General features: G+C 69.8%; 57 protein-coding genes and 1 pseudogene (2 of these 58 running past the window's edge). 20 read left to right on the plus strand and 38 right to left on the minus strand.

The genetic code is table 11. The features are described 5' to 3' along the window. Positions 1–721, minus strand: the 5' portion of a protein-coding gene (locus Cco03nite_RS02125) for a universal stress protein (protein WP_203688191.1). Its footprint begins 170 nt before the window's first position; 721 of the gene's 891 nt are visible here — the first part of the coding sequence; its start codon is at positions 719–721; the stop codon falls past the left edge of the window. A 201-nt stretch (positions 722–922) separates the two neighbouring features. Continuing rightward, positions 923–1,387, minus strand: coding sequence for a hypothetical protein (locus Cco03nite_RS02130; RefSeq protein WP_203688192.1), 465 nt, complete (start codon positions 1,385–1,387; stop codon positions 923–925). Between the two features lie 321 nt (positions 1,388–1,708). Here Cco03nite_RS02130 and Cco03nite_RS02135 point away from each other — a divergent pair, with 321 nt between their 5' ends. Both Cco03nite_RS02135 and Cco03nite_RS02140 read left to right on the plus strand, forming a co-directional pair. Next, on the plus strand, positions 1,709–3,079 hold the full coding sequence (locus Cco03nite_RS02135) for an FAD-binding oxidoreductase (RefSeq protein ID WP_203688193.1): 1,371 nt from the start codon (positions 1,709–1,711) through the stop codon (positions 3,077–3,079). 96 nt (positions 3,080–3,175) lie between these two features. Continuing rightward, the gene (locus Cco03nite_RS02140) at positions 3,176–5,425 is read left to right on the plus strand and encodes a tetratricopeptide repeat protein (protein WP_203688194.1); all 2,250 of its coding nucleotides are present in this window, start codon (positions 3,176–3,178) and stop codon (positions 5,423–5,425) included. Positions 5,426–5,452: 27 nt separating this feature from the next. Here the strand turns inward: Cco03nite_RS02140 and Cco03nite_RS02145 are convergent, their stop codons facing one another. Continuing rightward, a complete protein-coding gene (locus Cco03nite_RS02145) occupies positions 5,453–6,040 on the minus strand; it encodes a hypothetical protein (protein ID WP_203688195.1) in 588 nt (195 codons plus the stop codon). A gap of 354 nt (positions 6,041–6,394) precedes the next feature. Between Cco03nite_RS02145 and Cco03nite_RS02150 the strand changes: the two genes are divergently transcribed. Continuing rightward, positions 6,395–6,799 (plus strand): SHOCT domain-containing protein, encoded by a 405-nt coding sequence (locus Cco03nite_RS02150; RefSeq protein ID WP_239167043.1) that lies wholly within the window; start codon positions 6,395–6,397, stop codon positions 6,797–6,799. Between the two features lie 69 nt (positions 6,800–6,868). Then, positions 6,869–7,450, plus strand: coding sequence for a DinB family protein (locus tag Cco03nite_RS02155; RefSeq protein ID WP_203688196.1), 582 nt, complete (start codon positions 6,869–6,871; stop codon positions 7,448–7,450). 64 nt (positions 7,451–7,514) lie between these two features. Here the strand turns inward: Cco03nite_RS02155 and Cco03nite_RS02160 are convergent, their stop codons facing one another. The 3 genes from Cco03nite_RS02160 to Cco03nite_RS02170 all read right to left on the minus strand — a co-directional run bounded on the left by Cco03nite_RS02160 (position 7,515) and on the right by Cco03nite_RS02170 (position 11,959). Beyond that, positions 7,515–8,159, minus strand: coding sequence for a DUF305 domain-containing protein (locus Cco03nite_RS02160; RefSeq protein WP_203688197.1), 645 nt, complete (start codon positions 8,157–8,159; stop codon positions 7,515–7,517). A gap of 174 nt (positions 8,160–8,333) precedes the next feature. Further along, positions 8,334–11,321 (minus strand): S8 family serine peptidase, encoded by a 2,988-nt coding sequence (locus Cco03nite_RS02165; protein WP_239167044.1) that lies wholly within the window; start codon positions 11,319–11,321, stop codon positions 8,334–8,336. Between the two features lie 212 nt (positions 11,322–11,533). Beyond that, entirely contained in the window at positions 11,534–11,959 is a 426-nt protein-coding gene (locus Cco03nite_RS02170; RefSeq protein ID WP_203688198.1) for a hypothetical protein, read from the minus strand. Between the two features lie 207 nt (positions 11,960–12,166). Between Cco03nite_RS02170 and Cco03nite_RS02175 the strand changes: the two genes are divergently transcribed. The 4 genes from Cco03nite_RS02175 (at position 12,167) to Cco03nite_RS02190 (ending at position 15,050) form a co-directional block, all read left to right on the plus strand. After that, positions 12,167–12,742, plus strand: coding sequence for a hypothetical protein (locus Cco03nite_RS02175; protein ID WP_203688199.1), 576 nt, complete (start codon positions 12,167–12,169; stop codon positions 12,740–12,742). Positions 12,743–12,893: 151 nt separating this feature from the next. Continuing rightward, complete coding sequence (locus tag Cco03nite_RS02180) at positions 12,894–13,955, plus strand: hypothetical protein (RefSeq protein WP_203688200.1); 1,062 nt, start codon at positions 12,894–12,896, stop codon at positions 13,953–13,955. Continuing rightward, positions 13,942–14,580, plus strand: a complete 639-nt coding sequence (locus tag Cco03nite_RS02185) for a Fic family protein (protein WP_203688201.1) — start codon at positions 13,942–13,944, stop codon at positions 14,578–14,580. Before Cco03nite_RS02180 ends, Cco03nite_RS02185 begins: the two co-directional genes overlap by 14 nt. A gap of 77 nt (positions 14,581–14,657) precedes the next feature. Further along, the gene (locus tag Cco03nite_RS02190; RefSeq protein ID WP_203688202.1) at positions 14,658–15,050 is read left to right on the plus strand and encodes a VOC family protein; all 393 of its coding nucleotides are present in this window, start codon (positions 14,658–14,660) and stop codon (positions 15,048–15,050) included. A 51-nt stretch (positions 15,051–15,101) separates the two neighbouring features. Here Cco03nite_RS02190 and Cco03nite_RS02195 read toward each other — a convergent pair whose 3' ends face one another. After that, positions 15,102–17,876, minus strand: a complete 2,775-nt coding sequence (locus Cco03nite_RS02195; protein ID WP_203688203.1) for a S8 family serine peptidase — start codon at positions 17,874–17,876, stop codon at positions 15,102–15,104. Positions 17,877–18,072: 196 nt separating this feature from the next. Between Cco03nite_RS02195 and Cco03nite_RS02200 the strand changes: the two genes are divergently transcribed. Both Cco03nite_RS02200 and Cco03nite_RS02205 read left to right on the plus strand, forming a co-directional pair. Continuing rightward, positions 18,073–18,906 carry a class I SAM-dependent methyltransferase gene (locus Cco03nite_RS02200; protein WP_203688204.1) on the plus strand — a complete coding sequence of 278 codons (834 nt, stop codon included), beginning with the start codon at positions 18,073–18,075 and terminating at the stop codon, positions 18,904–18,906. 39 nt (positions 18,907–18,945) lie between these two features. Further along, entirely contained in the window at positions 18,946–19,518 is a 573-nt protein-coding gene (locus Cco03nite_RS02205) for a hypothetical protein (RefSeq protein WP_203688205.1), read from the plus strand. Positions 19,519–19,632: 114 nt separating this feature from the next. Here Cco03nite_RS02205 and Cco03nite_RS02210 read toward each other — a convergent pair whose 3' ends face one another. The 4 genes from Cco03nite_RS02210 to Cco03nite_RS02225 form a co-directional block, all read right to left on the minus strand. After that, positions 19,633–20,862 (minus strand): serine hydrolase domain-containing protein, encoded by a 1,230-nt coding sequence (locus Cco03nite_RS02210; RefSeq protein ID WP_203688206.1) that lies wholly within the window; start codon positions 20,860–20,862, stop codon positions 19,633–19,635. A 154-nt stretch (positions 20,863–21,016) separates the two neighbouring features. Then, positions 21,017–21,421, minus strand: coding sequence for a hypothetical protein (locus Cco03nite_RS02215; RefSeq protein ID WP_203688207.1), 405 nt, complete (start codon positions 21,419–21,421; stop codon positions 21,017–21,019). Positions 21,422–22,144: 723 nt separating this feature from the next. Beyond that, a complete protein-coding gene (locus Cco03nite_RS02220) occupies positions 22,145–22,705 on the minus strand; it encodes a hypothetical protein (protein WP_203688208.1) in 561 nt (186 codons plus the stop codon). Then, on the minus strand, positions 22,668–23,648 hold the full coding sequence (locus Cco03nite_RS02225; protein ID WP_203688209.1) for a hypothetical protein: 981 nt from the start codon (positions 23,646–23,648) through the stop codon (positions 22,668–22,670). Before Cco03nite_RS02225 ends, Cco03nite_RS02220 begins: the two co-directional genes overlap by 38 nt. Positions 23,649–24,214: 566 nt before the next feature. On the opposite strand from Cco03nite_RS02225, the gene Cco03nite_RS02230 reads away from it, so the two are divergent. After that, complete coding sequence (locus Cco03nite_RS02230) at positions 24,215–25,333, plus strand: DEAD/DEAH box helicase (protein ID WP_239167045.1); 1,119 nt, start codon at positions 24,215–24,217, stop codon at positions 25,331–25,333. 73 nt (positions 25,334–25,406) lie between these two features. Here Cco03nite_RS02230 and Cco03nite_RS02235 read toward each other — a convergent pair whose 3' ends face one another. From Cco03nite_RS02235 to Cco03nite_RS02245, 3 genes are all read right to left on the minus strand, one after another. Next, on the minus strand, positions 25,407–27,731 hold the full coding sequence (locus Cco03nite_RS02235; protein ID WP_203688210.1) for a GmrSD restriction endonuclease domain-containing protein: 2,325 nt from the start codon (positions 27,729–27,731) through the stop codon (positions 25,407–25,409). Positions 27,732–28,039: 308 nt separating this feature from the next. Next, positions 28,040–30,352 carry an ATP-binding protein gene (locus tag Cco03nite_RS02240; protein WP_203688211.1) on the minus strand — a complete coding sequence of 771 codons (2,313 nt, stop codon included), beginning with the start codon at positions 30,350–30,352 and terminating at the stop codon, positions 28,040–28,042. Positions 30,353–30,743: 391 nt separating this feature from the next. After that, entirely contained in the window at positions 30,744–31,496 is a 753-nt protein-coding gene (locus Cco03nite_RS02245; protein WP_203688212.1) for an SDR family NAD(P)-dependent oxidoreductase, read from the minus strand. 794 nt (positions 31,497–32,290) lie between these two features. Between Cco03nite_RS02245 and Cco03nite_RS42150 the strand changes: the two genes are divergently transcribed. Further along, positions 32,291–33,628: a ricin-type beta-trefoil lectin domain protein gene (locus Cco03nite_RS42150; protein ID WP_239167046.1), complete on the plus strand. Its 1,338-nt coding sequence runs from the start codon at positions 32,291–32,293 to the stop codon at positions 33,626–33,628. 224 nt (positions 33,629–33,852) lie between these two features. Then, positions 33,853–34,012, plus strand: a pseudogene (locus Cco03nite_RS02255) (helix-turn-helix transcriptional regulator); the annotation flags it as partial. A 273-nt stretch (positions 34,013–34,285) separates the two neighbouring features. Here Cco03nite_RS02255 and Cco03nite_RS02260 read toward each other — a convergent pair. The 10 genes from Cco03nite_RS02260 to Cco03nite_RS02305 all read right to left on the minus strand — a co-directional run bounded on the left by Cco03nite_RS02260 (position 34,286) and on the right by Cco03nite_RS02305 (position 40,009). Further along, a complete protein-coding gene (locus Cco03nite_RS02260; RefSeq protein ID WP_203688213.1) occupies positions 34,286–34,672 on the minus strand; it encodes a hypothetical protein in 387 nt (128 codons plus the stop codon). Beyond that, entirely contained in the window at positions 34,669–35,181 is a 513-nt protein-coding gene (locus Cco03nite_RS02265) for a DUF2716 domain-containing protein (protein ID WP_239167056.1), read from the minus strand. Before Cco03nite_RS02265 ends, Cco03nite_RS02260 begins: the two co-directional genes overlap by 4 nt. A 784-nt stretch (positions 35,182–35,965) precedes the next feature. Continuing rightward, a complete protein-coding gene (locus tag Cco03nite_RS02270; protein ID WP_203688215.1) occupies positions 35,966–36,301 on the minus strand; it encodes a YnfA family protein in 336 nt (111 codons plus the stop codon). A gap of 19 nt (positions 36,302–36,320) precedes the next feature. Next, complete coding sequence (locus Cco03nite_RS02275) at positions 36,321–36,587, minus strand: hypothetical protein (RefSeq protein WP_203688216.1); 267 nt, start codon at positions 36,585–36,587, stop codon at positions 36,321–36,323. Beyond that, positions 36,584–37,018, minus strand: coding sequence for a MerR family transcriptional regulator (locus Cco03nite_RS02280; protein ID WP_203688217.1), 435 nt, complete (start codon positions 37,016–37,018; stop codon positions 36,584–36,586). Before Cco03nite_RS02280 ends, Cco03nite_RS02275 begins: the two co-directional genes overlap by 4 nt. Then, positions 37,015–37,368 carry a hypothetical protein gene (locus tag Cco03nite_RS02285; protein WP_203688218.1) on the minus strand — a complete coding sequence of 118 codons (354 nt, stop codon included), beginning with the start codon at positions 37,366–37,368 and terminating at the stop codon, positions 37,015–37,017. Before Cco03nite_RS02285 ends, Cco03nite_RS02280 begins: the two co-directional genes overlap by 4 nt. Positions 37,369–37,497: 129 nt before the next feature. After that, entirely contained in the window at positions 37,498–38,100 is a 603-nt protein-coding gene (locus tag Cco03nite_RS02290) for a hypothetical protein (RefSeq protein ID WP_203688219.1), read from the minus strand. Then, a complete protein-coding gene (locus Cco03nite_RS02295; RefSeq protein WP_239167048.1) occupies positions 38,097–39,248 on the minus strand; it encodes a M28 family metallopeptidase in 1,152 nt (383 codons plus the stop codon). Before Cco03nite_RS02295 ends, Cco03nite_RS02290 begins: the two co-directional genes overlap by 4 nt. Before the next feature lie 77 nt (positions 39,249–39,325). Continuing rightward, a complete protein-coding gene (locus Cco03nite_RS02300; protein ID WP_203688220.1) occupies positions 39,326–39,556 on the minus strand; it encodes a hypothetical protein in 231 nt (76 codons plus the stop codon). A 141-nt stretch (positions 39,557–39,697) separates the two neighbouring features. Continuing rightward, positions 39,698–40,009, minus strand: coding sequence for an ArsR/SmtB family transcription factor (locus tag Cco03nite_RS02305; RefSeq protein WP_239167049.1), 312 nt, complete (start codon positions 40,007–40,009; stop codon positions 39,698–39,700). A 47-nt stretch (positions 40,010–40,056) separates the two neighbouring features. On the opposite strand from Cco03nite_RS02305, the gene Cco03nite_RS02310 reads away from it, so the two are divergent. The 5 genes from Cco03nite_RS02310 to Cco03nite_RS02330 all read left to right on the plus strand — a co-directional run bounded on the left by Cco03nite_RS02310 (position 40,057) and on the right by Cco03nite_RS02330 (position 42,772). Next, complete coding sequence (locus Cco03nite_RS02310) at positions 40,057–41,127, plus strand: flavin-containing monooxygenase (protein ID WP_203688222.1); 1,071 nt, start codon at positions 40,057–40,059, stop codon at positions 41,125–41,127. Beyond that, the gene (locus Cco03nite_RS02315) at positions 41,124–41,387 is read left to right on the plus strand and encodes a hypothetical protein (protein ID WP_203688223.1); all 264 of its coding nucleotides are present in this window, start codon (positions 41,124–41,126) and stop codon (positions 41,385–41,387) included. The genes Cco03nite_RS02310 and Cco03nite_RS02315 overlap by 4 nt, the downstream gene beginning before the upstream one ends. A 20-nt stretch (positions 41,388–41,407) precedes the next feature. Then, on the plus strand, positions 41,408–41,686 hold the full coding sequence (locus Cco03nite_RS02320) for a hypothetical protein (RefSeq protein WP_203688224.1): 279 nt from the start codon (positions 41,408–41,410) through the stop codon (positions 41,684–41,686). A gap of 64 nt (positions 41,687–41,750) precedes the next feature. Then, positions 41,751–42,095, plus strand: a complete 345-nt coding sequence (locus Cco03nite_RS02325) for a PadR family transcriptional regulator (protein ID WP_203688225.1) — start codon at positions 41,751–41,753, stop codon at positions 42,093–42,095. Continuing rightward, positions 42,077–42,772, plus strand: a complete 696-nt coding sequence (locus Cco03nite_RS02330) for a permease prefix domain 1-containing protein (protein WP_203688226.1) — start codon at positions 42,077–42,079, stop codon at positions 42,770–42,772. Before Cco03nite_RS02325 ends, Cco03nite_RS02330 begins: the two co-directional genes overlap by 19 nt. Here the strand turns inward: Cco03nite_RS02330 and Cco03nite_RS02335 are convergent. The 8 genes from Cco03nite_RS02335 to Cco03nite_RS02370 all read right to left on the minus strand — a co-directional run bounded on the left by Cco03nite_RS02335 (position 42,720) and on the right by Cco03nite_RS02370 (position 49,801). Further along, the gene (locus Cco03nite_RS02335; protein WP_203688227.1) at positions 42,720–43,271 is read right to left on the minus strand and encodes a hypothetical protein; all 552 of its coding nucleotides are present in this window, start codon (positions 43,269–43,271) and stop codon (positions 42,720–42,722) included. The genes Cco03nite_RS02330 and Cco03nite_RS02335 overlap by 53 nt on opposite strands. Positions 43,272–43,449: 178 nt before the next feature. Beyond that, positions 43,450–44,709: an MFS transporter gene (locus tag Cco03nite_RS02340; protein ID WP_203688228.1), complete on the minus strand. Its 1,260-nt coding sequence runs from the start codon at positions 44,707–44,709 to the stop codon at positions 43,450–43,452. A gap of 147 nt (positions 44,710–44,856) precedes the next feature. Further along, positions 44,857–45,174, minus strand: a complete 318-nt coding sequence (locus tag Cco03nite_RS02345; RefSeq protein WP_203688284.1) for an ArsR/SmtB family transcription factor — start codon at positions 45,172–45,174, stop codon at positions 44,857–44,859. 152 nt (positions 45,175–45,326) lie between these two features. Further along, a complete protein-coding gene (locus Cco03nite_RS02350) occupies positions 45,327–46,085 on the minus strand; it encodes a winged helix-turn-helix transcriptional regulator (protein WP_203688229.1) in 759 nt (252 codons plus the stop codon). After that, a complete protein-coding gene (gene pstB / locus Cco03nite_RS02355) occupies positions 46,085–46,963 on the minus strand; it encodes a phosphate ABC transporter ATP-binding protein PstB (protein ID WP_275411996.1) in 879 nt (292 codons plus the stop codon). The genes Cco03nite_RS02350 and pstB overlap by 1 nt, the downstream gene beginning before the upstream one ends. A gap of 5 nt (positions 46,964–46,968) precedes the next feature. After that, entirely contained in the window at positions 46,969–47,883 is a 915-nt protein-coding gene (gene pstA / locus Cco03nite_RS02360) for a phosphate ABC transporter permease PstA (RefSeq protein ID WP_203688230.1), read from the minus strand. Then, entirely contained in the window at positions 47,880–48,830 is a 951-nt protein-coding gene (gene pstC, locus Cco03nite_RS02365) for a phosphate ABC transporter permease subunit PstC (protein ID WP_203688231.1), read from the minus strand. Before pstC ends, pstA begins: the two co-directional genes overlap by 4 nt. A 5-nt stretch (positions 48,831–48,835) precedes the next feature. Next, the gene (locus Cco03nite_RS02370) at positions 48,836–49,801 is read right to left on the minus strand and encodes a PstS family phosphate ABC transporter substrate-binding protein (RefSeq protein WP_275411997.1); all 966 of its coding nucleotides are present in this window, start codon (positions 49,799–49,801) and stop codon (positions 48,836–48,838) included. Positions 49,802–50,140: 339 nt separating this feature from the next. Here Cco03nite_RS02370 and Cco03nite_RS02375 point away from each other — a divergent pair, with 339 nt between their 5' ends. Continuing rightward, the gene (locus Cco03nite_RS02375; RefSeq protein ID WP_203688233.1) at positions 50,141–51,427 is read left to right on the plus strand and encodes a PhoX family protein; all 1,287 of its coding nucleotides are present in this window, start codon (positions 50,141–50,143) and stop codon (positions 51,425–51,427) included. A 56-nt stretch (positions 51,428–51,483) separates the two neighbouring features. On the opposite strand, the gene Cco03nite_RS02380 is transcribed toward Cco03nite_RS02375, so the two are convergent. The 6 genes from Cco03nite_RS02380 to Cco03nite_RS02405 all read right to left on the minus strand — a co-directional run bounded on the left by Cco03nite_RS02380 (position 51,484) and on the right by Cco03nite_RS02405 (position 54,849). Next, positions 51,484–52,164, minus strand: coding sequence for an arsenate reductase/protein-tyrosine-phosphatase family protein (locus tag Cco03nite_RS02380; RefSeq protein WP_203688234.1), 681 nt, complete (start codon positions 52,162–52,164; stop codon positions 51,484–51,486). Positions 52,165–52,287: 123 nt separating this feature from the next. Then, the gene (locus Cco03nite_RS02385) at positions 52,288–52,704 is read right to left on the minus strand and encodes an arsenate reductase ArsC (RefSeq protein ID WP_203688235.1); all 417 of its coding nucleotides are present in this window, start codon (positions 52,702–52,704) and stop codon (positions 52,288–52,290) included. Beyond that, positions 52,701–53,339 (minus strand): arsenate reductase ArsC, encoded by a 639-nt coding sequence (locus Cco03nite_RS02390; RefSeq protein WP_239167050.1) that lies wholly within the window; start codon positions 53,337–53,339, stop codon positions 52,701–52,703. Before Cco03nite_RS02390 ends, Cco03nite_RS02385 begins: the two co-directional genes overlap by 4 nt. Then, positions 53,336–54,088, minus strand: a complete 753-nt coding sequence (locus Cco03nite_RS02395; protein WP_203688236.1) for an aquaporin — start codon at positions 54,086–54,088, stop codon at positions 53,336–53,338. The genes Cco03nite_RS02390 and Cco03nite_RS02395 overlap by 4 nt, the downstream gene beginning before the upstream one ends. Then, positions 54,088–54,405 (minus strand): ArsR/SmtB family transcription factor, encoded by a 318-nt coding sequence (locus Cco03nite_RS02400; protein ID WP_203688237.1) that lies wholly within the window; start codon positions 54,403–54,405, stop codon positions 54,088–54,090. Before Cco03nite_RS02400 ends, Cco03nite_RS02395 begins: the two co-directional genes overlap by 1 nt. A gap of 90 nt (positions 54,406–54,495) precedes the next feature. After that, the gene (locus Cco03nite_RS02405; RefSeq protein WP_203688238.1) at positions 54,496–54,849 is read right to left on the minus strand and encodes an ArsR/SmtB family transcription factor; all 354 of its coding nucleotides are present in this window, start codon (positions 54,847–54,849) and stop codon (positions 54,496–54,498) included. 90 nt (positions 54,850–54,939) lie between these two features. On the opposite strand from Cco03nite_RS02405, the gene Cco03nite_RS02410 reads away from it, so the two are divergent. Next, positions 54,940–55,084, plus strand: the 5' end (the start) of a protein-coding gene (locus Cco03nite_RS02410; protein ID WP_203688239.1) for an ArsR/SmtB family transcription factor. 203 nt of this gene lie beyond the right edge of the window; only the first 145 of its 348 coding nucleotides appear in the window; its start codon is at positions 54,940–54,942; its stop codon lies beyond the right edge, outside the window.

Raw genomic sequence — 55,084 nt, forward strand, 5'->3', positions numbered from 1 at the left:
CGCCCCGGACCAGCAGATGCTGCACGGCCACCTGCGGGAAGCGCTCGCGGTAGCCGGCGACCGCCTCGGGCAGCACCCGGTCCAGTTCCTCACCGAGCCCGTCCACGTCGTGCACCCGGGCCACGAACCCGGCGTGCGGCGCCGGGGTGGCGTACAGCCACGCGTGCACCGCCACCAGCGTCGTGCCGCGGTTGGCGGCCTCCTCGAACGCGAACCCGACCGCCTCGACGGACAGCTCCGAACCGTCCACACCGACCACGACCGGGCCGCCCGCGCGCGGCTCGTCCCGCACCACCAGCACCGGGCACAGCGCCCGGGCCGTGACCTGCACGGTGACCGAGCCGATCAGCAGCTCGGCGAAGCCGCCCAGGCCGCGGTTGCCGAGCACCAGCAGCACGGCCCCGCGGGACTCGTGCACCAGCACCGGCGTCGGCGCGCCGTCGACGACCACACCCGTGACCGGCACTTCGGGGGCGATCCGGCCCGCCTCGGCGACGGCGTCGGCGACGTAGCGCTCCGCCTGGTGGCGCAGACCCCCGTCGGCGGGTCCGCCGGGCGCCGGGCCGACGGGCACGTGCATGAGCGGCCAGATGAACGCGTGCACGACCCGCAGCGCCCGCCCCCGGCCAGCCGCCTCCCGGGCCGCCGCACGTACCGCGGCCAGCCCCTCGGCGGAGCCGTCCACGCCCACCACGACAGGGGCACCGGCGTTGATCGTCATGGCATGTTCCTTCGCTCGTCGTCGGCGGCGCGGCGCGATACCAGCCGAACCGGCAGCCGCCGTCCTCGTGCCCCGACGACGCTACGGACGCGCAGTGCGCAGGCAGTGGCGAACGAGTGCGTGCGCGGCGTCACCCGCGCACGCCGAAGGGCCGGCCCCCGTGGAGCCGGCCCTTCGGCGCACCTGGTCACCGGTGCCGCGTCAGTAGTAGATGCAGCCGCTGCCGTTCATCATCGGCCAGCACAGGTAGGTGCGGGTCTGCGTGCCGTACCCGCCGTCGACCTTGACGTTCGGGTCGATGTTGTTGCGCCAGTAGTTCTGCGCGAACTTCAGCGCCGCCTGGGTCTTGCCCCCGAAGTCGTTGTCGTCGTCGAGCCACTCGTACCCCTCCCAGCCGCCGAAGTTGAAGTTCAGCGCGCGCTGCAGCTCGCCGACCCCGGCGTTGTGCGAGCCGCGCAGCAGCCAGCAGTTGAAGTTGCTCGACCGGTACGCGGGAATCGACGCCGAGTACGTGCCGCTGCCGCCGTAGTCGCGGATCAGCGTGCCCCGGCCGTCGCACTGGGGGTTGGCCGCGTGCGCGGCCGACGGCCCGACCAGCTGCACCACGGCCGCAGCGAGGACGATGACGACAGCCGCGAGGCCGCGCCGGGTTCCGGACTTGAACATCGTCTTGCTCCTCACCCGATTCCTCGGAAGATGGAATCGCCTGCCCACAGCCTCACCGGCGCGGGCACGGGCGGCGGCGGCCGCCGACCGACTCCAGACGGCCCCGGCCGTGCACCTGATCGCGCGCCCGCGCGGGAACCGAACACCGGACTGGACCGGACACGGGCGCGGCTCGACCGCGCGGCCGGGGGCGTCGAGCCCGTGAACCGGCGCCCGTCGCCGGATAGGATCGGAGATCGAAGGTCATGGTCCCCGGCGGCGAGGCGCGCCCGCGACGGCCGTGGCCGCCAGGAGGTGCCCCATGCGCAGACCGGCCTCGGCATGACCGGTTCCGTCGACTTGACGCCCCTGGTGGACGCGCTGCCCGCCGGCTGCGTCATCGCCGACCCGGACCGCATGGACGCCTACCGGTGGGACCGCGCCAACGATCCTCACGCCGGTGTGCCGCTCGCGGTCGTCCGGGCCACCTGCACCGCCGATGTGCAGGCCGTGATGCGGTTCGCCACCGCACACCGCGTCGCCGTGGTGGCCCGCGGGGCCGGGTCCGGCCTGTCCGGCGGCGCGTCGGCCGTGGCCGGGTGCCTGGTCGTCTCGACCGAACGCATGCGCGAGATCACGGTGGATCCGTCGTCGCGTACCGCGGTCGTCGAGCCGGGCCTGTTCAACGCCGAGGTCAAGGCGGCGGCCGCCGAGCACGGCCTGTGGTATCCGCCCGACCCGTCGTCGTACGAGTTCTGCTCGATCGGCGGCAACGTCGCCACCAACGCCGGCGGCCTGTGCTGCGTGAAGTACGGCGTCACCGGCGACTACGTGCTCGGGCTGACCGTCGTGCTCGCCGACGGCACCGCGGTCGAGCTGGGCGGCCCCCGGATCAAGGACGTCGCCGGGCTGTCGCTGACCAAGCTGTTCGTCGGCAGCGAGGGCACGCTGGGCGTCATCACCCGGATCGTGCTGCGGCTGCTGCCGGCCCAGCGGCCGCGGGCCACCCTGGTCGCGACGTTCGCGTCACTCGACGACGCCACCGGCGCCGTCCTGGCGGTCACCCGCGGGCTGCGCCCGTCGATGCTGGAGTTCATGGACCGCACGTCGATCAACGCCGTCGAGGACCTGACCAGGATGGGCCTGGACCGCAGCGCCGAGGCCATGCTCGTCATCCAGTCCGACGAGCCCGGGACGCACGCGGCGGAGGAGATCGCGCGCATCGGCGAGCTCTGCCGCACCGGGCACGCCGTCGAGGTGTTCACCACCGACGACCCGGACACGGGTGAGGCGTTCACCGTGGCGCGGCGCATGGCGATCCCGGCGATGGAGAAGAAGGGTGCGCTGCTGCTGGAGGACGTCGGCGTGCCGGTGCCCGAACTCGGCACGCTGGTACGCGGCATCGAGGAGATCTCCCGGGCCCGCGACGTGCGAATCGCCGTCATCGCCCACGCCGGGGACGGCAACACGCACCCGCTGATCGCCTTCGACCCGATGGACGCCGACCAGTCGGCGCGCGCCCAGCTCGCCTACGGGGAGGTGATGGAGCTCGCCATCGGCCTGGGCGGCACGATCACCGGCGAGCACGGCGTCGGCCGGCTCAAGAAGGCGTGGCTGCCCGACTACCTCGGCCCGGACGCGCTGGAACTCAACCGGCGCATCAAGGACTGCCTCGACCCGGCGGGAATCCTCAACCCCGGCGCGGTCTTCTGACCCCGGTGGTCGCCACCGGGCGGCCCGGCCCGTTCACCTGATCGTCGACCGCCTGCGGAATTCGGACGCGTGACCACACCGGATAGGGTGACCTATGTGGACGAACGCACCAGCCCGGTCACGCAGTTCTGCGCCAATCTCCGAACCCTGTGGCAGGCATCCGGACGTGACCTGCCGAGCATCGCCCGGCAGGTGCGCATCAGCCGGACCCAGCTCTACGCGATCCTCGACGGGCAGATCAAACGACCGCCGGACTTCGAGACCCTGGTACGCCCGTTCGTGCTCGCCTGCGGCGCGAGCGAGGCCGAACTCGCCGAGTGGCGCCGCCGCCACGACGTGCTCGTCGGCGTCCACGAAGGACTGCGCCGGCGCGGCGGCTCCCGGCCCGCGGGCCCGAACCTGCTGCCCGCCATGGCCGGCAGCTTCGTCGGCCGCACGGCACTGCTGAGCGCGCTGGACACCGCCGCCCAGCCGGTCACGGTGGTGTCCGGGCCGCCCGGCATCGGCAAGACCACGCTCGTCGTGCACTGGGCGACCGGCCAGGCCACCGCCTTCCCCGACGGCCGCCTGTACGCCGACCTGCGCGGATACGCCCGCGACGGCGACATCCTCGACCCGGCCGACGCGATCCGCGTCTTCCTCGACGCGCTCGGGGTGCCCGCCCGGGACATCCCCGCCGACCACGCCGCGCAGGCGGCCCGGTTCCGCGGCCTGGCCGCCGAGCGCCGCCTGCTCGTCGTGCTCGACAACGCCCGCGACGCCGACCAGGTGCGCCCGCTGCTGGCCGCCGGCCCCGGCGTACGCACGATCGTGACCAGCCGCAACCCGCTGACCTCGCTCCTCGCCGAGTACGCCGCCGCACCGGTGCCCGTCGAGCTGCCCAGCCAGGCCGAAGCCGTCGAGCTGGTCCGGTCCCGGCTGCCCGGCCCGGCCGACGACACCGCGGCCGCCGACGCCGTCGCCGCCTGCGGGCGGCTGCCGCTGGCGCTCGCGCTGATCGCCGCCCGGGTCGCCCAGACCGGGTCGCCACTGGCGACCGCCGCCGCCGACCTGCACCGGGCCGGCTCGCGCAGCCACGACACCCTGCACGCGGTGTTCTCCTGGTCGTACGCGGCGGTCAGCCCGGCCGCCGCGCGGCTGTTCCGCCGGCTCGGCCTCACCGCCGGACCCGACATCGCCGCCGACGCGGTCGCCGCCCTCGCCGGAGTGCACGACGCCCGCGCCGAGCTCGACGAGCTGGTCGACGCCGGTCTGCTGGTCGAGCACCGGCCGGGCCGCTACCAGCTGCACGACCTGCTGCGCGACTACGCCCACGAGCAGGCCCGCGCCGTCGACGACGGCGACGAGCGCCGCGACGCGCTGACCAGGCTGCTCGACCACTACACGCGCAAGGCTCACGAGGCCGACCGGGTCCTGAACCCGATCCGCCCGGCGATCCCGCTGCCCGTGCCGCCGTCCGAGGGCAGCCACCGCCCCGACTACCGCACGGCGCTGGCCTGGCTGGAGGCCGAGCGTTCGGTGCTGATGGCGACGCTGCGCCAGGCCCGCGACGACGGCCAGGACCAGTACGCGTGGCAGCTCGGCTGGGCGCTGGACACGTTCCTGTACGAGCAGCACCGCTGGCACGACGAGGGGGCGGCGTGGGCGGTGGCGCTGCGGGCGGCGACCGCTTCGATGGACCACGCGGCGGCCGCGCACGCCCACCGGTTCCTCGGCGCGGTCGCCGGGCGGCTGCAGCGGTTCGCCGACGCGTACACCCACATGCACGAGTCGATGCAGCTGTGCCGGGACACCGGTGACCACCGCGGGGAGGCCGAGACCGAGTTCGTCCTGTCCTACGTGTGCTTCCTGCAGGGCGACCTGGCCAAGGCGCTGGCCCACATCGAGCGGTCCCTGGAGCTGTGGTCCGGGCTGTCCGACCCGAGCTGGGCGGGCCGGGCCGCCAACGGCGTCGGCCTGTACCTGGTCTACGGCGGCGACCCGGCGGCGGCGATCGGGTACTTCCAGCGGGCCGCCGCCGACCAGCACCTGGCCGGCGACACCGTGAACGAGGTGGTCTCCCTGGACAACATCGGCCAGGCCCACCACGCCCTCGGCGCGTACGCCGCCGCGATCGAGCAGTACGACATCGCCCGTGACCTGGTCCGGGAGCTGGGTGACCCGGTCCTGGACGCGCAGCTGGCCAACCACGCCGGCGACGCGTTCCAGGCGCTCGGCGATCACGCCACGGCCCGTGAGCGCTGGGAGCACGCGTACAAGCTGTATGCCAACGCCGGCCATCCGGTCGCCGACGACGTCGCCCACAAGCTCGCGGTCCCGCAGCCGGATCCGGGCGACCGCCGGTGATCGGGTGATCGGTTAAAGGTGCTTCGGTCAGCGCCGGTAGCAGCGCCAGGCGTACGCGTCGGCGGGGTCGGCGGTCCGCGCGTAGGCGCCCTTGCCGTAGGCGTCGGCGCACGCGACGTCCATGTCGACGGCTCGCACGAACACCAGCAGGCGTACGCACTGCCAGCCGCCGTCCGCGCGGGGCGTCGCCATGGAGCCGTTCACGTGCTGCCAGCAGTACTTCGTCGCCAGCTCCTGCACCCCGGCCGCGTCGGCGGGGCCGACCTCCCGGTCAGGTGACCGCGAGGGGCCGGCAGCAGCCGTGGTCGCGGGTCGTGTCGGGCCGGCTGAGCTCGGCGCGGCCGCAGGGGTGGCCGTGGGCCGGGCCGATTCGACGGTCGGCTGCGCCGGGCCGATCGACCAGCTGCCGTCGGACGCGGTGTCGGGATGCCACGCCGAGGGCGGGGAGCCCGCATCGTCGCCGCCGGTGAACAGCGGCTGGATGCAGAGCAGCACGGCCAAGGCTGTGGCGCTGAACAGCCACCACCGTCGCAGGCGGCGTCGGCGCTGGTGATCGGTGTGCTGCGGCCGGCCGGCCCGGTCTTCTCCACCGGCTGCCGTCGTCTCGTCTGGCACGTGTGCAGTCCTCCTCGCGACGCTGCGACGCCTGGTCGGCCGGCACCACGACGCTCGTGCGCGGCCGGGGTGACGCGGCGGCAGGCCGACACCAGGTGGACGTCACTTTCCTTCATCACCTTCGTGATCAAGGCACATAATGGCCATCCGCCCGAACCTGCGCAAGCCGGGACCACTCGCACTCCGGTCACGACGGCCGTCCGGGTATTGGCCACGCCCACCCGCACGCCCCGGACGGCGGGTGCCTTCTCGGACCGTTTGACCACATCAACGCGGCATTTGCCCTAGCGTTTGGAATAAACCGGAAGCGATGACGCGCCGGGTCGAAATCAATGACATCCGGGGACGCACATGATGACCATGGCCCAGTCGTCGTTCGGCAACGGCGACTTCCTGCTGTTCATGTTCGAGTTCTTCCTGTTCGTGATCTGGTTCTGGCTGCTGATCATGATCTTCTCGGACCTGTTCCGTGATCACGAGACCTCAGGCTGGGCCAAGGCCCTGTGGACCATCCTGGTCATCGTCCTGCCCTTCCTGGGCATCCTGCTCTACCTCATCGTGCGCGGCCGCGGCATGACCGACCGCGCCCTGAAGCAGCAGCAGGCAATGAAGCAGCAGATGGACGCGCAGATCCGCGCCGCCGTCGGCACCGGCGGCTCGCCCGCCGACCAGATCGCGCAGGCGAAGTCGCTGCTCGACACCGGAGCGATCACCCAGGCCGAGTTCGAGGTCCTCAAGAGCAAAGCGCTGTCCTCCTGACCTGCGGCGCGGTTTCGGGCCCGGTCCTTCGGGGCAGCGCCGGCATACGCGCGGTGCCATAGTGGCGCGATGAAGGCAGACCTGCACGATTACCTCAGGGGCGGCCGCGACTCGCTGCTGTGGAAGCTCGACGGGCTCGGCGAGTACGACATCCGGCGGCCGCTGACCCGGACCGGCACCAACCTGCTCGGTCTGGTGAAGCACTCGGCGGCCACGGAGATCCTCTACTTCGGCGTCGTGTTCGGCCGGCCGTTCGAGCAGGAGCTGCCCTTCGTCGGCGAGGCGGCGGAGGCCAACGACGACATGTGGGCGACCGCGGACGAGACCCGCGAGCAGATCGTGGACCTGTACCGCCGCGCGGCCGCCCACGCCGACGCCACCATCGAAGCCCTGGCGCTGGACGACCTCGGCCGGGTGCCGTGGTGGGGCGATGCGACGCCCACGCTGCGCCACGTCCTGGTCCACGTCACCGCCGAGACGCAGCGGCACGCCGGCCACGCCGACATCGTGCGCGAACTCATCGACGGCGCGGCCGGGCTGCTGCCCAGCCACGACAACCTGCCCGCCGCCGACGAGCCGTGGTGGACGGACTACCACCGGCGCGTGGAGCAGGCCGCCCTGGACGCCGACAGACGGACGACCGCCGAGTGAGGAAACCGCTGACCGTGGCGACAGCCACCGCGGTCAGCGGTCGGTGCGTCTCGTCCGGGCCGGGTCAGCGCGAAGGCGTCGGTGTGGGACCGGCCAGGGCCTGCAGCTGCTGCTGCTCGCTGGCGGCAGTGGCTTTGAGCTGATCGGCGATGCCCTTGACGGTGGGATCGACGCCGTTGGCGAGCTCGGCGGTGATGGAGCCGAGCAGGCCCTCGTGGTTGGCGGAGAACAGCTCGACGACCCGGGCCTGGAACTGCTCAGGGCTGAGTCCCTGCAGTGTGGCGGCGTCGGGCATGGCCGGCAGTGACGGCATCGTGTTCGGCGCGGCGGACGCCATCGCGGGCATGGACGCCATCGCACCGGGCGCGGCCGAGGGCACCGGCAGGTTGTGCTGGGTCAGCCAGGCGGTCAGCTGGTCGATCTGCGGTTGCGAGGCCGATTGGACCTCGGTGGCATACTGCTTGAGCCCGACCGACTGGGCGCCTTCGACGGCCTGCTGCGCGAGCCAGCGTGCCTGCTGCCGCAGGGCGATGGCCTGCTGTGCGAACTGGACGTCGGTGTTGTTGAACTGGCCGGAGGCGCTGGGCTGTGCGGCCACGACGGCCGGTGCGGCCGGTGTCGCCGTGGTGGCGCCGCAGCCGGTGACGGCCGCGCCGGCCATGGTCATGGCGGCGGCGAGCAGGACCAGGGATCGGGTCCGGGTGTTCATGCGTTTCCTCCGGTGATCGGCACACAGTTCCGGATCACCGTATGACGCGGATAGCGGCTTTGTTGGCGAATCAGCCGATTGGTCGCTTTAGGCTTCACGTCGCCGCCTGCGGCTCAGCACGCGCAAGGGGCGCCTTCCCTGCCAGGGAAGGCGCCCCTTCTACTGCGTGGCCGGTCAGCCGTTGACGGCGAGCACCGTCCGGCCGATCGGAGCGCTGCCGTTGCCGTAGGCGAGCACGCCCAGGTAGCGGACGCCGGCGGTGAGGCCGGTCCAGGTCGCGGTGACCGTCGCCGGTCCGTTGACGGCCGCGGGCTGGGTGGCCGGGGTGGCGGTGAGGTTGCCGGCCGCCGTGTTCGGCACGACCCAGGCGTTGCCCGGCATCGTCACCGCGCCGGACGCCGCGAACAGGTGGACGTACACGTCGTAGCTGCCCTCGGTCAGGGTCACCGACTCCTGCGCGGTGCCGCCGGTGCTGCTGGCGACCTGGCTGCCGGTGTTGCCCGCCGGGTAGACGAACACGTCCACGTCGGTGCCCGCGGGCACGTCGGCGTCGAAGGTCGAGAACCGGGCGACGGCGGTGCCGGCCGGGACCGTCACCGTGACCTTCTTGACCGAGTCCGACTCCATCGGGGTGAAGGTCGGGTTCGGGCCGGCGAAGGCCAGGGTGCTGACGTCGGCGGCGGTCAGGCCGCCGACGGCGGTGGTCAGGGTGCCGGCGTACCCGGTGCGCAGGGACAGCGTGGTGCTGCCGCTGGTGCCGGTGCCGGTGGCCTCGACCGGTGCCGCCAGTGCCGAGTAGCGCACCGCGATCGGGCTGGTGACCTTGTGGTTGCGCAGGTCCGACCAGGTCAGCGAGCCGAACGCCCAGGTGCCCGCGGCGGCGGTGGTGCGGGTGATGGTGACCTTGAAGGTCTTGGACTTGCCCGGCGCGACCGTCATGGTCTTCGGCTCGACCTTGACGGTGAACCCGGCCGGGGCGGTGACCTGCGCGGCGTACACCGACGAGTTCTTGCTGATGTTGGTCACCCGGCGGGTGACCGTCTGCGCGCCGGGCACGTCGCCGACGGCGATCGACGGGTAGTTCAGGTCGCTCGGGTCGATCGAGCCGACCGAGGCGCAGAACTCCGGCTCGGTGATCAGCTGCAGCTGGCCGATGCCGCAGGCGTACTGCAGCCACTGCTCCGGCGTCGAGTCGTAGACCAGGCCCGGGTCGAAGGCGCTGCCGGGCACGACGTGGCCCGCGCCGTAGTTGAGCGGGGTGGCGTCGCCCTGCGACCACTGGATCGGCGCACCGGTGTTGTCCTTGGTGGTGGCCGTGGTCATCATCGCCGACTTGATCCACATCGGGGACCACTTCGGGTTCTTGCTCTTGATCAGGGCGGCGATGCCGGCGATGTGCGGGGCCGACATCGAGGTGCCCGACAGCGAGTTGAAGTGGTTGCCGCCGCTCGCGGCCGGCGACACCGCCGCGATGACGTCGACGCCGGGCCCGGTGATGTCCGGCTTGAGCAGGTCGCCGTTACCGGCCAGGGCCGGGCCGTAGGACGAGAAGCCGGCCATGGCCGGGGCGCGGACCGGGTCGGTGCTGACCGCGGAGATGCTCGCGGTCGGGTTCGCGTCCGAAGCGACGTACGCGGTGACCGCAGCGCCGGAGGCGGCGTCGAGGTGGATGCTGGGCACCGAGTGGAAGTCGGCGTTGAGCGACTGCGCGGCGCTGGTGTTGGCCTGGATCATGCCGATGCCGCCGGCCTGGGCGACCGCGGCGCTCTTCTCCACGCGGGCGTTGCCGCCCCGGTCACACAGCACGATCTTGCCGGTCACCTTCGCCGGGTCGAGCGTGTTGAGGTAGCACAGGTTGACCAGGTTCTGGTCCGCGCCCGGCAGACCGGCGTCGGTCGAGTCGATCAGCGTCGCGGGGCCGGCGGCCACGCCGACGCCGACACCGGTGTAGGTCGCGCCGTTGCCCAGGGTCACGGTCTTGGTGTTGCCGCGGTCGTGGGTGCTGGCCGCGACGGTGGTCAGCCACGGCGAGTTGTGCGCCACGCTGCTCACGCCGATCGTGTCACCGGAGTTGCCCGCAGACGCGGACACGAACACACCGGCCGCGGCGGCGTTGAGGAACGCGATCTCGGCCGGGTCCACGACGTACTGGCTCGACCCGGAGATCGAGTAGTTGATGACGTCGACACCGTCGGCGACGGCCGCGTCGATCGCCGCGACGATGTCGGCGGTGCCGCCGGAGGAGTTGCCCGCGGCCGGGTTGTGCCACAGCACCTTGTACGCCGCGATCCGCGCCGCGGGCGCCACACCGGACACGGTGCCGACGACGCCGCCGTTGATCGACGCGGTCACACCCGAGTTGCCGGCCGAGGTCGACGCGGTGTGCGAGCCGTGGCCGTTGTAGTCACGCGGCGACAGGAACTCGGCGTCGTTGACGTTGGCGTCGTCGTGGAAGTAGCGGGCGCCGATCAGCTTGTTGTTGCAGGCGATCGGCTGCTCGACACCGGTGTCGCAGGTGCCCTTCCACTTCTTGTCGATGACCCGCTGGTCCGGCCGCGGCGACGACAGCGCGGCGAACGACGGGTTCTCCGCCCAGATGCCGGAGTCGATGATGCCGACGATCACGCCCTCACCGGCGTGGGAGTCACCACCGAACTGCTTGCTCCACACCCCGCCGGTGCCGGTCAGGCCCAGGAAGTCACGGGTCGTGATCGTGTCGCCGGTCAGCTGCTCGCTCTTCCACACCCGCAGCACGCCGCGGTCGGCCCGCAGGCGCGCGACCTCGGCCGCGGTCAGCCGGGCGCTGAAGCCGTTGAACGTGACACCGTAGTCGTAGGACTTCTTGCCGGTGTCGACCCGCGCGCCGCGCAGCGCGGCGTCGTGCTCGCCGCGCAGCCGGTCGCGCCACCTCTTCGACGCCGCCGAATGCGCGTCCACACGCTCACCGGCGGCCGGGCGGGTCGCGGCGTAACCGCTGACACCACCGGCGTAGTTGGCGACCGGCTCGCTGACGGTCTGGACGAGGTACAGCGCGGTGGCCGTCGAGTTCGGCGGGGCGGCCTGCGCGCCGCCTGCCGCCGAGGCCGCCACGAGGGCGGCTGTCGCGACGACGGCGAGCGCCATCGAGGCCGGTCGGCTGCCGGCCGGTCGAACGAGTCTCACGGGGGTGTCCTCCAGAGTGAGGCGATAGCGGCGCGGGACCACGGGGTGTGGGTCCGGTGCGTTGATACGCCCTACCGCGATGCGAAGGGATCGTTGCACATTCCGGCAGCGGGGCACCAGAGGCAACAATCACTTCGACACATGCCGATCACCTATCGGCGCAGCTACACCCGCAACTCGCTCATGACGGATTGATGCCGTGTTCGACCTCGTCACCGTCGGCTCATCCAGAGCTGCACCGAGGAGCACGGGGCGGGGATGCCCTCGCAGACCGTGTCGGTGGCGGTCGGCATCACGTGGAAGTCTGCCGTCTCGTAGTAGAAGCACTTGCCGTCGGGGCCGAGGCAGTCGTCGCCGCGCGTCCAGCCTGCCTCGGTCATCAACCGGTCGATGGTGAGCAGGACTTCCACGTGGCTGCCGGGCGCGTTGTAGTAACGGTGCCAAGCCAGGTGGGATCTGACCCGCTCGGCGGACCGGCCGCGCGGCCTCCAGTCGGCCGGCATCGGCACGGCGTCCAGCGCCTTGGTGCCGACTGCAAGGATCTCCTCGTCGCTGGGGCCATCCGGCGGTGCGCAACCGGCTAGGGACACCACCACCGCGAGCGCCACGGCGATCAGCTGACGTCGGTTGAACCGCATCGGACATGCCCTCTCTTTCCGAATGGAAAGTCGCTCTGCCGAACACTGCCGGCACGACGACGGTGCGGCGATCGTGCCACGCCTCACGGCCTGGACACACCCGTCGTGGACGACATCGGTCGATGTTGTGAACGTCCTGTGTGGATCGGTCACCAGTCCCGGACCAGCCGTTCCACAGATTCGCCGTACGCCGGTAGCTTTTGTCTCATGAGCAGCGCGGCCGCGTTCCGGGAGAAGGCCTCCGGCGTGCTGATCTGGTTGGGCGTGCTCGCCGTCGCGCTGCTCTGGATGTGGTTCAACGCCTTGCTGGTACGGGAGATGGGCGCGGAGTCGCTCGCCCGGGCCGGATGGGCCGGTGAGCCCGGCACCGTCTACGTCTCCCGCTGCACGTCGGAGGTCATCGACCAGGAGACCATGACGGAATGGACCGACTGCGCCGGAACGTTCACGCCCGCGGACGGCTCGCTGTCGTCGCGATCGGTGGCGATGCCGAACGCCGGTGGGGAGCTGACGCCCGGAAGCACCGTCGAGGTGCGGCTCGTCGACGGCATGGCGTTTCGGCAGTCGTGGTTTCAGGCCGGCGGGTACGGGGCCGGGGTGCTGCTGTTCGGCCTGCTGGGCGGCGTACCGATCGCGGCTGTGGTGATGACTGCCTACGGGCTGAGCCCCATCGCGCGGCGCTGGTCCATGCCGTCCGGGGTGCAGGCGTATGTGTTCGGGGTGATCGCGCTCGCCGGCGAGCTCCTGCTCACGCTGCTGCTCGACCGGTCGGAACTGCTCTGACACAGCCGCCGGGTTCCGTTAAGCTCGCTGGCTGCCGTCTGGGAGGGCGAGTGTGACCGATCGAGTCGAAATCCGTGAGCTCTGGCGACTCACGTGGCGGGACGTCGATCCCGCCGCGCGGCCTGCGTTCGATCCGGCAGGTGTCGCCGAGGTGGTGCGGTCGCTGCCACCGGCCGCTGAGGTTCCGCAGCCCGGCGCCGACCAGTGGCTGGTCGACTTCTGGTACGACCGCATGACCGAGGCGCTGGTCGGGCACCTGGGCGACTGGGTGGTCGGCTGGTGGTACACGCTCGCGATGGAGGACTTCCAAGACCGCGGGGTCATCCCGGTCTGGCGAGGGCACCGCCCGCCGGTGACGACCCCGGACCAGACGCTGACCCGCATCGCCGAGGCCGTGGTGGCCTGGCACGAACTGCTGGTCGAGCTCGCCACCGACGCGCGCGGCCGTTTCGCCGCCGCGGCCTCGCCCGCAGCCGACGGTACGGGCGAGCCACCGGCCTGGCGGGCTGTGCAGGGTCGTGGCCGGGTGAGCGTCTATCCGGCGTTTCGGGAGCGCCCCCTGCCCCATCCGTGGGAGCTGAGCTGGGCGGACGCCGAAACCCTGGATGGGGTGTTCGACCCCGACACGGTCCCGGTGGTCGTGAGCGGTCTGGTGGCCGCGTCGCAACCGCCGTCGGCTCAGGCCGACTGGCGGCTGCGGGAGCTGTGGCTGGAAAGCATCTCGGCCGGGCTCGTCGAGCGGTACGGGCGGTGGGCGGTGGGCTGGCGCTGGTCGGTCGGCGAGGGCGACCTCGACGGCGGACCGGTCGGCTCGTGGTGCTGCCTGTCGCACTCGGCCGAAACACCGGAGGCGACCGCGGCCGGGATCGCCGCGGCCCTGGTCGAGTGGCGCGAGTGGCTCGACGATCTGGCGGAGCGGTTCGACCGGTTCCTGCCGTTGCCCGCCGATGACGTGGACGGCTGGGAGCGCGCGGTCGCGCATCTGGTGACCGCGGTCGGTGACCGCACGCAGTACGAGTCCGGCTGGTACGACTGCTGCAAGACCGTGCTCGGCTGGTTGCTCGAAGCGGCCGGCATCGAACCCGAGCGCCGGAAGGACCTGCTCGAACACGCGGTCTCCGGCCGCTTCGCCAGCTGGGTGGAGCCGGCGCGGGCGGTCGTGGAGTCGGTGGCCGAGGACCTGGCCCGGCGGGTGGCCGTTGACCACGCCTGACCATCTGGCGGTGTGGCAGCGGGTGCGGGAGGGCGTGGGCTGGCGGGATGTCGTCGCGCACCCGGCAGCGCCGGTGTCGGCGGCGCGTGACGGCTTCGCCGTTTTCGTCCACGGGTCGGCCGGGCGTGACCCGCAACGGGCGAGCCGCCTGCTGGCCGCGTACGCCGAGGTGCGGCTCGAAGCCGCGGCCGGCGCCGACCTCACCGTGGACCTGCTGGCCCGCTGGAATGGGACCTGTCGTGGTGTCCCGGCCGCGTCGTTTCGCCGGGCGGCGGCGTACGCGAAGAACGGCCGGGAACGGTACGGGCTGCACGCCGACACCGAGGACCGGTTCGTCTCGTGTCTGGCGCAGGCCGCCGACCGGCAGACTCCGGTGACGGCCCGCGCGGCGCGGGCCTACCTCGACGTGGCGTTCTTCCACCCGTACGACGACGGCAACGCCCGCCTGGCCGGGCTGGTGCTGCAGTTCGTGCTGCTGCGCGAGCGCGTCGAGCTCGACGAGGTCGCGCCGATCCTCACGACGGTGCGCCGCGCCGACGACGCCGAGGGGGCCGCGGACCTGGCCCGGCTGGTCCACGGGATCGCGGCGGCCACCCGTCGCCGCCGGCTGCGGGCGGACGGGTGACCTCACCTCGCTCCCCGCGCATCCCCGCCGAGCGCGCCACCTTGACAGGCAAGCGGATACTTGCCTAACGTTCGGTCATGAACACCGACGACCCCGCGATCACCCCGTTCCTGATGTTCGAAGGCGCCGCCACCGACGCCATGAACTTCTACGTCTCGCTGTTCGACGACGGCGAGATCCTCTCCGTGACGCCGCACCAGGGCGAGCACACCGGCGTGCAGCTCGCCGAATTCAAGGTGGCCGGGCAGCGGCTGCTGTGCAGCGACAGCTACGTCAAGCACGCCTTCACGTTCACGCCGTCACTGTCGCTGTTCGTCAAATGCAGGGACGAGGCCGAACTCACCCGCCTGCACGCGGCGCTGTCCGACGGCGGCCACGACCTCATGCCACCGTCGAACTACGGCTTCAGCACCCGGTTCGCCTGGGTCAGCGACCGCTTCGGAGTGTCCTGGCAGCTCAACCTGCCCTGACCGGCGGCCGCGGACCTCACGGCGTCGCCGCGGAGCTGCCGCGTCGGCGGTTCAGGCCCAGCCGTTGCGGGCGGCCGCCCAGCCGAGCTGGATGCGGCTCTCGACGCCGGCCTTGGTCATGAGCTGCCGGATCCGGCGGTGGACGGTGCGCAGCGACAGGCACAGCTGGTTGGCCACGGCGTGGACGGTCAGACCCGACAGCAGCAGGGCCAGCACCTGCCGGTCCAGGTCGTCGAGCTGGTTCTCGGTGACCGTGTCGTCGGCGTCGGCCGGTTCGAGCGGGAACGCCCGCGCCCATTCGGCCTCGAAGAAGGCGATCAGGACCGCGAGCAGGCCGCTGCGGTGGACCAGCACCGACGTCGGCGAGGCCGACGAGTGCAGCGGCAGCAGCGCGGTATGCCCGTCGACGATCATCATCTTGACCGGTACCTCGTCGACGACCCGGATCTCCTGCCCGGCCGCCAGCGATGCGCGCACGTCGGCCTGCATGTCCTGGGCGAGCAGCGCCTCGCGGTCGAGCAGCGCCCGGTAGCGTACGCCGCGTTTCATACCGGCGATCTCGGCGACGTTCTCCCGGTGCGGGACGACCCGCAGGTTCGGCACGACCATGGACAGCACCTCGTGGCGGGCCGCCTCCTGGATCTGGAAGAACCGCCGCCGGACGTCGGCGACGTCGGTGAGCACCTCGATCACGTCGTGGCGCAGGTCCGGGGAGCGGAACTGGTCGACCAGGTCGGTCACGGCCCGTTCGGCGTCGCGCAAGTCGTCCTGGCGCTGCCTGAGCAGCGCGGCCAGGGTGACGCCGGGCGGCGCGGGCACGTACACGGGATCGGGCTCCGTGCCCGGTGTGCCCAGCAGCCCCTGCTCGCCGAGCCGCTGCACCTCCAGCCACACCGACAGGTGCTCGCCGTTGGTGTCCTTGACCGAGAACGTCAGGTCGTGGCGCTCCTCCTCCAGGAACATGCCGAGCGTGGTGCGCGTCGCCGCGCCCGCGCCGCCGGTCGCGGCGATCTCGCCGAGATAGCGGCGGCCGGGCGCCCCGAGCTGCGGGTGCGCGGTGGCGGTCACCGACGCGGTGCCGTGGGCCGGGACGACGAGCGTGGACGCCGACAGGGTGAACATGCCCGGCGCCGGGGTCCCCTCGTCGGCGTGCGGGTCGCTGTCGTACGGGCCGCCGGCGACGTGGCCGGTCACGTCCAGCTGCAGCGACACCGGGCTGTCGCCGGTGTTGGTGTAGGTGACGGTCCGGTCGATCGGGGTCGGGCTGACCCGGCCCCACTCCTGGAACCCGAAGTACGCCGAACCCGTCGCGGTCACGGCGGCGTTCAGCCCGGCCGGGATGTCCACCCGCCCCGACCCCACCTGGTATGCCGTGTAGCCGTCCAGGCGCGCGGCGGTGCTCATGAGCGCGTCCTTGAGCTGCCCGGCCCGCCACTCGGGATGCCGCTGGGCGAGGATCGCCGCCGCTCCCGCCACATGCGGGGTCGCCATCGAGGTGCCGCTCATCGACGTGTAGTAGCCGTCGGCGGCGTTGCCGCCCGACCGGGCGGCGAGGATGTCCACGCCGGGTGCGGCGAGGTCGGGCTTGAGCGAGTAGTCGCCGAAACGGGGGCCGCGGCTGGCGAAGTCGGCGAGCCGGTCGGCCGAGTCGATCGCGGTGACCGTCAGGGCCGCGTCGGCCGCACCCGGCGGCGTGATCCACGCCTCGCCCCAGGAGTTGCCCGCGGCGACCACGAACAGCGTGCCCTTGTCGGCGGTGAGCTGGTCGACCGCGGCGCTCATCGGGTCGGAGCCGTCGGTCGGCTGGTTGCTGCCCAGGCTCATGTTGACCACGCGGGCGCCCTGCGCGGCCGCCCACTCCATGCCCGCGATGATCCAGGAGTCCTCGCCGTAGCCGCCGTCGGCGAGCACCTTTCCGACGATGAGGTCCGCGCCGGGCGCGACGCCCTTCTCCTGTCCGCCGGAGGCGGCGCCGCTGCCGGCGACGGTCGAGGCGACGTGGGTGCCGTGGCCGTGCCCGTCGGCGACGGTCTCGCCCGGCACGAAGCTGGCCGTGGTGGCGACCCGGCCCGCGAGGTCGGGGTGGTTCAGGTCGACGCCGGTGTCCAGGACCGCGACCTTCACGCCCTTGCCGTCGTATCCGGCCGACCACGCCTGCGGCGCGCCGATGTGGGCGGTGCTGTCGGCCAGGTTCACCCGCACCTTGCCGTCGAGCCAGACCTTCGCGATCCCGTCGGCGAGCACCGGTTTCGGGTTCACGTCGAAGGTGACCGCGCGCGGGGTGAGGGCTTCCCAGACGTGGCGCATCTTCTGCTTGGCGGCCTTGACGGCCGAGCCGCGCACGCTGGTCAGCGGCCGCAGCTTCGTCGTGCCGACCGGGGCGGGTTTCGCGGCGCCCTTGGCGTCGGCGTAGCCGACGATCAGCGGGATGCCGTCGGAGTGCTGGTCGTCGTACCCGTTCTCGATCAGCAGCGTGACGTCGAACAGCCTGCGGTCTAGCGTGCCCGCCGCGACGTAGGGCATGACCTCGGCGGGGAAGACGAACAGGTCGTCGCCGATCGTCTGCACGTGCACGCCGCCCCGGGCGCCGCCGGGACGCCGGACGTCGGTGGCGTACTCGCCCTTGGCCGTCTCGGTCACCGAGACGACGTCACCGGTGATGAGCGTGACCGTGGTGGTGGGGCCCGGGCGCGCCGGTGCCGCCATCGCGGCGTCGGCGGCGGATCGCGCCAGCGGGCCGACGAGCAGCGTCGAGGCGAGCGCGCCGACCGCGAACGCGGCCAGCAGGCGGCGCCCGCTGCGGCGGAGCAGTAGGTGAGGGGACATGCACGGATCTCACCGGCCGGCGGCGGGTTCCCGGAAGGCGTCGGCGCTGGCGGCGTACTGCCATGGCAGGGATCAGCCACCAGCGTTCCTCGTCCTTGAACCGATCCAGAAAGCGTGTCGATCGGTTTGCGTCCGGTGGAAGCGAGAGAATCCACCTTGGTATTCGGTGGCGACTGTCTTGCAACCGGGAGCGCAGATGGCCGACTGGGACGGCGCCGGTTACGCGCACATCAGCGGGCTGCAGCGCGCCATGGCGACGGCCTCGCTGGAGTCCGTCGCGGTCACGGGCACCGAGCAGGTGCTCGACGTCGGCTGCGGCGACGGGTATGTGACCCGGCTGATCGCGTCCCGGGTGCCCGACGGAGCCGTGCTCGGCGTGGATCCGTCACCCCGGATGATCGAGGTGGCGCGCACCGCCGACGACCAGCTGGCCAACGTGTCGTTCGAGGTCGGCGACGTCGTCACCATGACGTTCGGGCCCGACTTCGACCTCGTCGTCTCGTTCAACGCGCTGCACTGGGTGGCCGAGCAGGAGACCGCCTACCGCAACATCGCGGCGGCGCTCAAACCCACCGGGCGGGTGCTGGTGCAGTTCGTCTGCCAGGGTCCCCGGCGCAGTGTCGAACGCGTCGCGATGGACACGGCGCACGATCCGCGCTGGGCGCACGCGTTCGACGGCTTCACGCAGCCGTACGTGCACATCGAGCCCGACGCACTGTCCGCGATCGCGGGACGTGCGGGCCTGGAGGTCGTACAGCGGTCGGTCGTCGACCGCGAATGGGACTTCGGCTCGCGTGAGCAGTTCGCGCAGTGGTGCACGGTCGGGTTCGCGGACTGGACCTCACGGCTGCCGGCCGCGGACGTCCCCGCGTTCGTCGACGCCGTCGTCGACGGATACCAGACGGTCACCGGTGAACCGGGGGTGTTCCGGTTCCTGCAGTTGCGGGCCGAGCTGCGGCCGCGACAGTCGCGGCCCGTTTCGCCCGGCGGGCTTCCCGGACCGTGTCAGGCGTCTGAACGCCAGGGCTGAGAAATCGCCGGTGCGCTGCGGTGACTACAGTGCGCGCCCATGGGACACGTTCTGGCCCGCGTCGCCGGCTATGGCATGGTGCTGACGCCGTACTGGCCGTACAAGTTCGAACGGTCCGACGCCGCGCCCGACGCCGTGGTGGTGACGAACCGGGGTGCAGCCGGCCCGGCGAAGGCGCTCCTCGACCCGGCGGACGCGCACTCCGTACCCGGCGTCGTCGACGTGGAACCCGGCCCGGACCATCCGTTCTGGGTCATCGAGACCAGCGCCTTCATCGCGGCCTGGCCGGCAGGCTTCAGCGTCGAGTCGACCAGCGAGCCGTACTGCCTCGCCGGCGAGCACGACGCGTCGATCTCCGTGCAGGGCCCGGTGCGCATCGCCGACCCGGACGTGATGATCACCCCCGGTCAGACGGTCGTCGCCCGCCGCACGATGGGCCCTGACGTGCAGGTCATCGAGCTGGCGTACGAGCACGACGGCGAACCGTGGTGGCAGGGCGTTTACCTGTATCCGCGCAAGGACGGCCGCGTGCTCGTCGTCACCGCCCAGTCCCGCGAGCCGGGCATCGCCACGGCCCGCCGGGGCGTGGAGTGGATGCTGGCCCTGACGTGAGGGGCGGCGCGACTCTGCTGGAGTCGCGCCGCCCCTGTCTTCGATCCCTGCGTTCGACGCCGACCGCCACGTCACGGTGGCCGTCGTCCGTGTCTGCTGGATGCGGGCCTGCTGTCAGTCGTCGAGCGACTGGTAGACCGTGGTCCAGAAGTCGTGCATCGCCCGGATGGAGTCCGGGACCGACGCCCCGACCTGGGTGAGCAGGATGCCGGTGAGCTGCTCGTTCGGGTCGGCGTAGGTCGAGGTGCCGCTGCCGCCGTCCCAGCCGAACTGGCCGATGTTGGCGTAGTCGCCGCGGTAGGTGCGCACCGCCATCCCGTAGCCCCAGCCGCCGTGCTGGCCCTGACCGAACGAGATGTGGACGTTGTCGCGGGCCATGGCGTTGCGGGCGGCGTTCTGCTCGGGTGTGAGCTGGTTGGTGGTCATCAGCTGGACGGCGGGCCGGGACAGGATCCGTTCGGAGCCGTGCATGCCGTCGTTGAGCAGCATCCGGAAGTAGGCGTGGTAGTCGTCGACGGTGGAGACCAGCCCGCCACCGCCGCCGGCGAACGCCGGAGCCTGGCTCCACCTCCCGCTCTCCGAGTCGTCCCACACGTGGAACTCCCCGGTCTGCGGGTCGGGGGCGTACAGCGGCGGCAGCCGGTCGATCTTGTCGTCGGGCACGTGGAAACCGGTGTCGTTCATCCCCAGCGGCTCGAAGAGCCGTTCGGCCAGGAACGACTCGAACGGCTGGCCCGACGCCCGGGCGACGAGCACGCCGAGCAGGTCGTTGCTGATGTGGTACTGCCACTGCTCGCCGGGCTGGTGCATCAGCGGCAGCGCGCCGAGCCAGCGCAGCCACTCGTCCGGCTCGGGCATCGGCTCGGGCAGGTTCGGGGTGAGCCCCTGCTCGAAGATCGCGCCCATGATCGGGGTGCCGAGCGCTGTCATGTCCATGCCGATCCCGAACGTGGAGGTCAGCACGTCCCGTACGGTGATCGGCCGCCGGGCAGGGACGGTGTCGTCCAGGGGGCTGTCGATCCGGGTCAGCACCCTCCGGTCGGCGAGTTCGGGCAGCCACTGCTGCACCGGGTCGTCCAGCCGCAGCCGGCACTCGTCGAGCAGGATCATGGCCGCGGCGACGGTGACCGGCTTGGAGGTCGAGGCCATCCGGAAGATCGTGTCGCGGCTCATCGGCGGGCCGCCGTCGTGGCGCATCGTTCCGATCGTCTCGACATGGGTCTGGTCGCCGCGGCTGACCAGTGCGACCAGGCCGGGGATCTTGCCGGAGTCGACGTGCCGTGCCAGCACGTCGTGCAGCTTGTGCAGCCCCGTCTTGGAGAAACCGCCGTTGCTGTTGTTCATGATGAATCTCCTCGTGTACGCGTTCGGTCTGTTGGATCGGTTCCGGTTTGTCGTGGTGTTCGATGAGCGGTGCGCGGGATCGGGGTGGGCGACGCCGGTGTGACCGGCGTCGCCCGGGGCCCCGGGGTCCGTGCCTGGACCCCGGGGCAGGAGGTCACGCTGCGTCGAGCGCCGCGGTGATCTTGCGGATCATGTCCGCGACGGTGGGGCTGACGCCGTCCTTGCGGGTGGCTGCTTCGACGGCGACCAGGACGGTGCCGCGGAAGTTGTCGGCCTCGGCCGGGTCCTGCTTCTTGAGCAGGCTCATCGCCTCGGTGAGCGCCGGGAGCACCTGGTCGGCGATCGCGGCCACCGAGCTGCCCTTCAGCTTCACGGCCGTCGACTTCTCGGCGAGCACGTGCCCGACCGGGCCGGTGGCCGAGGCCAGGGCGATGGAGCCGTCGGTGGCGATCCGGTGCGGGGAGCCGCCGGCGGCGCCGGCTGCCGACAGGAGCGTCACGGCGCCGTACGCGGCGGTGCGCAGGGTGAGCTTGTCCTGGTGGTTGAGGGTGAGGGACATGGTGGGGTGCTCCTTCGAAGCCGGTACGAGATCGGATGGGCCGGACGGACGGCGGCACAGGGTCCGGGCCAGAGGTGGTGCTGAGTCCCCTGCCAGAGCCTTGAGTTCGTGTCGCCGAACCGCTCATGGCACCTACCGTCGTCGACCGTCCTGTCACCGACCCGTCGCCGGCCTGACACGGCCACTGACATACCGGCGCGGCATCCGCTCCGGCGGCCTCCGCAGAGCGTGCAGCGCACGACCGGGCATGGTGCCGAGGAGGAGATCGCTGTGCCGACCAGCGGACACGGTGCAGATGTATTTCTCACTGAGGCGTGCCGCCCACGGCGGGACGCCAGTGGTTTCCTGAATGAGGTTCGAGAGGGTCCCACGGCACCTGTCAGGCGTGCACGCGGCGATCTTCCAGGTGAGCCGTCGCCGTCTGGTTGGCCGCCCATCGGGGATCTGACCGGCTGCCCACGGTGTACCGGCTCGCTCGACGGGATGCGCGTCGAGCAGCTCCCGGATGCCGGCCCGGGCCACCATCACGCACGCGTGACGGTGCCGGAAGGCGAGCACGCACAGCCGTCCCGGCTCCAGATGGAACACTGCCGCGTTGCTTGACGCCAGACGCGGGGCGTCGGCGCTCACATGGCGGGCATCCTCACGGTCGGCTCCGTTCGAGCCGCAATTCGCGCATGACGCGAGGTGATCCGCAGTCTTGATCGGCTTGCCAGGTCGGGTTCAGCGCAGGGCGGTGTGTGCGTCGGCCAGGAAGCGGTCCCGTTCGTCTCCGTGGGCGATCGCCGCGTTGTAGACGGCGTCGATCGCCGCGGCCAGCGGATCTTCGATCGCCAAGGCGATCAGTGCGGGGAATGCGGCGGCCTGCTGAAGCATCTCCGTGATCTCTTGGGTCCGGAACACTCGTGGATCGGGGTAAAAAGCCACGGTGGTACGCGGCACTTCGGGATCGGATAGCAGCCGGTTGAACGCCGCGGCACCGCCCTGCTCGGTGAGCAAAGGGCGCAGCGGGCGGGCGGCGTCGGCGGCGGCAGGCGCTTCGGCGATCCAGCCGACCTGCTCGAGCCCGGCCACGCGCATCGCGTGGCGGGCGGCCCAGCAGGCGGTTTCTCGCTGGCGGGCGGCAGGCAGCGCTTCGATGCGGTCAAGCAGCGGGCGGTCGATCCGCGCCAGGGACTGTGCCTGACCGGGGAGCCCGCGGACACGGTCGGACGGCGGTGTGCCTCCCCACCGCTCGGCTTCGCGCTCAGCCTGCCGGCGGCGGGCCCTTGTCGGCGAGTGCATGTGCCTGCGCGGCCTGCTCGCGGAGCGTGTCCATCCACGGATACCGGCCGGCGGTGTCGAGCAGGTGGTCCCAAAGCACGCCGAGGGCGAAGGCGTGCCGGCCGAGCACTGCCTCGTGCCGCAGCGTGAAGCCGTCCGGGCCGCGAGTCAGCCGCACCGTGCTCTGTTCGTCGTCCGGCAGCGCAACGAGTGGCTGAGGAAAGATCGGCTCGTCGGCGGTGGCCCAAGTCCAGCTGAAGGTCTCGCCGTCGACCGGCTCCAGCCGGACCTCCAGGTCACCTGCGGGCAGCACGCCCACCGGGACCTCCACCGGTGCAGGCCGGTGGCGGACCACCGTCACCCGCGACAGGCCGGAGTCGTCCTGGTAAGGGTCGTCTGGCAGCGGTGGCAGGATCGCCGGGCGGCCTGACGGGCGCGGTGCCAGTGACAGCATCGCCCACTCAGCGGCCTTCGCCGGTTTCTGCTGCCAGCCCCGGCGTTGCGGGTCTGCCAGCAGAGTGCGTGATGGCGTCTGTTCGGATACCGCCCAGATGTGCAGCGCATGCCGCTCCGGCGGGTCGCCGTCGCTGTGTACGGCCTCATGCAGGCGGCCGCGCGCGTGCACCCGAACCCGGATCAGCCCTCGCGGAACGGCGACACCGGCGAGGCCCGCCTCGGTGCCGCCCATCAGACCGATGACCGAAAGCCTGCCGCTCGGGCTCCAGAGCGTCGCCTCACTGATCGCATCCCAGCCCGTGTCGACCTGTTCGGGAGGCTCAGACAGGATGTGAGCCCGTGCCTCGATCCAGCCGGTGTGCACACCGCAGAAGCCGGTGAACGTGTTCGGCCCGCCGACGTGCAGCAGCCCGTCACCGAGGTTGTAGATCGCCATCCCGGACGCACCGGGCACAGTCGATACCTCGTACTGGTTGTAGCTGATGAACAGCCGCGTCCAGCCGGTCACGTAGGTTCGATGATCTGCGGCAGGCAATCGTCCACGGCGTGATCCTAGGGTTGTCGTCATGGGGCAGCAGAGGGCGAAATCGACGGGATCCTGCACCGGCGATGTCCAGGACGGCTGGTGCCAAGTTGGACGCCGCCAGGGTCGTCGAATGCGGCCCGGCTACCTCTGATGAACAGGCAGCGGTCGTCCCTCGCGTGCACGGAGGTCACGACCGACCTGCCTTGCCCGTTCGAAGGCGTCACCTGATGGGGTGAGGCGGAACGGCGAAGTGACGTGCCCGGATGTATAGCTGCGACCATCGACCGGGCCGCACATCCCCTCGCCTGGCCCGAGTTGACAACGGAATACAGACTTTCACATTCGGTTTTCATATGGTCACGCCATGTGGTCAACAAGAGAATCCGATCAAGGTGTCGCATCGTCCCGCGCTGTGCGGTCACGCCGTCTCCCGGGCCGGCGAATGGCGGCATTCGCCACTGCCGCCGCGACAATCGCGAGCGTGCTACTGGCCCCCGAGCCGGGGCACGCAGCCGCACCAAGGTGCAGCGAAGCGCTGTTCGTCGACCGTGGCGTCGTTCCTGCAGCGCCTCGGCCGCACCGGACGGCGGCCCGGCAGCACCCGCAACTGCCTGTTCCTGGCAGTCGACACCGGCTCGCTGGTCGAGGCGGCCGCGCTGCTGCTGCTGTGGGGCCGGCACTGGGTAGAGCCGGTGGTGGCGCCGCCCGAGCCCCGCCACATCGTCGCCCAGCAGATCCTCGCCCTGTGCTTGCAAGATCACCGTATCGGCGACCGGAGTTGGCAGCAGTCTTGGAACGCGCTCGCGCCCTTCGACACGAGCGCCGCTCCGATCGTCCGCTACCTCGTGGACAACGGCTACCTCGAGGATGACCAGGGCATGCTGTTCATCGGCCCCGCGGCGGAGCTGCGTTTCGGCCGTCGCAACTTCATGGAAATGACTGCGGTCTTCACCGGGCCGCCTGAGTTCACGGTGCTCACGGGCCGTACTGAGCTCGGTCGCATCGACCCCGGCCTGCTCACCGAGGAGGTCCAGGGCGAGCGTCGACTCTTGCTGGGCGGGCGGAGCTGGGCCGTCACCTACATCGACTGGCGTCGCCGTCGCTGCTTCGTCGAACCGGCCGACGGCGGCGGCCGTGCCCGCTGGACAAACCTGGGCTGGGCCGGGCTGTCCTTCGCACTCACCCGCGCCATGCGCGATGTGCTGCTGGGTGCAGACCCGCCGGTACGGCTGACGAAACGTGCCGTGGACCGGATCGCGCGCGCACGCGATGAGCAGTCGTCGGTGGTGCACCCGGGCGGCAACGTCATCGTGCGGGACCACCGCGGCGACGACGTCCGCTGGTGGACCTGGGCCGGTTATCGGGCCAACGCGACGCTGGCCGCCACGCTCGGCGGCATCGCCGACCCCATGCAGCGCTTCGACGACCGGCACATCCGCCTGCGAGGAGACCTCACCCCCGTGATGTGGCGCGAAGGGATCGCCGACGCGATGGAGCGGATCTGCCTGCCGGAGGTCAGCGACAGGGCGCTGGTGGGTCTGAAGTTCAGCGATGCGCTGCCGAAGCAGTTGGCGATGGCGACGCTCGCCGCCCGGCTGGCAAGCACCGACAAAGCCATGGACGTGCTCGCTGAAACCCACCGGTTCCTCGTCAAACATGCTGACTGACCCGTTCGGGTCCGAGCATCGCCTCAAGGCAGCCTGACTGCCTTGAGGCGGCGGATCAGCAACAGCCGATCAATCACGCGGGATAGTCGAACTGGCGCAGCCGTTCCCGAGCGGTCTCCATCTCTTCCGCGGTGAACAGCCGAGCGAACTCTGCCCTGGTCACCAGCGCTTCAACAGTCAGGTCCAACCGGCCGCGTTCCCACAGTGCAACGAAACCATCCGACACGACGGCACTGGCCAGGAGCTTCTTCGCGGTCGTGATGCCTCCGTGCTCAGCGAGCATGCCCAGGAACAGCGAGGCGTTGTGGCCGGCCTCGGTGCGTGCGGCCTCATAGATTCCACGCATGGCCTGGTCGAAGTCAGCTCCGCTCGCTGCACCTGTACCAGCCTGCTCAACGGCCGTCGGCGACTCCGGCATCACCGCGATGGAGGACTCGCCGGCTTCGAGGCCGTCAGCGGGCTCCTCACCGTCGGCGAGCCCCGCGGCCTCCTCATTACGGCGCGCTACGTAACCCAGCAGCGCGTCGACGGAGGTGAAGACCTCGTAGCCGAGCTCCTCCATCCGCGGCAGGTCGGAATTGAGGTCCAGTTCCAGCACGACGGGGCGGCCCAGTCCTGGCTGCAGGCCGTCCGGCCAGAACGCCTCGGCGACCGCCAGCACCCGCCCGGTCGCAGGATCGGCGATCTCGCTGTCCAGCGCCGGCTCGGCACAGCCCGCCGCTGTCAGCTCACCGACCAGCGCCTTGATCTGAACGTTGCGGACGTCGTCGGCGTCGTCCTCGCGAACCTCGACCCGCTGCAGTGGCTCCGCCGCAGGCTTCGTGCCGTCGCGCAGGCTGGTGAGCAGGCCGTTGGCGGCCGCCGCCAGCAGTTCCCGCCGAGCCGCGAGGAAGTCTCGGTAGCGGTCGAGGCGCCAGAGCGCGGGATCGGTCGGGATCCACTGGGATTCCAGAGCGCCTGGGTGCTTCTGCTGCGTCTCGGCGAAGTAGTCGTCCGGCTGCCGCTTGCCGATCGCCAGGTTCGTCTGCTGCGTCAGAAAGCAGAAGTTGGCTACGGCGTTGACCTCGGGCCGCTTGTAGTCGTGCTTGTAGAGCAGCGCCTTGGGGAAGATGTGGTGCACCTGCAGCGAGGTCAGATTGCCGAGCATCTCCGCCTTCAGCTCCAGACCCGAGCCGAAGTCGCGGGCACCCTGAGCCCGGGTGAGGAGGTAGAGCAGTGGGTAGAACCGCGACCCCCGGCCGAAGCCCTCGAAGTCCTGCCCGTCGATCGTGAGGTTGCCGCCACGCCACCGGGTCAGACTGGCGATGAGCCCGTCGATGCCACCGCGGGCCAGCGTCTCGTAGTCCTGGGACAGGACCGTCTCGGTCGAGCCGGCGAAGCGTCCCCACAGGGCAGCATGGACATACCAGTAGAGCATCCGATCGCGCTCGGCGGCGTCCGTGAACGAGCCCCCGTTCAGGTGCAGGAATCTGGAGACCACCGGGAAGGCATAGCGGCCCATCAGCACCCGGTCGTGGTCGAGGCCGAGCCGCCCGGAAATGACGTCGAGAAAGCCACTGACATAGTTCTTGCTCAAGGTCAGCGCCTTGGCGAAGGCGGCCGAATCCACACCGTCAAGCGATTCGAACTGTGCTCGGCCGGTGGCCACGGCGTTGACGTTGCGCAGCAACCAATCGAGGTTGAACTGGAAGCCAGCCGATGACCAGGCGCTGAGGTGCTTGCGCATCCTCGAGCGGACGTCGGGTGCCTCAGCACAGATCTTGGCCAGGGCCAGGTCGCCCTTCGACAGCTTGGTACCACCCGAATTGACGCGGTTGAAGATGTCGACGACGACATCAACACCCTTGTCCGCCCCGGTGATCTTCTCCTGGTGGAACTGCCGATCGAGAATAGTCCGCAGGCGGTTCAGACGGGTCATATACGAAACGATCTTCGGGGCCGTCTCAGGATGCCCGCTCAGCTTATGGATCTGTGCTTCCAGACCTCCGACGAAGAGAGCCGTCACATCAATCCACGTCGGATCACCCTTCATTTTCGCCGGCGCGAAGAACTCGAAGGTCTCCTCTTCGACGTTGAACCTCAGGTTGGTGAACGCGGTCTGGTCACCCTCGAAGAAGGCCGGCGGCTTGCCGCGCGCGACTCCATACAACGACGTGATCCGCTGCTGTCCGTCTAGCAGCATGAGCTTTACCCCGTTGCCCACCTCGCCGGTCCCACGCACCGAACCCGGGTTCGTTTCGGTCTCCCACACGAGCAGCGCACCGACCGGGTAGCCCAGATAGAGCGAACGCATCAGTCCACGCACCTGGTCCCGGTTCCAGACGTATCCACGCTGGAACTCGGGAAGCAGCATCGTGCCGGAATCGATCTGGTCAAGAATCGTGCTCAACTTGCTCATATCGACGCTCCCACACATCTCGGCTGTGGCTACTATCTCAGCCCTGGCCCCGCTGCAACGTTCTGGAACCGCCAGGAATGCACGTGGTGACCTTTGTCGATCAATACTTGTGGCCCGCTCAATCTTCGACGAGTCACCGGAACGCGCCCCGAGGCGCGGCCTGGAGACCGCCTCCGAGCAGGACGAACGACCCCACAACGAAGCCTGGGGTCTCCGAACTACATGCGCCCTGGGTACATGATCACGATGGCCGGCGAACTAGGCCCTAGAACACACCACCACGCTCGCCGGAACGCTCACCTCGCCCGTTATGGTCGGATGAGTCGCCGCAGGTGGACGTCCAGGGCTCCGTCATAAATCAGCAGGTCGTCGGGTCTACCGGCAAGGCAGCGGTGCGCGAACGGCTCCGACACGCGCCGGACCGCGCGGATGCTCAGCTCCGGCCCGCAAAGGCCTAGATCGCACCCGCACCGGCCGGATTCGGCACCGTAGGCCATGACCCGGCTCCGCAGACACCCCGGCACCGCATCCGCGCTCAACGCGCGCACGCGCAGCTGGGTGCCGGTCTGCCCAGCTTCGATCACGCGCAGTCGGGCCTCGACAAGATTGAGCACCAGCGTGACCGCCGCAAGGGTGCGCGCTGCCCTGTCGTCCAGGTCGTCACCGGCAGCGGCGAGCGCGTCGGTGTCGTCGACCCAGACGACGGCGTATACATGCCGACTCAGCGGCTCATGACCCAGCCCGACGAAGTCCCGAAGCAGCCGGGCGTAGCTGGCGGTTATCGGGTGTCGGTCGTCGACTTGTTGCGCCACCAGCACCGAGAACGCGTCCCGGCGCGCCGGATCACCAGCCGTCGCCAGCAGGGCGGCTTGCAGGGCGAGCAGGCGCGACACCCAGGATGTCGCTGCGGCAGCCGTCAGCGCTATCGAACTCCAGACCGGATCGGGCAGGAGGCGGCTCGCGCTCATGGCATGGTGTGCCGCATCCTTGAGTCCCTCCGCCAGCGAGATCTCGATACCCAGATCGGGCCGTCCGTTTGTGGCCAAATCACCGCCTGGAACCGTAGCGGCGACCAGGCGGTCGAGAAGCCGCTGCACCTTGGCCGCCACGCCGCCTGTGGCCGTGACTGCAACGGTAGGCAGAATCCAGCACAGCGAGGCTGCGGCGTTGCCATGTTCGCCCCAGACAGCACCGCGGCGCCCCTGCCAGGCCAGATCACCCGATTCCGCGGCCCGCACATGCTTCTCCCACGACTGGTGTAGTCGCCGCCACGCCAGATCCCCCCGCCCGCAGATTGCTGCCGCGATGTCGCGGCGCAGCTCGTGTGACGTCCGATTGAACAGAGGGGATCGCAGCCGGCTCCAGAGCAGGTCGAGCGCGATGGCTGTGAGAACCTGAGGCAGCCGGTTGACATACATCGTCCGGTCGAAGTCGTCGGCCTTCTCCCAGAGGCGCTCAAGCTGCCCGGCCGTGAGCATCGGCGGCTCCTCACCCAGCGCCCGGATTGCCCGGTCCGCGTCGCCCATCGCGCTGAGATACCCGTTCCGCAATGCCACCTCGTAAGCCTGCCTCCAGACCAGGTCACGCTCGGCAATCCCATCCGCCATCAGCGTGCGCTGGATGAGTTCGCCGGCGAACGCGCCTCCGCCGCGCGCGCCCGAATGCCGAAAGGCGTTTCTCGACATCGCCAGACGCATTCCGACCGCAAGCTCCCGCAGTTCCGGGTCCAGGAAGCGGATCACCAGGTCACCCGCGTGCTCCCGCCGCTCAACGATCACCTTGCGCTCCAGTTCGGCAAGGCCGAGCATGAATTCATCGATCCTCGACCAGTCCAGGCGCGCGACCACCTCGGTCCAGGGCACCTGCGTTCCGTCACCCAGCAGCAGGAACTCGAGGATCTGCCCCAGCGTCTCCCCTGCCATGGACCGGTCATCGATACCAGGGCCGGGCGAGGTCTGCGGTAGGAGACCCACGGCGTGAAGGCGGCGCATGAGCAAAGCCGTCGGACCGTCAGCGGCAATGTGCTCGTGTAGGGCGACCAGCAGCGCCTCTTCGTCGCGAGCGGCCTGCCGCACTTCATCAGCCATGGCCCGCAGGGTGTGCAGTCCCAGACGAAGGTGTGCCAGCTGAGAACCGAGCCTCCGCGACGGCGTGTGGAACCCTTCCAGCGCCACAGCGGCCGTCCCGGCCACCAGACGCGCGAGAGCGTCGCTGCCGATGGGGGTCAAACGCAGGCGCGACCGCAACAGTTCCGGCGGCGTCGAGTTGGCGTCGACGATCACGACATGGGCCAGTCTCGCCGCGCCAAGCTCCTCCAGCCGCCTGCGCGTCGTATCGACTGCTGTTGCACGACGGGCCGCGTGGGGAGACGAATCGATCCCGTCGACCAATACGACGATCTCCCTCCGTCTCGCCAGGAGTTCCATGGTTCGCACAAGCGGTGCGTCGACACCCGCACGAGCCATAAGTCGCCGGAAGGCGTCGGTTGCGGCCTGTACCACGGCGGTGCCGCTCAGATCCCACTCGTTCAGCTCGATTGCCACGACCCCCTCATCGCTGAGGATGTCGACCAGCTGGCGCAGGAACGTGGTGCGGCCACTGCCCGCCGGCGCCTCGATCACGATGGATCCTGATTGCTTCGGATCCACTAACTGCGCCGCGACCGCCCTCGCCTGCCGCACACGGTCGGGAGTACGCTCTCCAGGGCCTTGACCTGCGCGATGCGCCTCCAACAGCCGTCTCAGCGACTGCCTGCGCGACGTCACTACGAACGCGGCGACCGCGGCCGCGCCTACCATGACTGAAGCCGCCGCGTTGACCGCCAGGTCGGCAACCGTCGCAAGCCATCCTTCGGTGTAAACCGCTACAGCGACACCAGCGAGAACCACAGCGGCGAACACGGCGCCCAACGCCCAGGAGAAGACGTAAGCGCTCGCTCGACGTCCGAGTTCTGTCGACGTCTGCCGCACATAAAGCACTGCCCCGCGTGTCCTGGCGCGCCAGCGGTCTAGGTCAACGGCGCGCCAAGTGTTGTCCGGCATCTGCGATGACCACCTCACCCGATATGGCGGGATTCGCAATGCCAATGGCGACCAGTGCCGCCGCTGCTTCATCCGGACTAAGCACTGCGCCGCGTAGCGTACGGCTGCCGATGCTATCGAAGTTCGTTTCTCTCCCCATCAGCCGCCCGATCCGCACATAGTTGGCCGTTCGGGTCGTGCCGAGGGCAACGGCGTTGATCCGGATCCCACCACGTGCAAGGCTTCCGGCCAGCGCCCCGACCAGGCCGTGAAGCCCGGCCTTAGCGGCGGAGTATCCCGGAGCACCGTACCCGCCGATGGCATTGGTCGAGGAGGTGAACGTGTACGAACGATCCCCTTCTGACTCTCTCATCAAACCCACGGTTGCCTGTAACACGGTGTGAGCACTGAACAGGTTCACAGCAACCACCCGACGGAAGACATCCGCCGGCACTAGCGCGGAGTCTTCACAACGCAGTTCGTCGACATCGGCGCCGCCGACCACATGAATGACGTACCTCAGCGGGCCGACGGCGGCCAGACCGGCCACGACGTCGTGCGGAACCTCGGGCGCGGTGAGATCCACCTGGCTGAACCAGGCCAGGGCATTGTCGGCCGGAGGCTGCGCCAGATCCCAGCCCGCGACGGTATAACCGTCGTCGTGGAGCCGACGGCAGACCGCTGCACCGATGTCACCCGAGCAACCAGTCACCAAGGCGACACCCGCTCCACGTCCCTCGCGCATGAAGTGAGCATATGAGCTAGGCGAGCCAAGCCGGTTACCAGACATGCGAGAGCAGCCATACGCCAGTTGACCGAGGGATGTATATCGGGCCACCCGCCCGGCGAAGCCTGCTATGGGTCTACGCCATCAGCGCGCTCCGCCAGTCATGGTAGGCGGTGTGGGCCGGCTGAGAGATCTCTGAGTCCGGCTGGTGAACACGAGATCACCTGAGGCCGGGACCGACTTTGGGAACCTCCTCGCTCGGAACTTGATCGCGAATCCGGGTGGGGGATTCTTCACCATCATGCTCACTCCCACGTTTCGGAGTTCCGCGACCTGTCAGTGTGGAGCTGTCCACATCGCAAGAATCACCATCGCGAACTGGAGTCCGCCCAACGGGTGCCGAACCCGGGACGTGGCGCTCTCTCGACAGAGTCGGCAACATACCGCTAACGGACCAATGTCATGATCACCACGGTCGGGTGGTGACGGCAATGGTGCGGTTGCGCCTCCCGGATGAGCTGGCTTCCCTCCCAGGCACAGCATCGCGGTCAAGGCGGCCCCTCTGGGCCGGCACCGGCTGGCGCACCTGCTCCCAGTGCGGCAGCGGATCGAAGTCAGACGTTCTATCGAAGTCAGACGTTCTTTGGCATTGGCAAGTTATTGACAACAAGGTTTCCAGTCACTCACCATGTGAGAGCGCTCTCACATCCGTGGAGGGGACTCGACCAGGCACTTCCGCCGATCGCACCACCTCCGCCCTGCTCGAGAAGGGCACATTCGCTGTGGAGATTCAACAAGAACCCGCACCCCGCATGCCTCGTGGCCGCGCCGTGAACCGGGCGCTGTCACGCGGCCGGCGTCTCCTGATCCTCCTTGCTGCGGCCGTCACTGCACTCGTCGGCAGCGCGGTCGTCCAGCAGCAGCCCGCACATGCCGCGTGGAACCTCGTGTGGGCCGACGAGTTCAACGGGTCCGGCGCGCCCAGCAGCGCCAACTGGAACTACAACGTCGGCAACGGCCTCAACCCCGGCCTCAACACTTTCGACGGCTGGGGCAACGGCGAGTGGGAGTGGTACCGCCCCGAGAACTGCACGCAGTCCGGCGGCAACCTCGTGATGCGCGCCAACTGGCTCACGACGCCCATCACGGTCAACGGCCGCAACTTCTACCAGACGTCGTGCCGCATGACGACGGACACGAAGAGGTCCTTCCAGTACGGCCGAATCGAGGCGCGCATGGCGCTCCCCACCGCCACCGGCTCGTGGCCGGCTTTCTGGATGCTCGGTGACGCGTGCGACGAGACGTCCACGAGCTCCTACAACCCGGCGCAGACCTACTACGACCGCCTGCCCACCAACTGGGCCAGTTGCGGCGAGGTCGACATCATGGAACACGCGAACGCGAACGCGACCGTCACCAACAACATCTTCTGGGATGTGCGGACCGGCGTGTTCCCGTGGACAGCGGGTCAGAACGCCAACTACGTCGCGAACCCCGCCGTCAACAACCCCGCGGCCTTCCACGTCTATGCGATCGAGTGGACGCCCGCGCAGATCCGCTGGTACATCGACGGTACGCAGACACACGTGATCGACACGACACCGGCGACCTTGGAGGAATTCCGCAAGCCGTTCCACCTCATCTTCAACCTGGCGCTGGGCGGCACCTACCCCGGACAGAACCCCGTGCAGGGCCAGTTCCCGCTCACCGCATTGATCGACTACGTGCGCTACTACCAGGACGGCGGGGGCACGGGCGGATCCGCGACACAGATCAACGGGCCGGGTGGCAAGTGCGTGGACGTGGCCGGAAACGACACGGGCGGCAATGGCGCGGCCGTGCAGCTGTGGACGTGCCAGGGGTCTGCTGTTTCGCAGGACCAGCAGTGGAGCCGGGACGGCCAGACCCTGCGGACGCTGGGCCGGTGCCTCGACGTCAACGGCGCGGGTACGGCCAACGGCACGAAGGTTCAGCTCTGGGACTGCAACGGCAGCGGCGCACAGAACTGGGTCCAGGAAGGTAACCGGTTGCGCAACCCGAACTCCAACAAGTGCCTGGACTCCCCGGGAGGCTCGACAGCGGACGGCGCGCGACTGCAGATCTGGGATTGCAACGGATCGGCCGCACAGTACTTCGTGAAGGCCGCGTGACGGCCGGCCGAGGGGCACGCTGACGGTCAGGGCGCGGGAGCGGACAGGCTCCCGCGCCCTTTCCTCGCGTTCCGGGATACGACCCGCGCCGGGGTTTGTCCGGCGCGGGTCGTGGAACGGTGGCCGGGCGGACCCGCCCGTGGCACCATCGGCCCGCGACCAGCGGACCCGACGAGACGCAACGGCTGCGCGACCTCGCGCTGCTGCACCGCGTGCCCGACCGCATGGACCGCGAGTACGCGCAGCCGCTGGACGTCGAGGCCCTCGCGCGGCTTGCACATGCCCGCGGGTCACCTGCGCCGCCAGATCCACCTCGCGTACGGGGAGTCGCCGTACGCGTACCTCATGACGCGCCGGATCGAGCGCGCCACAGCGTTGTTGCGCGGCGTGTTCCGCTGCCGAACAACATCGCCTTCAAGCAGACACTGGAGTCGTACCGCCTTTACCTTGCGAGTGAGTACCGGGTCGGCGCCCTGATCGGCGTCCCTGCGGGCGCGCTCGCGGGCACCACGTTCCGCGCTGTGCTCCTGGTGATCGACCGCGCCGAGCCAGCGGAGACGTTTGTCGCCCAGCTTGGCGAGGATTGGGCGACCGCGCCGTCTGCCACTACGTCGACGAAAAAGCCCAAGCCAGCTGGCACGCCAGGGATCCCGGAGGTCATGGCTGGCGGTTCCACGTCGCCTTGATAAGGCCGGTGACGAAGATCCCGCCGTCGTGGGTCAAGGTCGCCACATCCAGATACACCTCGAAATCGTCCTGGCGGAGACGGTGTGCGGCGCGGTGGTGGTAGCGAAGCTTGTCCTGCCAGATATCAACGAGTGCTTCGCCGACCACGGTCGGAGTCTTGCCGTGGTCGACGGTGCACGATGCGATGAGCATGCAGTCCAGGTCGCCGGTCTGGTGAACCGCGACGTGCTCGAACAACTCCGCCATAAAGAGGTAAGCGTCGAAGTCGATGCTCATGCCGTCCAGGTTCGGACCGTCACTAGGGCTGCCGACAGTCATCATCTGTCGCTTGGCCTCGTCGAACGGTTCCTCAGTCATACCGTCACCTGTCGGCCGTCTCGTCTCATGGCCCTACCGAGGACCTCATGCAGATCGGCCTCGACCAGGCCCAGGAGGTCGCTGCCGAACACGCACAGCGACGGCTCCCAGGGGTGGCCGAAGGTGCCGAACCGGAAGTCCTCCGCAAGGTTGATGAAGTAGTCACCGTCGGGATACGGCGACAACGGCCAGCCCGGCTGTCCGGGCGGGTCGATGTTCTCCGGCCCGATGAGGCTGGGCCAGACTCGGTAGCACGGGTGCTGCCAGTCCAGGCACAAGATCGAGCCCTCGCCCGCCAGCGCAGTGAATCCGGCGTGCACGAACCCGACCAGGCGATCCAGGCGCACGTATCCGGGATCGTCGTCGAGGCCGCTCAAACTCCAGGTGACCGACGGGGTCGGCTCGGTGATCGCCGGGAAACGGCGCATGCTGGGCCGGAAGTCGAACTCCACGTCGAACCGGTCCCAGACCGCTTTCTCGTCACCGGACAACTCGCGGTATGCCCTCATAGCCACCGACGCACCCTACTCGATCAACTGCGGTGCCACAGCGCGATATCGCTGCTGGTGACGACCACGAGCGTGCACCCAGAAGCCGAGAAGCTCGCAGCGCGAAGCTCCGAGTCGTGGGAGTCAAAGATGTGCCACCCGTGCGTACCGGCTGACCACGCGACAGACCGCCAACCTGCAACTACGCCAGGAGGTCATCATCGCCCGGGTCATCGCACAACTTCCACAGATCAGCAGTGAGAACCCACAGGCCCGGCACCACCTCATGCACATCCAAGCCTCGAACGAAGCAGGCGAGGTCGCCCGATTCTTTCGCGACTACGCGATCACGATCATTTGCGACGAGCCGAGCGTCACTCTGGAGACCGACTCGACAGAAATCATGATCAACCGCCATACTCGGCAGGCGATCTCAGCGGGAAGAATTTCCGGCAGCGCTCGTACGCGGCAGGAAAGCGAAGCAATCGACAATCAAAATGCTTCGCAGGGGCTTGCGTGTCCGAGGGGGCACACGGCCCAAAACCCAACCAGGCCTGACGCTGGCAACGTCGATCCAGTTGATCTAGGGGGCCACGCTCCCCAAAGCTGTCCTAGCGGACCTGCCGACTCCTCTGACGGCAGGTCCGCTGGCGTACGTCGAGCGCCACAGTGCGCCTCAGCTCACGGCGAGGCGTGGTCTGGTCGGAATTTCACCATGTCACCGCCCATACCGTTCCTCTGAGGCTTTGACCCAGAGACGACCCGCTTCGCGAGCCTCGTCGCCGGGGACGCTGCGCGGCTGCAGTCAATTGCCGCGCGGGGCATACATGATCACGGCGACGCCGACCAGGCAGATCGCGGCACCTATGATGTCGTAGCGGTCGGGCCGGAACCTGTCCACGACCATGCCCCACGCCAGTGACCCGGCGACGAACACACCGCCGTAGGCGGCCAGGATGCGACCGAAGTTCGCGTCGGGCTGGAAGGTGGCGACAAACCCGTATGCCCCGAGGGCGATGACGCCGGCGGCGATCCACCACAGGCCGCGGTGCTCGCGCCAGCCCTGCCAGACCAGCCACGCCCCGCCGATCTCCAGGAGGGCGGCCAGGGCGAACAGGATGACAGAGCGGGCGATCATCATGCGCGCAGCCTAGCCATCCTCATGACGGCCGAGAGCAGGAGCAGTCGCCACCGGAGCAGCCGCCGACATGCGCGGCGCGCCGCCGGGTTGACCGCCACCATGCCAGCGCGGTCAGCGCGGCGAGCACGACGGCGATACCGGGCATGATCTGCCCGAGTGCGGCCCAGCCTGCGCCGCCGACGATGCCTGCTGCGATGAGTAGCGGAATGGCGCAGCACAGCGCGCAAGCGAGGCCGGTGAGTCCGCCGAGTCCGCCGGGAAGGAGCGCGCGCAGTTTGTTGATCATTTGTTGTCTCCGTGGTCGAGTCCGGCGAGCGGGATCGGGCAGCAGTCGGTGGTGGCGCAGGTTGTCAGGTCGTCGCAGCCGGCGTCGAGGGCGGTGCGCAGGCTTTCGGCGATCGTCTGCAGGTCGGCGATCTTCGTCTCGATCTCGGCGAGCTTGGTCGCGGCGCGTCGTTGCAGACTGGTGTCGCGGCGGCGGCCGTGGCGGTGGGTGCCGAGGTCGACGAGTTCGGCGACCTCGTCGAGGGTGAAGCCGAGTCGTTGCGCCGTCTTGATGACTCTGAGCAGGGTCAGGGCCTCGGCGGGGTAGAGGCGGTGTCCGCCGGGGCTGCGGGTCGGTTCGGCCAGCAGACCGCGGCGTTCGTAGTAGCGCAGAGTTTGCAGGTTCACTCCCGCCGCCTGGGCTAGTTCCCCGCTACGCAGGCCGGGGTTCACGGTCGGCCATGCATGGTGTCGGCCCGGTCGGCCAGTGCGGCAAGGACGTCGGTGTGGGCGGGTGGAACCTCGACGTCGAGCGTGACGTGCCCGGGTGCGCCGGTGACGGTGATGGCGAAGGTGAAGAACGAGCAGCAGTCGCTTTCGCGGGCGGCGAGGTCGCGTACGGTCGGCTCCAGGTCGGGTCCGCCGGTGAGGGTGAGGCGCAGGTGCGTGGCGCTGATGCGTTCGGCGGCGCGGACGGCGGTCGTGAACAGGGCGTCGAACTCGGCGAGGCGTAGTGGCTGCTGCGCTGTCGGCAGGGTGCACGCCTGCGGCACCCAGGCCAGGCTGGGGGTCAGTTCGGTCATGACCTCACGGTAAGCCTGTACCCGGGTACCGGATGCAAGTCCTGTGGCCCACCCTCGATGGAGCGCCGATTCGGCCGGCTCAGATCCGTCCCGCCCAGCGCGGCGGGCTTGACGGCGGACTCAGGGGTGTCATCTTTCTGGCCGCTCGTCGTCGTAGCCGTGTGATGCACGGGCTCGGTACCTGCGGTTGACAGGCATCACGGCATTCCAGGGCCGGATGGACCGCGGTTGCACAGTGCGGGTGTGCTCGGCGGAGGGAGCGACGTCGCGCGTGGTTGCGCCTGTACGAGTGCCGATGACGCCGCCGAACTGAAGGCCGAGGTCGGCCGCGTGTTCGCGCAGCAGCTCGCGAACGTGCCGTGATGGCAGTGTGTCGGCCTGGGCCAGGTCGTGCGCCGCCCAGAGCGACTGCCTGGCCCGTGGTTCGACGGCAGGGTGATCTGGCTGGCGCGCCCACCGGCTCCAGCAAGCGAGGTAGGCGGCCAGCAGGCCGTGCTCGGCTTCGTGCAGCGGTTCGGTCGCTGCCACGATGTCGGTGGCTGTCAAGGTGGCATGTCTGAGATCCCCCGTGCGATGTGCAGGCGTATGGGTGGCCACGCTCAGGACCGGTGTACCGCGCTTCGAGGCCGCCAGTTGCACCCGGGACCAGCTCGTACTCGGATGCAGTGGGATCGCGGCGGACACGCGGTCTTCCGGTCCGGCGTCCACGATCAGATAGTGCCTGGTTGTCATCGCTGGGAAGATTCGTGTCCGGCAACGTGGTGCTTCACGGTCGCCGTAAGCAGTCGGGTCGCAGCGAGCAGCGTGGCAGGCTGGACGCGATCGGGGGTTTCGGCGGGCGTCTGGTAGCCGGGCATGCCCATGCCGATCCCCACGGCGGCGAGGCCTGCGGCGGCGTAGCGGCGGTTGTCGGAGGGCATGGCTTGCCCGCGCAGCGGGACGCCGGTGTCGCGGCCGGCCCGGTCGAGTGCCGCGAGCAGCGCGTGTGCTGGTCCGGCGGCCTCGACGGCGGCGGCTTCGTGCAGAGCCGCTGCCCCGTCAAGGTTGATCACGATGGTGTCTTCGGGTACCTGCGGGGCGTGGTGGGCGGATCCGTGGGCGCCGGCTTCCTCTGCGTCGAGCAGGGCGACCGTCAGGGTGAAGGCGGTGTGGTCGGCGATGAGCTGGCGGGCGGTTTCGATCACGGCGGCCACGCCGGATGCGTTGTCGGCGGCTGCGGGGAATCGCTGTTCGGGATCGTCGCCGACGCCGTCGTAATGTGCGGTGAGCAGCACTTTGGGGCCTGATCTGCCGACGGTGGCGAAGGTGGCGTAGACGTTGACGGCTTCGGCGTCGACAGTCCGCAGCGGCGCGCTGGCGGTGATCTGGCCACGACTGGCCCGCATGCGGTGGTGCCAGTCGGTGTGTACGGCGAGCACGGGCAGCGGTCCGGTGGCTGGCCCGGCGATCATCTTGGGCATCCAGCCGTCGGCGTCGGTGCCGCGGGAGACGAGCAGCCCGAGTGCGCCGTGCTTGGCCGCGGCCTGGGCGAGGGTGAGGTCGTAGCCGTCGTCGAGCAGGATCCAGGCACCGCGTGGGTCGTCCTCAGGCCTGGTGATCGGTCCGGTCACGGGCTGCGGTAGGTCGGTGGTGGCGAGGTGCTCGCAGAAGTCGCGCCGGTGGATGAGTGCGTGGGTTCTGGTGGTGTCGGTGTAACGCAGGTGCGGGGTTGCGTGCAGTTCCCGGATGGAGCCTCGGACGGGGAACGGGTCAAGCGTGACGGTGGCTCCGGCTTGGCGCAGCTGTTGTGCGAGCCAAGCTGCTGCGGCATGGCCGCCGGGGGTGCCGGTGCGGCGGCCGGTGAATTCAGCGGCCGCCAGCCGGTTGACGATGGCGAGCATCCGGTTGAGGGCCGGGCTTTCGTCGCTCAGAAGCGCGGGGTCGGCTGGTGTGGCCGACCCCGCGTGTGGTGCCGTGGTCACTGGCAACATCCCGTGCCGGCGGCAACGGCTTCGGTCTTGGCTTGCTGGCCGCAGCAGCTGTTGGACGCGGTGGCCTCTGCGGTGGTGCCGCAGCACGGCTCTGCCGTTGCGGTCTGCTGCTCGGTGGTGCTGGGTGCGCTGCCACAGCAGCCGCCCTGCGCGGGCGGCGTGAACGCCTGTGCGGCGTCGCCGCTGAATCCGCCCGTTGCTGCGGTATTGGTGGTCATGTCGAGCCCCTAACTGTCCGACTGCCTTGATAGATCTCTAATCAAGTTCATGCTTCCACTTGTTTCGAGATTCGTCAACCTAGACAGAAATCTAAACAGCGCGACCCGGGCTTGTCGCCAAGGATCGCCTGGCCGGGGCAGTCAGATCGGGCAGCACGAGCGCAGGTGGTCCTGCAGTTCGGCCAGCGACGCGCTGATGCCGACGGGATCGGCGCGGTAGTAGACGGCCTTGCCTTCACGCCGGGCCGCGAGCAGGCCGCCGTCGCGCAACTGGGCGAGCTGTTCGGAGGCGGTGGACTGCCCGATGCCCAACCTTGCCGCGACGTCGCCGACGCTGAGTTCGCCGCCGGCGGCGAACGCCATGAGGACCTGCTGTCGGCTTTCGCTGGCCAGCGCTTTGAGGAAGGCGCGTACGGCGGGACTGAACTGCTGGGGCGCTTCGGTCACATCCACCATTCCATCATATCGCGATTTCGCGAAATGACGATATGATCCGGCGCATGACCCTCTTCGACGCGGTGGTGATCGGCGGTGGCCAGTCCGGCCTTGCCGCAGCAGGCGCCCTGCAAGCACACGGCCGACACCCGCTCGTCCTGGAAGCCGGTGGCGCACCGACCGGTTCATGGGCGCGTTACTACGACAGCCTCACCCTGTTCTCCCCCGCCCGCCACAGCGCTCTACCCGGCATGCCGTTTCCCGGCGACCCCGACCGCTACCCGCACCGGGACGAGGTCGTGGCCTACCTCGCGGCCTACGCCGAACACCTCGGCGTGCCGATCCGCACGCGCAGCCGGGTCACCTCCGTCCAGCAGGCATCGGACGGCTTCACCGTCCACACCGACGCCGACACCCTGCACACCCCGATCATCGTCGCCGCCACCGGCGGATTCGGCCGGCCGCACCGCCCCGACCTGCCCGGCCTCGCCACGTACACCGGCACGGTGCTGCACGCCGCCGACTACCGCTCCCCCACCCCGTTCTCCGGCCAGCACGTGATCGTGGTGGGCGCCGGCAACTCCGCCGTGCAGATCGCCACCGAACTGGCCACAGTTGCGACGGTCACCCTGGCCACGCGGCAACCGGTGCGGTGGTTCCCCCAGCGTCCACTGGGCCGGGACCTGCACTGGTGGCTGAAGACCACCGGCCTGGACACCTCCCCGCTCGGGCGGCTGCTCGCAGGCGGCCACCGAGGCGCGCCGGTGCTCGACGACGGCCGCTACCGAGCCGCCGTGGCGGCGGGAGCGCCGCGCCACCGACTCATGTTCACCGGCCTTCACGGCAACACCGCCACCTGGACCGACGGCAGCCGCGAGGACGTCCACGCGATCGTGCTGGCGACCGGCTACCGTCCCGACCTCGGCTACCTGCACGAGCTGGGGGCTCTGGACGCCGACGGACGGCCACGCCATCGTGGTGGTGTGTCGATCACGCATCCCGGCCTGGGTTATGTCGGACTGGAACTGCAGCGCAGCTTCGCCTCCGCGACGCTTCGCGGCGTCGGTGCCGATGCCGCCCGGGTCGTGGCCCGGCTGACCGCGCGACGGACCAGCCAGGTGGAGCCGGCACGTTGAGCGCCGACATCCTCGCTCTGGCGGTGCTGCTCATCGCGAGCATGCTCGCCGTCGGCACCACCCTGGACCTACCCGCGTTCACCGCGCTGCTCGCACGGCCGGCACCGCTGCTGGTCGCATTGGGAGTCAACGTGCTGGCAGTACCAGCTGTGGCGGTCGCCGTGGGATGGGCACTGCACCTGCCGACGCCGGTGGCCGCAGGAATCGTCCTGGCATCCGCCGCCGCCGGAGGCAGCTCAGGACCGCTGCTGGCCCTCTGATCACCGCGTCGGATCAGCTGTTGGAGCTGACCACCCCGACGCTCGCAGCGCTGGCGGCAGTGGTGGTGTGCAGCGTGGGTGCGTACTGGTCACCGCGACTGGCCGGACAGAGCCAGCGAGCCTCCGTCACGATGATCACGGTGGTGCGCAACTTGACCCTCGCCTTGATGCTCGCCGGCCTGATGGGCGATGCGGGCACCACGACCACGGTTCTTGCGTACGGGCTGCTCATGTACCTGGCCGGAGTCGGGGCGGCCGTCGTCATACGCTCAAGGTCATTGCCGGGCGCCGTCGGCTGAGCCGTACCGGCGAAGACGGGTGTCGCGATGGCGAACCGTTTGACGACCAGTAGCATTGCTACGCATGACGGCTGAGGCGCTGAAAGGTCACCTGGACGGGCTGCTGCTGGCAGTGCTGGAACGTGGCCCGGCGCACGGCTACGCGCTGATCGAAGCGCTGCGCACCAGCAGCGGCGGCACGTTCGACCTACCGACGGGCACCGTGTACCCGGCCCTGCGAAGGCTTGAGACCGCAGGGCTCGTCGCCAGCACCTGGGAGAAAGGCGACGGCCGTCAACGCCGGACATACGAACTGACCGGCGCGGGCCGCCGTCACCTGGCCCAGCAGCGCGAGTCGTGGCACCAGTTCTCCGGGGCGGTCACCGCCGTCATGGACGGCGGTGACATCACATGGAGGCCTTCGACCTGATCCCCGCCCACGGGGATCCGCAGGCCCGAGCCACGATCGCGGACTACCTGCAGGAGCTCGCCGCGGGCCTGCCACTGAGCCACCGCGCTCGCGCCGAGGTGATGGCCGAGATCGCCGACGGGCTCGCATGTGCGTTCGAAGCACACGTCGCTGCCGGTGCGACGCCCGCGGCTGCCGTGAGGCTGGCGGTCGCGGAGTTCGGCGATCCGCGCGAGCTGTCGGCGGCGCTGGCCGCTGAGATCGGCCGGGCGCACGCCCGGCGCATCGGCGCGGGCCTGGTGGCCACGGGACCGCTGGTAGGGGTTGCGTGGATAGGCGCGTTCGCGCAGGCCACCGGCACCGCGTGGTGGACGCAGATCGGTGCGTTGATGGCGTCGGCGCCGATCTATGCGCTTGTTCTCGCGGTGAGCGTGCCGGCAGCCCTGGTCGCGGCGAGTGGCGTGCGTCTCGCGGTCCGGCTGGGACTCGGTGCGCGTACTGCGGTGGACGCGGCGGCACTTGCCTCCGTGGCTTGCGTCATCGGTGATGTCGCGCTGGTGAGCGGGCTTGCCTTCGCACCAAGCGACCCCGCATGGTCGGCCGCGCTGGCGTGCGCGGTCTCGATCAGCCTGGTTCGTTTGAGCGTCACGGTAGGTGCGGGGCGCCGGGTTCTTCTGCTGCGCGCGGCCGCGCGCTGATCCCGGTGCGGAAACGCCGCAGCGCCCACCAGATCAGCGGTATGCCTACAGCGGTGGGCAGCGTCCAGTAAGCCAGGTGCGGCAGCCGGTCCCAGAGCGGCAGCTGGCTGCCGTTGTCCACGTAGAAGCCGGTAAGCAGCGCGATGTACGACCCTCCCATCCCGATGGCGTGACGAGTCGGCCAGTCCTTGCCCCGACGTCGGCGCGCTGCCCGGCCGAACAGCGCCAGCGAGAACGCGATCACCGCAATTGCCAGCAGGTGGATGTCCTCGCGGGGACGGAACGCCGTCATCATCGCAGCGGTCGCGGCGACGACACCGAGCGCCCACAGGTAGGCGGTGCCGGTACGCGGATGCCGGCCGGGACGTTTACGGGCACTCGCTGCGACGCCACCTGCGACGACAGCAGCCATGCCAGCCGTCACGTGGACAGCCAGGGCGGCGTAGAAGACCGCGCCTTCATCCGGGATGAGCAGACCGAGGATCTCCCGCACAACCATGACAGCCTCCAGCAAAGCGTAGCCACACTACATGTAGCAATCCTACTTATCTTGCTACGCGGAGACCATACCCACGTGCTGTGAACGCGCGAGTGCTCTGGGCCGTGGATCACACGGCTTGCCGGCGCGGAGAAGGATGGGCTGGCAGAAGTCTTCCGGTGAGATCTTCTGCCGGTGTTTAGGCGGCAGAACCTTCCTGCGCAGCGCGCGATGTGCCGCCCAGCCCCGCGAACAACAGGCACAGCAGTGCCAGGACCATCCAGGCGGCGAGGTAGACGAACGCGGCGTGCGGCGACACGATCGTCCACAGCAAGCCGGCGATCGCGCTCGCCGCGAGGTTGCCCGCGGCTTGGACGGCAGCAAGCAGCCCGAATGCCGATCCGCGGATGCCCGCCGGTGCCAAGGCGGCCACTGCGGAGTGCTGTGCCGTCTCCACACAGCCGATAGCGACACCGGCGGCGGCGAACGGCAGTGCCAGCAACACGATGCCGGTGGAATCGACCGCGAAGCCGAGGTACGCCGCCAGGAACAGCGCGACACCGGCGGCCAGTACCCGGACCGGCCCACGTGACCCCAGACGATCGGCGACATGACCCGCCGGCAGTGACGCGATCGTCGCGGCGAGGTTGTACAGCGCGTACAGCGCCAAGGCGATGGTGGTGGCCGTCGTCGCACCGTGCTGCGGGGTGAGCTGCTCGGTGGCGCGCAGGATCAGCAGGGTCGCCGCGACGTTGCCGACCTCGAACGCGGTGATCGCCGCCATGAGCCTGCCGAGGTCTCCGCGCAGCACGGGCCGTATCCGGATGCGCAACGGTGTGCGCTCGGCCGGGGCGGGGCGGGGCGTGTTGCGGATGGCGTAGACGATCGCGGCGGCGGCCAGCAGCCCGGGGATCACCGACAGTGCGATGGCCCAGCGGATCCCGACAGCGGCGACCAGTGCCAGGGCGAGCAGCGGGCCGAAGATCGCGCCGAGGTTGTCCATCATGCGTTCGAACCCGTAGGCGCGTCCGTACGCGGCCGGGTGCACCACGTCGGCCAGCAACGCGTTGCGGGCTGGCACGCGCAGGCCGCGGGCGGTCCAGGCACCGGCGCGAAGGAGACCGACCTGCCACACGGTGGTCGCCACCGAGGTGAGCGACGCGAGCACGGCCGTCGCGGTGTAGCCGCCCACGGCTACGCGCTGTCGGCGGACCGGATCGTCGGCCAGGGCTCCGCCGGCCAGACGGGCGGCGCCGGCGAGAGCGTCGCTGACACCCTCCACCAGGCCCAGGGCCGCCGCAGGCGCGCCCAGAGTGCTGGTGAGCAGGCTCGGCAGCAGCGAGGTGGGGACTTCGTGGCCGACATCGGCGAGCAGGCTGGCGGTTCCGATACCCCCGACACCGCGGGTGAGCCACTGCCGCGGTGGGGTTGGAGCGCTATCGCCTGCGGCTTCGGTCACGACCGCCAGTCTGCCGTGTCTCACAGCGGATCGACAGTGGCGGCCTGTGGAGCTGTCGTCCCGCAGTGATCGAGCAGGAGGGCCAGCGGCCGCGGCGGCAGGCTACATAAGCCGCCGGGTCGATCGGTTCAGCGGGCAGTCTGCACCCTACCGCGGCTCAGCGGGTGACACCTGCAGGAACGCAGGTCCGGGCATCAGTTGGCGCAGCGGTTCGAGCCGAGCGGGGTTGATCGAGTACCAGGCCCAGGCACCGCGTTTGTCGCGGTTGAGCACGCCGGCGTTGACGAGGATCTTCAGGTGGTGGCTGATCGCGGGCTGGCTCATGTCGAACGGTTCCGCGAGGTCGCACACGCACGCCTCTCCCGCCGCCGAGTTCTCGATCATGGCTAGCAGCTGCAGCCGGGTCGGGTCGGACAGCGCTTTGAGTAGAACGGCGAGGTCTTCGGCGTGGGCCCGGGGCAGCATGGGCCCGACCGTGGCGGTCTGGCAGCCGGCTTCTGCTGCGGCAGCTGCTGGCACGGTCGGGGCGGCGATCACGCGGCGAGCATAGGTGCGCCAGGTGAACGGTTGGGGAACTGGGCGCGCAGCGTTGGTGACATGGGGCGTTCATGGGCTGGTCATGGGGCTCCGGGGGCGATCAGGCGGTAACCCATGCCGCGGACGGTGACGATGATGGCGGGGTTCTGCAGGTCATCGCCGAGATGGGCACGAAGTCTGCGGATGTGGACGTTGACGGTGTTGGAGGCTTCGTCGCCGTTCCACAGCAGCCGCACGATCTGCTGGCGGGTCACGACCCGGCCTTCGTGGCTGGCGAGCAGGTGCAGCAAGGCGAATTCCCGCATGGGCAAACTCACGGGAGTGCCGTGCAGGTGGACCTGCATCGCGGCGGGGTCGACGCGCAGCGCGCCGACCTGCAGGGGCGCGCCGAAATCGGCGGCGGTGTCGGGTCGGATCGAGCGCAGCAGTGGCAGCAACTCCGCTAGGCGGTAGGGACGGGCGATGCACGCGGTCGCGCCGGCGGCCAGGGCGGTGGCGGCCTGGCCGCCGTCGTCGCCACCGAGGCCGACGAGGGTGGGTACGCAGGTGCGCCGCTGCAGCGCGGCAATGATCGCCGTGCCCGTCATCGGGGGCAGGTGCGCGGCGGTGAGCACGGCGTCGGGCAGGTGGATGCCTGCCTGCAGCAGTGCGTCGGCGGCGTCGAGTGCGGTGACGACGTCGATCTGATGGTCGCCGAGCAATTCGCGCAGGTTGTCGGCGGTGGCAGGGTCGGGATCCGCGACGAGCAGCAGGAACCGCGGGCGGGTGGAGCGGGCCGGCGGGGCGCAGCTGGGCTCGCCCCTTGCGGTCTCGATAGTGGCGGGGGCTGGGGTGTTCATCAGCCGAACCGTCCGGTGATGTAGTCCTCGGTGCGCTTGTCGGCGGGGTTGGTGAAGATCCGGCCGGTGTCGTTGAACTCGACCAGGCGGCCGTGACGTACGCCGGCGTCGTCGAGTTCGGCGGTGAAGAACGCGGTGCGGTGGGAGACGCGGGCGGCCTGCTGCATGTTGTGGGTGACGATGACGATGGTGTAGCTGGCTGCGAGTTCGTGCATCAGGTCTTCGATCTTGCCGGTGGCGATCGGGTCCAGGGCCGAGCACGGCTCGTCCATGAGGATGACCTCGGGCCGTACGGCGATGGTGCGGGCGATGCACAGCCGCTGCTGCTGCCCGCCGGACAACGCGAGGGCGGAGGTCTTGAGCTTGTCCTTGACCTCGTCCCACAGTGCGGCGCCGCGCAGGGCCTGCTCGACGAGGTCGTCGGTGCGGCCGGTGTCCATCTTGTTGACCTTGAGGCCGTAGGTGACGTTGTCGTAGATGGACTTGGGGAAGGGATTGGGTTTCTGGAACACCATGCCGATACGGCGGCGGACCTCGATCGGGTCGACGTCGCGGGCGTATAGGTCCTGGCCGTGGTAGCTGACCACGCCGGTGACCCGGGCGCCGCCGATGAGGTCGTTCATCCGGTTGAGCGAGCGCAGCACGGTGGACTTGCCGCACCCGGACGGGCCGATCATGGCGGTGATCTGGTTGCGGGCGACCGGCATGCTGACGCCGCGCACGGCCTGGTAGTCGCCGTACCAGACGGCGACGTCGGCCAGGTCGATGACCGGGGTGTTCTCACCGCCGTGGGTGGCTCCGGAGGGGTGCAGGGACAGGCCGGCGGACAGGCGCGGCGGGACGATCGTGGTGTCCATGGGGTCCTCGGGGTAGGTCATCGGGTTCACCAGCGCTTGGTGAAGCGGTTGCGGACGAAGATCGCGATGGAGTTCATGGCCAGGAGCACGACGAGCATCAGGACGATCGCGGCGGCGGCGAGTTCCTGGAACTCGGCCTGCGGTTCTTTGATCAGGTTGTAGATCTGGATCGGCAGGGTGGTGTAGGCCGACAGGAGGCTGTCGGGGTTGAACCGGATGAACGTGACCGCGCCAAGCAGGATCAGCGGCGCGGCCTCCCCGATGGCCCGGGACAGCGCCAGGATCGACCCGGTGGCGATGCCCGGGACGGCGGCGGGCAGGACCTGCCGGGACACGGTCTGCCATCTGGTGGCGCCGAGGGCGTAGGAGGCGTGGCGGATCGACTGCGGCACGGCCCGGATCGCCTCCCGGCTGGCGATGATCACTGTCGGCAGGACGAGCAGCGACAGGACGACCGCGGCCGTGGCGACGGTGAAACCGAGGCCGATGACGCGGGCGATCAACCCGAGGCCGAGGATGCCGAACACGATCGAGGGCACCCCGGCCAGGTTCTGGATGTTGAGCTCCAGGAGGCGGTTGTACCAGCGGGTGTTGTCGGCGTATTCCTCGAGGTAGATGGCGGCGAGTACGCCGGTGGGCAGGCAGATCGCGGCGGTCAGGGAGATGACCCAGACGGTGCCCCAGATCGCCGACTGCACGCCGGCTTCGCCGGCTCGGGAGACGCGGCCGGTGGGCATGTTCTCCCACAGACGCGCGTCGAGGCGGTGCCAGCCCTTGGTGACGGCGAAGGCGAGCAGCGCGACGAGGAACGCCAACCCGATGGCGAGGCACGCCTGCAGGGCGAGTTTGAACGCGGTCTCGGCGGGCCGGAAGCGGCGGCGGGTCAGTTCGGCGCGCACGTCCGCGCTGCTCGGGCCGCGGGGGTTGGTCGTGGTGGTCATTCGTAGACCTCCCGGAAGCGGCGCACCATGCGGATCGACAGGGCGTTGAGGGCGAGGGTGAACAGGAAAAGGGTGCTGCCGACGGCGAAGATGGTCAGGTAGTCCAGGGAGTCGACGGGCAGGTCGCCCTGGCCGGCGCCGGCGATGTAGGCGGTCATGGTCGCTGCGCCGTCGATCGGGTTGACGATGATCCCGTCGGTCTTGAGCCCGGCAGCGATCGTCACGATCATGGTTTCGCCCAGCGCGCGCGAGATGCCGAGCACGATGGCGGCGACGATGCCCGACAGCGCGGCGGGCAGTACGACACGGGTGGAGACCTGCATCTTCGTCGAGGCGAGGGCGTAGGCGCCTTCGCGTAGCGAGCGGGGTACGGCGGTCATGGCGTCCTCGGCAAGGCTCGCGACCGTCGGCACGATCATGAGGCCCATCGCGATGCCGGCCACGAGCATGTTCTGGAACTCGGGTTTGGTCTGGCTCGGCCAGATGTCGCGCAGCCACGGGTTGACCGCCAGCAGCGCGAAGAAGCCGTACACGACGGTCGGGATGCCGGCGAGGATCTCCAGGATCGGCTTGAGGAAGGCGCGGGTGCGGTTGCCTGCGTACTCCGACAGGTAGATCGCCGAGCCGAGCCCGACCGGGATCGCGATCGTCACGGCGATCGCGGTGACGATCAGGGTGGCGACCAGCAGCGGCAGCACGCCGTAGTGCTTCTCGGCGAACAGCGGCGTCCACAGCGTCTCGGTGACGAACTCACCGAGGCTGACGGTGCCGAAGAACTCCACGGTCGGCACGGCCAGGCTGATGACGATGCCGACGGTGGTCGCCACCGACACGATCGCAGCGAGGACGAGCAGCGCCTCGATCGCTTTCTCCCCCAGGCGCGGGCGTCCCCGCCGCACCGACGGTGCGGCGGGGATCCCGGCGACCTTTTGTGAGGTCGACGTCATGTGTCTCAGCCCTTCTTGAAGGCTTCGAACTCGGCGGCCAGAGTCGTCTTCTGCGCCGCGGTCAGCGGCACGTACTTGGCCTCCTTGACGACCTCGTCGATGTTGGCGATGTAGAAGTCGACGAAGGTCCGCACGTGCTCCTTGGCCGCCGAGGCCTTGGCCACGTACACGAACAGCGGACGGGCGAGGGGCTTGTAGGTGCCGTCCTGGGCGGTGGCGGTGGACGGCGCGACGCAGCCGGCGCCGCCGTCGATCTTCAGGGCCTTGAGCTTGTCGGCGTTCTCCTCGAAGTAGGTGTAGCCGAAGTAGCCCATGCCGCCCTTGGACGCGGCCACGCCCTGCACGAGGACGTTGTCGTCCTCGGACGGGGTGTAGTTGGTGCGGCTGGCCTTCTCCTTGCCGTTGATCGCGGCGGTGAAGTAGTCGAAGGTGCCCGAGTCGGTGCCGGCGCCGTAGAGCTTGAGCGGCTCGTTGGGGAACTTCGGGTCGATCTGGTTCCAGTTGTCGACCTTCGAGTCCGGTTCCCAGACCGCTTTGAGCTGCGCGACGGTCAGGCAGTCGACCCAGGTCGCCTCCTTGTTGACCACGACGGTGAGCGCGTCGTTGGCCACGATCAGCTCGGTGAACGTGATGCCCTTGTCGGCGCAGGCCTTCTTCTCCTCGTCCTTGATCGGACGGGAGGCGTCGGAGATGTCGGTCTCGCCGTTGCAGAACTTCTTGAACCCGCCGCCGGTGCCGGAGATACCGACGGTCACGTTCACCTTCGGCTGCTCGTCGGCGAAGATGTCGGCCGCGGCCTTGGACAGCGGACCGACCGTCGACGAACCGTCGATCTTGATGTCGCCCGACAGCTGCGCCGCGCCACTGGGCTCGCCGCTGCTCTCACCCGAACCGCCACAGGCGGCCAGGGCCATGACAACCGTCAGCGCGGCCAGCGTGCCGATCAGCCGCTTGCGTCCTGACTTGATCACCATCATGTCCTCTTCAGACAGGCCGCCCCCTGGATCCCCCGGCGGCGGCGCTTGCGATGCCGGAGGTGTGCACCACCGACACCGCACATAAGAGAGTCCTCATGTGATGTGGACAGAGCCGTTCGGTGAACGGAGTCTGAACATAAGCAAAGTTTTATAACCGCAGGTCATATCACATGGAGCAACTATCAGTTCATGATCAGTTCACAATGTGGGGTGCGCTGCGGAGATACACAGTTCACCCATTGGCCGTCGGTCGTACATCGTCGATTGCCGCACGCGAACACTGTGCGGCAATGGCTGCGCGTGCCTGCGACATGAACATGCGAGAGGCCGATGATGACCAGACCGTTCACAACAGACCGACGCCCCTCGCTGCCCGCGACCGCCTGGCCGCTCGTCGGCCCGACCGATCACGACGGCACCGCGGTGATCGTGGGTTGGGGCGACGCGGTCCTGCCCGCCACACCGTCTTCGGGCCTCACCGAGCTCGACCCCTTGCTGCAGGAGGGCCAGTGCGGCTTCGACAGCGCGGTGTTGGCGGTGCTGCCGCTGCGGGGTCGGGGCCGGGCGCTTCTGGTGCTCGGCCACGCGAGCGCTGGTCTGGCCGCCGCGTCGGCGGCCGTCGGCGGCCTGTCGTCCACTCAGCGCGCGAGGCTCCTGCAGGCTGCCCAGGGCGTCAGCGTCATCGAAGTCGAGCAGGCCGGGCCTGACCGGCGGTGGCGGATGCGTCACCCGCGCAACCACGGCTACAACCGCCGCCTGGGCACCACCACTGCCATCGCGTGCACCGGCCCAGTGCCGGAACTGGCCGCTTCGCCCGGCGTGGGTCCTGCCGGGGTATGGGCCCCGGCGGGCGGCACCGCCACCGCGTGGGGCACGGTCCTGCTCGCCGAGAGCCCAGCCTGCAACGTGCACCGCGGCGTCGGCCCGCCGCCAGGCCGGAGTTGCTGCGGGTGGGTCGTCGAGATCGACCCGTTCGACCCGCACAGCGTCCCGCGCAGGCACACCGCACTGGGCCGAGCCAGATATGCCGGCGTGCTGGCGGCCACGACCGCCGCTGGCCGTCCGGTGGTGCACCTGCGTGAGCGTGGCGGCCTGCTGCTGCGGTTCACCTCCTGCCGCCGAGCCAGCCGCGGCATTGGCGCCACCGACCGCGCCCGCAATGCTGGCCTGCTGCACGACGGCACCCTCGCCGTAGCCCGCCTCGACAGGCCCCCGACCTCCAGGGCAAACGGCGGCGGAACGTGGCTGCCGCTGGTCAGCGTCGGCGTGAGCGCCGTGGCCGGGATGAGCGCGGCGCAGGTCCTGGCCGACACCTCCGGCGCGGCTCGCGCCGTCGGCGCCACGACGATCACCGAAGCGGTCCAGCTGCCGATTGTCGGCCTGCGCCGTAGCCCTGGCGGCGCAGAACATGAGGAACAGGTCATCGAACTCGACGACACCGGTGCCTCTTCGTTCACCTGGCGTGTCCGGCACGCCGTCGATCCGCTCACGCCGGTGCTCAGCAACCGCCGACCAGCCGGGCTGTTTCACGCCGCCAGTGGTACCGCGTTCCTGAGTTCCGTCCCGCCAGCTGCCACGTCCATGACCACACGTGTGGGCGTACGCGCAGTCCCGCTCTGACGGCGGCCGAGTCGGCGCGCAGTTGTCGGTCCGCCGCAGCAGGGCCGCGCTGTTCATCACCGCCTCCCGGCGGGCAGCGCTGGTGCCAGGCGGTCCACACGCGCAGCGAGGTCGCCGAACGCCGCTTCGAACGCCTCGTCGGTGTCGGACACCGCCGGATCGGGCACCGACCAGTGCAACCGTCGTGTCGGCTCGCGCAGCTGCTCGTGGGCGATGTCGCAGACGGCCACGACCAGGTCGTCGTCGCGCAGCACGTCACGGACGTCGGCAGTGCCCGCCCCAGCCAAGTCCAGGCCGTGACGAGCAGCGGCGGCGATCGCCTTCGGATGTACACCCGTGGCGGGCATCGTTCCAGCCGACGCCGCAGGTATTGCGCTGCAGCGCGCCCACAGCGCCGCGGCCAGCTGCGAGCGGGCCGAGTTGTGGGTGCAGACGAACAGCACCCGCCGGGCCGGGCCTGGCGCAGCAGGGGTCAGCAAGTCGAGGGTGCCGCGGCGTAGCCGCAGGTAGGTGCGGCGCCGGTCGCCCTCGGATCGGACCCGGTCCACCAACCCGGCGCCGGACAGCACGTTGAGGTGGTGGGCCAGCAGGTTGGTGGTCATGTCGAGCTGGCGGCCGAGTTCGCCTGGTGAGGCGTCGCCGAGCAGCAGGGCGTCGACGATCGCCAGCCGTGCGGGTTCGCCGAGGGCGGCGTGCACGCGTGCTCGCCCCACCAGACTCATTGGCTCAGTACTCATTGAGTCAATGATCGCTGAGTGGTCTTCGAGATGTCAATCCCTCTGCCCGGGGGCCTGACATGCAGATGGGGTGCTGCGCCTGCCGATGTCGGCAGGCGCAGCACCCCAGTTAGAACAAAGGGCTCAGGTCAGCGGCTGGGGCACCAGATCTTCGACCAGCGCCTGCACCCGGTCGCGGATCTCGTCGCGGATCGGGCGGACCGCGTCGATGCCCTGCCCGGCGGGGTCGTCGAGCTTCCAGTCCTCGTGGCGCTGTCCCGGGAAGTACGGGCAGACATCGCCGCAGCCCATGGTGATGACCACGCTGGACGCCTCGGACGCCTCGGGGGTGAGGATCTTCGGGGTCTGGTCGGTGATGTCGATGCCGACCTCGGCCATGGCCTCGACGGCGACGGGGTTGATCCGGTCGGCGGGGGCGGAGCCGGCGGAGCGGACCTCGACGGCGTCACCGGCGAGGTGTCGCAGCCATCCGGCGGCCATCTGGGAGCGTCCGGCGTTGTGCACGCACACGAACAGAACACTGGGCTTGGTATCGGTCATCGCTGCTCTCCTGCAGTCAGTTCGTCGATCAGTTGTCTCACTCGGACGTCGATGTCGTCGCGGATGGCGCGCACCGTCGCCAGGCTGGCGCCGGCGGGGTCGGGAAGGTCCCAGTCCAGGTAGCGCTTACCTGGCAGGACCGGGCAGGCGTCACCACAGCCCATCGTCACGATCACGTCTGCGGCTTGCAGGGCGCCATCGGTCAGCGGCTTGGGGAACGCCCCGTCGGCCGGAATCCCAGCCTCGGCCAGGACCGCCACAACGTGCGGGTCAAGGACGCTGGCCGGATGCGATCCAGCGCTGGCCACTGCGACCCGGCCCGCGCCGTGACGTTCGGCCAGCGCTGCCGCCAGCTGGGACCGGCCGGCGTTGTAGGCACACATGAACAGCACCCGTGGCACCGTCACCACAGGCGGCGCGCCTGCGGCCTCGGCCATGGCCTCCAGCCGCTGGGCCGCGGCGTGACCGGCCAGTGGGAGCAGGTGGGTACGGACCCGGGCGGTGCGTTCGAGTTCCAGGTAGGCCTCGAAGACGCAGCGCTCGACGGTCTGCGGGCTGAACACGCCGTGGAAACGCTCGACCAGGCGTGCGGACTCCCGCGCCAGGGCCGCATCCACGGATGCGTTGGTGCTCACGGGGCTGCTCCGACGGCCTCGGGCTCGATCGCTTGCTGCGACGAGGGCCGAGTCACCGTTTCCGCGGAACCGGTCGCCTTCGGGTAGAGCGCGGCGACCAGGGCAACGCCGATCAGCGCGCCGATGATCTGGGCCCCGATGAACGCCGGGACGGAGGTGGGCGTGATTCCGGCGAAGGTGTCGGTGAACGCACGGCCGATGGTCACGGCGGGGTTGGCGAAGCTGGTCGAGCTGGTGAACCAGTACGCCGCCCCGATGTACGCCGCGACAGCGGGCGCCGCCAGCGCCGCGCGGCCACTGCGGACGAGGGCGAAGATGAGCAGCAGCAGGCCGGCGGTCGCGACGATCTCGCCCAGCCACAGTTGCGGCTTGTCGCGGGCGGTCGCCGACATGCCTTGTGCGACCCCGAACATCGCGTTCGCGAGCACTGATCCGGCGATCGCGCCGAGCGTCTGGGCGGCGATGTAGGGGGCGATGTCCTTGGCGGACAGGCCTGTGGGGTCGTGGCGGTCGGACCACCATGCGGCGACGGTGACGACGGGGTTGAAGTGTGCGCCGGACACCGGGCCGAGGATCAGGACCAGCACGGCGAGGGCGAACACGGTGGCGGTGGAGTTCTCCAGCAACTGCAGGCCGACGTCGTCTGGTGACAACCGGGTGGCCATGATGCCGGAGCCGACGACCGTGGTGACCAGCAGCATGGTGCCGAGCAGTTCGGCGAGCAGGCGGCGGGGCAGGGTGGCGGGCATCAGCACTCCCGGCGGTTGTCGGAGGTCGCGCGCGCTCGTGCGGCCAGGGCGGTGAGGTGTGCCGCCGCGGCGTCGAGGGCGTCGGCGTTGAGGTGGTAGTAGGTGTAGCGGCCGTACGGTTCGGCCTTCACCAGGCCTGCGTGACGCAGTGCGCGCAGGTGGTTGGACACGTTCGGCTGCGACAGGCCGAGGTCCTCGACGAGGTGGCAGGTGCAGGCGGGGCCTGCGGCGAGGGCGTCGACGATGGCGGCGCGGGCGGGGTCGGCCAGCAGCCGTACCACCTCGGCCGGGGCATCACGAGAAACTGATATCACCACGCGGTAATCAAACAGTCCGGCTGGTCAGTGCCGCAACTTCGTGATCATGAACATTGGGTGACGTGGCCGTGCACGGCGTGCGGCAACGTCTCAGGCCGTGGGGGCGATGTCCAGGACGGCGGACAGGGAGGCCATGCGTGGGCGGTTGGCCCGGTACCAGACCCAGGTGCCACGGCGGTCTGACTCGACGAGGCCTGCTTCGCGCAGCACCTTCAGGTGGTGCGAGATCGTGGGCCCGGTCAGGTCGAAGGCGGGGGTCAGGTCGCAGACGCAGGCCTCTCCCCCGTCGGCGGAGGCGATCATCGACAGCAGCTGCAGGCGCACTGGGTCGCCGAGGGCCTTGAACGCAAGCGCGAGATCGGCGGCGGCCTCGGCCGGCACGGTGGCGGTGGCCAGGGGTGCGCAGCACACCTCGGGTTCGAGCACGGTCAGCTGCTTCGACATGCCCCTAGGTTGACAGGTTTCGAAGCAGCTGGCAACGCCGGTTGTCCTAGCTCACTGTTACCGACTATCATCGTTTATCGGCGATAGGCGATGATGTTGGAGGATGGGGTGGAAGAGCTGCTCGACCGCGAGGTCGCCCAGCGGTACGCGTCGTGGTTCCGGGCCTTGGCCGACCCGACCCGGGTACAGATCGCGGAACTGCTGGCCCGCAAGCGCGAGCCGATGAGCGTCGGGC

It is taken from the genome of Catellatospora coxensis, assembly GCF_016862635.1.
Classification (GTDB): domain Bacteria; phylum Actinomycetota; class Actinomycetes; order Mycobacteriales; family Micromonosporaceae; genus Catellatospora; species Catellatospora coxensis.

Excerpts from the sequence above, each read along its gene's own strand:
- Cco03nite_RS02295 (WP_239167048.1), bottom strand. The coding sequence starts at position 39,248 with ATGCTCGCCATCGTCAACCGGCTGGCGGCCGCTGAATTCACCGGCCGC.
- Cco03nite_RS02235 (WP_203688210.1), bottom strand. The coding sequence starts at position 27,731 with ATGAGCAAGTTGAGCACGATTCTTGACCAGATCGATTCCGGCACGATG.
- Cco03nite_RS02200 (WP_203688204.1), top strand. The coding sequence starts at position 18,073 with ATGGCCGACTGGGACGGCGCCGGTTACGCGCACATCAGCGGGCTGCAG.
- Cco03nite_RS02290 (WP_203688219.1), bottom strand. The coding sequence starts at position 38,100 with ATGACAACCAGGCACTATCTGATCGTGGACGCCGGACCGGAAGACCGC.
- Cco03nite_RS02135 (WP_203688193.1), top strand. The coding sequence starts at position 1,709 with ATGACCGGTTCCGTCGACTTGACGCCCCTGGTGGACGCGCTGCCCGCC.
- Cco03nite_RS02270 (WP_203688215.1), bottom strand. The coding sequence starts at position 36,301 with ATGATGATCGCCCGCTCTGTCATCCTGTTCGCCCTGGCCGCCCTCCTG.
- Cco03nite_RS02395 (WP_203688236.1), bottom strand. The coding sequence starts at position 54,088 with ATGCCCGCCACCCTGCCCCGCCGCCTGCTCGCCGAACTGCTCGGCACC.
- Cco03nite_RS02310 (WP_203688222.1), top strand. The coding sequence starts at position 40,057 with ATGACCCTCTTCGACGCGGTGGTGATCGGCGGTGGCCAGTCCGGCCTT.
- Cco03nite_RS02205 (WP_203688205.1), top strand. The coding sequence starts at position 18,946 with ATGGGACACGTTCTGGCCCGCGTCGCCGGCTATGGCATGGTGCTGACG.
- Cco03nite_RS02330 (WP_203688226.1), top strand. The coding sequence starts at position 42,077 with ATGGAGGCCTTCGACCTGATCCCCGCCCACGGGGATCCGCAGGCCCGA.
- Cco03nite_RS02245 (WP_203688212.1), bottom strand. The coding sequence starts at position 31,496 with ATGCGCGAGGGACGTGGAGCGGGTGTCGCCTTGGTGACTGGTTGCTCG.
- Cco03nite_RS02195 (WP_203688203.1), bottom strand. The coding sequence starts at position 17,876 with ATGTCCCCTCACCTACTGCTCCGCCGCAGCGGGCGCCGCCTGCTGGCC.
- Cco03nite_RS02170 (WP_203688198.1), bottom strand. The coding sequence starts at position 11,959 with ATGCGGTTCAACCGACGTCAGCTGATCGCCGTGGCGCTCGCGGTGGTG.
- Cco03nite_RS02405 (WP_203688238.1), bottom strand. The coding sequence starts at position 54,849 with ATGTCGAAGCAGCTGACCGTGCTCGAACCCGAGGTGTGCTGCGCACCC.
- Cco03nite_RS02350 (WP_203688229.1), bottom strand. The coding sequence starts at position 46,085 with ATGAACACCCCAGCCCCCGCCACTATCGAGACCGCAAGGGGCGAGCCC.
- Cco03nite_RS02335 (WP_203688227.1), bottom strand. The coding sequence starts at position 43,271 with ATGGTTGTGCGGGAGATCCTCGGTCTGCTCATCCCGGATGAAGGCGCG.
- Cco03nite_RS02275 (WP_203688216.1), bottom strand. The coding sequence starts at position 36,587 with ATGATCAACAAACTGCGCGCGCTCCTTCCCGGCGGACTCGGCGGACTC.
- pstC (WP_203688231.1), bottom strand. The coding sequence starts at position 48,830 with ATGACGTCGACCTCACAAAAGGTCGCCGGGATCCCCGCCGCACCGTCG.
- Cco03nite_RS02265 (WP_239167056.1), bottom strand. The coding sequence starts at position 35,181 with ATGAGGGCATACCGCGAGTTGTCCGGTGACGAGAAAGCGGTCTGGGAC.
- Cco03nite_RS02325 (WP_203688225.1), top strand. The coding sequence starts at position 41,751 with ATGACGGCTGAGGCGCTGAAAGGTCACCTGGACGGGCTGCTGCTGGCA.
- Cco03nite_RS02285 (WP_203688218.1), bottom strand. The coding sequence starts at position 37,368 with ATGACCGAACTGACCCCCAGCCTGGCCTGGGTGCCGCAGGCGTGCACC.
- Cco03nite_RS02380 (WP_203688234.1), bottom strand. The coding sequence starts at position 52,164 with ATGAGTACTGAGCCAATGAGTCTGGTGGGGCGAGCACGCGTGCACGCC.
- Cco03nite_RS02190 (WP_203688202.1), top strand. The coding sequence starts at position 14,658 with ATGAACACCGACGACCCCGCGATCACCCCGTTCCTGATGTTCGAAGGC.
- Cco03nite_RS02385 (WP_203688235.1), bottom strand. The coding sequence starts at position 52,704 with ATGACCGATACCAAGCCCAGTGTTCTGTTCGTGTGCGTGCACAACGCC.
- Cco03nite_RS02375 (WP_203688233.1), top strand. The coding sequence starts at position 50,141 with ATGACCAGACCGTTCACAACAGACCGACGCCCCTCGCTGCCCGCGACC.
- pstB (WP_275411996.1), bottom strand. The coding sequence starts at position 46,963 with ATGACCTACCCCGAGGACCCCATGGACACCACGATCGTCCCGCCGCGC.
- Cco03nite_RS02215 (WP_203688207.1), bottom strand. The coding sequence starts at position 21,421 with ATGTCCCTCACCCTCAACCACCAGGACAAGCTCACCCTGCGCACCGCC.
- Cco03nite_RS42150 (WP_239167046.1), top strand. The coding sequence starts at position 32,291 with ATGCCTCGTGGCCGCGCCGTGAACCGGGCGCTGTCACGCGGCCGGCGT.
- Cco03nite_RS02175 (WP_203688199.1), top strand. The coding sequence starts at position 12,167 with ATGAGCAGCGCGGCCGCGTTCCGGGAGAAGGCCTCCGGCGTGCTGATC.
- Cco03nite_RS02160 (WP_203688197.1), bottom strand. The coding sequence starts at position 8,159 with ATGAACACCCGGACCCGATCCCTGGTCCTGCTCGCCGCCGCCATGACC.
- pstA (WP_203688230.1), bottom strand. The coding sequence starts at position 47,883 with ATGACCACCACGACCAACCCCCGCGGCCCGAGCAGCGCGGACGTGCGC.
- Cco03nite_RS02300 (WP_203688220.1), bottom strand. The coding sequence starts at position 39,556 with ATGACCACCAATACCGCAGCAACGGGCGGATTCAGCGGCGACGCCGCA.
- Cco03nite_RS02345 (WP_203688284.1), bottom strand. The coding sequence starts at position 45,174 with ATGCTGCCCCGGGCCCACGCCGAAGACCTCGCCGTTCTACTCAAAGCG.
- Cco03nite_RS02210 (WP_203688206.1), bottom strand. The coding sequence starts at position 20,862 with ATGAACAACAGCAACGGCGGTTTCTCCAAGACGGGGCTGCACAAGCTG.
- Cco03nite_RS02155 (WP_203688196.1), top strand. The coding sequence starts at position 6,869 with ATGAAGGCAGACCTGCACGATTACCTCAGGGGCGGCCGCGACTCGCTG.
- Cco03nite_RS02260 (WP_203688213.1), bottom strand. The coding sequence starts at position 34,672 with ATGACTGAGGAACCGTTCGACGAGGCCAAGCGACAGATGATGACTGTC.
- Cco03nite_RS02150 (WP_239167043.1), top strand. The coding sequence starts at position 6,395 with ATGACCATGGCCCAGTCGTCGTTCGGCAACGGCGACTTCCTGCTGTTC.
- Cco03nite_RS02130 (WP_203688192.1), bottom strand. The coding sequence starts at position 1,387 with ATGTTCAAGTCCGGAACCCGGCGCGGCCTCGCGGCTGTCGTCATCGTC.
- Cco03nite_RS02220 (WP_203688208.1), bottom strand. The coding sequence starts at position 22,705 with ATGCACTCGCCGACAAGGGCCCGCCGCCGGCAGGCTGAGCGCGAAGCC.